Origin of the sequence: Sphingobacterium sp. JUb20 (assembly GCF_004342035.1) — a bacterium.
Lineage (GTDB): Bacteria > Bacteroidota > Bacteroidia > Sphingobacteriales > Sphingobacteriaceae > Sphingobacterium > Sphingobacterium anhuiense.
The window spans coordinates 1-57671 of record NZ_SLYV01000003.1 but is presented as its reverse complement, the minus strand read 5'-3'; the positions used below and the strand labels follow the sequence as shown (position 1 = coordinate 57671).

Annotated in this window: 48 protein-coding genes (1 of these 48 running past the window's edge); 30 read left to right on the top strand and 18 right to left on the bottom strand. The window is 35.0% G+C overall.

Going from position 1 to position 57671, the window contains the following annotated elements; all coding sequences use genetic code 11:
* From EDF66_RS06260 to EDF66_RS06240, 5 genes are all read right to left on the bottom strand, one after another.
* Positions 1-584: the 5' portion of a sulfatase family protein gene (locus EDF66_RS06260; protein ID WP_207898490.1), read on the bottom strand. It extends 928 nt beyond the left edge of the window; 584 of the gene's 1512 nt are visible here — the first part of the coding sequence; the start codon lies at positions 582-584; its stop codon lies off the left edge, out of view.
* Between the two features lie 101 nt (positions 585-685).
* Positions 686-1915 (bottom strand): DUF2264 domain-containing protein, encoded by a 1230-nt coding sequence (locus EDF66_RS06255; protein ID WP_132841347.1) that lies wholly within the window; start codon positions 1913-1915, stop codon positions 686-688.
* A 120-nt stretch (positions 1916-2035) separates the two neighbouring features.
* The gene (locus tag EDF66_RS06250; RefSeq protein ID WP_207898488.1) at positions 2036-3406 is read right to left on the bottom strand and encodes a sulfatase; all 1371 of its coding nucleotides are present in this window, start codon (positions 3404-3406) and stop codon (positions 2036-2038) included.
* Positions 3407-3552: 146 nt separating this feature from the next.
* Positions 3553-5010, bottom strand: coding sequence for a sulfatase-like hydrolase/transferase (locus EDF66_RS06245; RefSeq protein WP_132841343.1), 1458 nt, complete (start codon positions 5008-5010; stop codon positions 3553-3555).
* 692 nt (positions 5011-5702) lie between these two features.
* Positions 5703-6998 (bottom strand): DUF389 domain-containing protein, encoded by a 1296-nt coding sequence (locus EDF66_RS06240; RefSeq protein ID WP_132841341.1) that lies wholly within the window; start codon positions 6996-6998, stop codon positions 5703-5705.
* A 207-nt stretch (positions 6999-7205) separates the two neighbouring features.
* On the opposite strand from EDF66_RS06240, the gene EDF66_RS06235 reads away from it, so the two are divergent.
* Together EDF66_RS06235 and EDF66_RS06230 are read left to right on the top strand one after the other, a co-directional pair.
* Complete coding sequence (locus EDF66_RS06235; RefSeq protein WP_132841339.1) at positions 7206-8603, top strand: TrkH family potassium uptake protein; 1398 nt, start codon at positions 7206-7208, stop codon at positions 8601-8603.
* Positions 8604-8606: 3 nt separating this feature from the next.
* Positions 8607-9290, top strand: a complete 684-nt coding sequence (locus EDF66_RS06230) for a potassium channel family protein (RefSeq protein WP_021191170.1) — start codon at positions 8607-8609, stop codon at positions 9288-9290.
* 69 nt (positions 9291-9359) lie between these two features.
* On the opposite strand, the gene glmM is transcribed toward EDF66_RS06230, so the two are convergent.
* On the bottom strand, positions 9360-10742 hold the full coding sequence (gene glmM, locus EDF66_RS06225) for a phosphoglucosamine mutase (protein ID WP_132841337.1): 1383 nt from the start codon (positions 10740-10742) through the stop codon (positions 9360-9362).
* 203 nt (positions 10743-10945) lie between these two features.
* On the opposite strand from glmM, the gene EDF66_RS06220 reads away from it, so the two are divergent.
* On the top strand, positions 10946-11530 hold the full coding sequence (locus EDF66_RS06220; protein WP_021191172.1) for a phosphatase PAP2 family protein: 585 nt from the start codon (positions 10946-10948) through the stop codon (positions 11528-11530).
* Entirely contained in the window at positions 11527-12345 is an 819-nt protein-coding gene (locus EDF66_RS06215; RefSeq protein ID WP_021191173.1) for a ZIP family metal transporter, read from the top strand. The genes EDF66_RS06220 and EDF66_RS06215 overlap by 4 nt, the downstream gene beginning before the upstream one ends.
* Here EDF66_RS06215 and EDF66_RS06210 read toward each other — a convergent pair.
* Entirely contained in the window at positions 12342-12818 is a 477-nt protein-coding gene (locus EDF66_RS06210) for a MarR family winged helix-turn-helix transcriptional regulator (protein ID WP_132841335.1), read from the bottom strand. The two genes, EDF66_RS06215 and EDF66_RS06210, sit on opposite strands and share 4 nt — an antisense overlap.
* A gap of 106 nt (positions 12819-12924) precedes the next feature.
* Here EDF66_RS06210 and EDF66_RS06205 point away from each other — a divergent pair, with 106 nt between their 5' ends.
* The 4 genes from EDF66_RS06205 to EDF66_RS06190 all read left to right on the top strand — a co-directional run bounded on the left by EDF66_RS06205 (position 12925) and on the right by EDF66_RS06190 (position 17147).
* Complete coding sequence (locus EDF66_RS06205) at positions 12925-13164, top strand: ferrous iron transport protein A (RefSeq protein WP_021191175.1); 240 nt, start codon at positions 12925-12927, stop codon at positions 13162-13164.
* Positions 13165-15264, top strand: coding sequence for a ferrous iron transport protein B (feoB, locus tag EDF66_RS06200; protein WP_132841333.1), 2100 nt, complete (start codon positions 13165-13167; stop codon positions 15262-15264).
* Between the two features lie 6 nt (positions 15265-15270).
* Positions 15271-15438: a FeoB-associated Cys-rich membrane protein gene (locus EDF66_RS06195; protein WP_021191178.1), complete on the top strand. Its 168-nt coding sequence runs from the start codon at positions 15271-15273 to the stop codon at positions 15436-15438.
* A gap of 281 nt (positions 15439-15719) precedes the next feature.
* Positions 15720-17147, top strand: coding sequence for an amino acid permease (locus EDF66_RS06190; RefSeq protein WP_132841331.1), 1428 nt, complete (start codon positions 15720-15722; stop codon positions 17145-17147).
* A gap of 161 nt (positions 17148-17308) precedes the next feature.
* On the opposite strand, the gene EDF66_RS06185 is transcribed toward EDF66_RS06190, so the two are convergent.
* Positions 17309-18166, bottom strand: a complete 858-nt coding sequence (locus EDF66_RS06185) for an aminotransferase class IV (RefSeq protein WP_132841330.1) — start codon at positions 18164-18166, stop codon at positions 17309-17311.
* A 13-nt stretch (positions 18167-18179) separates the two neighbouring features.
* Positions 18180-19223, bottom strand: coding sequence for an RluA family pseudouridine synthase (locus EDF66_RS06180; RefSeq protein ID WP_021191179.1), 1044 nt, complete (start codon positions 19221-19223; stop codon positions 18180-18182).
* 55 nt (positions 19224-19278) lie between these two features.
* On the opposite strand from EDF66_RS06180, the gene EDF66_RS06175 reads away from it, so the two are divergent.
* From EDF66_RS06175 to ppk1, 6 genes are all read left to right on the top strand, one after another.
* The gene (locus EDF66_RS06175) at positions 19279-20184 is read left to right on the top strand and encodes a 1-aminocyclopropane-1-carboxylate deaminase/D-cysteine desulfhydrase (RefSeq protein WP_132841328.1); all 906 of its coding nucleotides are present in this window, start codon (positions 19279-19281) and stop codon (positions 20182-20184) included.
* 89 nt (positions 20185-20273) lie between these two features.
* Entirely contained in the window at positions 20274-20837 is a 564-nt protein-coding gene (locus tag EDF66_RS06170) for an NADPH-dependent FMN reductase (protein ID WP_132772660.1), read from the top strand.
* Positions 20838-20908: 71 nt separating this feature from the next.
* Complete coding sequence (locus tag EDF66_RS06165) at positions 20909-21487, top strand: DJ-1/PfpI family protein (RefSeq protein ID WP_021191181.1); 579 nt, start codon at positions 20909-20911, stop codon at positions 21485-21487.
* Between the two features lie 153 nt (positions 21488-21640).
* Positions 21641-22021, top strand: a complete 381-nt coding sequence (locus tag EDF66_RS06160; RefSeq protein WP_132772658.1) for a hypothetical protein — start codon at positions 21641-21643, stop codon at positions 22019-22021.
* 76 nt (positions 22022-22097) lie between these two features.
* Positions 22098-27995 (top strand): alpha-2-macroglobulin family protein, encoded by a 5898-nt coding sequence (locus EDF66_RS06155; RefSeq protein WP_132841327.1) that lies wholly within the window; start codon positions 22098-22100, stop codon positions 27993-27995.
* A 132-nt stretch (positions 27996-28127) separates the two neighbouring features.
* Entirely contained in the window at positions 28128-30197 is a 2070-nt protein-coding gene (ppk1, locus tag EDF66_RS06150) for a polyphosphate kinase 1 (protein ID WP_132841325.1), read from the top strand.
* 36 nt (positions 30198-30233) lie between these two features.
* Here ppk1 and guaB read toward each other — a convergent pair whose 3' ends face one another.
* Complete coding sequence (guaB, locus tag EDF66_RS06145) at positions 30234-31709, bottom strand: IMP dehydrogenase (RefSeq protein WP_021191186.1); 1476 nt, start codon at positions 31707-31709, stop codon at positions 30234-30236.
* A 239-nt stretch (positions 31710-31948) separates the two neighbouring features.
* Between guaB and EDF66_RS06140 the strand changes: the two genes are divergently transcribed.
* From EDF66_RS06140 to rodA, 13 genes are all read left to right on the top strand, one after another.
* Positions 31949-32422 carry a hypothetical protein gene (locus tag EDF66_RS06140; protein ID WP_031289033.1) on the top strand — a complete coding sequence of 158 codons (474 nt, stop codon included), beginning with the start codon at positions 31949-31951 and terminating at the stop codon, positions 32420-32422.
* A gap of 240 nt (positions 32423-32662) precedes the next feature.
* Positions 32663-35629, top strand: coding sequence for a protein translocase subunit SecDF (gene secDF, locus EDF66_RS06135; RefSeq protein WP_132841323.1), 2967 nt, complete (start codon positions 32663-32665; stop codon positions 35627-35629).
* 144 nt (positions 35630-35773) lie between these two features.
* Positions 35774-36208 (top strand): MarR family winged helix-turn-helix transcriptional regulator, encoded by a 435-nt coding sequence (locus tag EDF66_RS06130; RefSeq protein ID WP_132772649.1) that lies wholly within the window; start codon positions 35774-35776, stop codon positions 36206-36208.
* Positions 36209-36216: 8 nt separating this feature from the next.
* Complete coding sequence (locus EDF66_RS06125; RefSeq protein WP_021191189.1) at positions 36217-37221, top strand: NAD(P)/FAD-dependent oxidoreductase; 1005 nt, start codon at positions 36217-36219, stop codon at positions 37219-37221.
* A 3-nt stretch (positions 37222-37224) separates the two neighbouring features.
* Positions 37225-37554, top strand: a complete 330-nt coding sequence (locus EDF66_RS06120) for a 2Fe-2S iron-sulfur cluster-binding protein (protein WP_132772645.1) — start codon at positions 37225-37227, stop codon at positions 37552-37554.
* 265 nt (positions 37555-37819) lie between these two features.
* The gene (locus EDF66_RS06115) at positions 37820-39139 is read left to right on the top strand and encodes an NAD(P)/FAD-dependent oxidoreductase (protein ID WP_132772643.1); all 1320 of its coding nucleotides are present in this window, start codon (positions 37820-37822) and stop codon (positions 39137-39139) included.
* Between the two features lies 1 nt (position 39140).
* Positions 39141-40796, top strand: coding sequence for a DNA polymerase/3'-5' exonuclease PolX (locus EDF66_RS06110; RefSeq protein WP_132841321.1), 1656 nt, complete (start codon positions 39141-39143; stop codon positions 40794-40796).
* 83 nt (positions 40797-40879) lie between these two features.
* Positions 40880-42538 carry a M1 family metallopeptidase gene (locus EDF66_RS06105; RefSeq protein WP_132841319.1) on the top strand — a complete coding sequence of 553 codons (1659 nt, stop codon included), beginning with the start codon at positions 40880-40882 and terminating at the stop codon, positions 42536-42538.
* Between the two features lie 173 nt (positions 42539-42711).
* Complete coding sequence (locus EDF66_RS06100; RefSeq protein ID WP_021191193.1) at positions 42712-43737, top strand: rod shape-determining protein; 1026 nt, start codon at positions 42712-42714, stop codon at positions 43735-43737.
* 89 nt (positions 43738-43826) lie between these two features.
* On the top strand, positions 43827-44669 hold the full coding sequence (mreC, locus tag EDF66_RS06095; protein ID WP_132772637.1) for a rod shape-determining protein MreC: 843 nt from the start codon (positions 43827-43829) through the stop codon (positions 44667-44669).
* Positions 44662-45177, top strand: coding sequence for a rod shape-determining protein MreD (locus EDF66_RS06090; RefSeq protein ID WP_132841317.1), 516 nt, complete (start codon positions 44662-44664; stop codon positions 45175-45177). The genes mreC and EDF66_RS06090 overlap by 8 nt, the downstream gene beginning before the upstream one ends.
* 35 nt (positions 45178-45212) lie before the next feature.
* Complete coding sequence (gene mrdA / locus EDF66_RS06085; protein WP_132841316.1) at positions 45213-47189, top strand: penicillin-binding protein 2; 1977 nt, start codon at positions 45213-45215, stop codon at positions 47187-47189.
* Positions 47182-48447 carry a rod shape-determining protein RodA gene (gene rodA, locus EDF66_RS06080; protein WP_132772632.1) on the top strand — a complete coding sequence of 422 codons (1266 nt, stop codon included), beginning with the start codon at positions 47182-47184 and terminating at the stop codon, positions 48445-48447. The genes mrdA and rodA overlap by 8 nt, the downstream gene beginning before the upstream one ends.
* Before the next feature lie 20 nt (positions 48448-48467).
* On the opposite strand, the gene EDF66_RS06075 is transcribed toward rodA, so the two are convergent.
* Entirely contained in the window at positions 48468-48647 is a 180-nt protein-coding gene (locus EDF66_RS06075; RefSeq protein WP_207898484.1) for a hypothetical protein, read from the bottom strand.
* A 274-nt stretch (positions 48648-48921) separates the two neighbouring features.
* Between EDF66_RS06075 and EDF66_RS06070 the strand changes: the two genes are divergently transcribed.
* From EDF66_RS06070 to EDF66_RS26045, 3 genes are all read left to right on the top strand, one after another.
* The gene (locus EDF66_RS06070) at positions 48922-49131 is read left to right on the top strand and encodes a hypothetical protein (RefSeq protein WP_132841314.1); all 210 of its coding nucleotides are present in this window, start codon (positions 48922-48924) and stop codon (positions 49129-49131) included.
* The gene (locus EDF66_RS26050) at positions 49106-49342 is read left to right on the top strand and encodes a hypothetical protein (protein WP_165902382.1); all 237 of its coding nucleotides are present in this window, start codon (positions 49106-49108) and stop codon (positions 49340-49342) included. The genes EDF66_RS06070 and EDF66_RS26050 overlap by 26 nt, the downstream gene beginning before the upstream one ends.
* Positions 49343-49921: 579 nt before the next feature.
* On the top strand, positions 49922-50083 hold the full coding sequence (locus EDF66_RS26045; RefSeq protein ID WP_165902381.1) for a hypothetical protein: 162 nt from the start codon (positions 49922-49924) through the stop codon (positions 50081-50083).
* 330 nt (positions 50084-50413) lie between these two features.
* Here EDF66_RS26045 and EDF66_RS06065 read toward each other — a convergent pair whose 3' ends face one another.
* The 7 genes from EDF66_RS06065 to EDF66_RS06035 form a co-directional block, all read right to left on the bottom strand.
* The gene (locus tag EDF66_RS06065) at positions 50414-51115 is read right to left on the bottom strand and encodes a sulfotransferase family protein (RefSeq protein WP_132841312.1); all 702 of its coding nucleotides are present in this window, start codon (positions 51113-51115) and stop codon (positions 50414-50416) included.
* Positions 51112-51651, bottom strand: coding sequence for an adenylyl-sulfate kinase (gene cysC / locus EDF66_RS06060; RefSeq protein ID WP_132841310.1), 540 nt, complete (start codon positions 51649-51651; stop codon positions 51112-51114). The genes EDF66_RS06065 and cysC overlap by 4 nt, the downstream gene beginning before the upstream one ends.
* Before the next feature lie 43 nt (positions 51652-51694).
* On the bottom strand, positions 51695-53002 hold the full coding sequence (locus EDF66_RS06055) for a hypothetical protein (protein ID WP_132841308.1): 1308 nt from the start codon (positions 53000-53002) through the stop codon (positions 51695-51697).
* 160 nt (positions 53003-53162) lie between these two features.
* On the bottom strand, positions 53163-53438 hold the full coding sequence (locus EDF66_RS06050) for a hypothetical protein (protein ID WP_132841306.1): 276 nt from the start codon (positions 53436-53438) through the stop codon (positions 53163-53165).
* Positions 53439-53552: 114 nt separating this feature from the next.
* On the bottom strand, positions 53553-55196 hold the full coding sequence (locus EDF66_RS06045) for a vitamin K epoxide reductase family protein (protein WP_132841304.1): 1644 nt from the start codon (positions 55194-55196) through the stop codon (positions 53553-53555).
* 347 nt (positions 55197-55543) lie between these two features.
* Complete coding sequence (locus EDF66_RS06040) at positions 55544-56821, bottom strand: HlyD family secretion protein (RefSeq protein WP_132841302.1); 1278 nt, start codon at positions 56819-56821, stop codon at positions 55544-55546.
* Positions 56822-56826: 5 nt separating this feature from the next.
* The coding region (locus EDF66_RS06035) for an ATP-binding cassette domain-containing protein (RefSeq protein ID WP_132841300.1) at positions 56827-57671 on the bottom strand (845 nt) is incomplete at its 5' end.

Here is a 57671-nt window from a genome sequence, read left to right as displayed (position 1 = left end):
GTACTTATGGATGTTCCAGTGATACGGTCATTTCTTATATAGACATATGGCGGTATATCCAGTGAGGCGCTTATACCAAAAAAATAATCAAATCCTTTCGCTATGGGTCCATCTTGAACCGGTTGAAAAAAATCGATCTGACCTAACGAATCCCTGCCCCATCCTAGTCCTAAATGCCACTTACCGATACAGGCGGTATGATATCCTTTTTCCTTTAGTATAGATGCTACTGTGACTTGTTTTTTTCCGATAAGTGGAGTATCATAACTCCATAAAACTCCATTTTGAAGGGAAGACCGCCATGCATACCGACCTGTTAGGATGCCATAACGACTTGGTGTACATAGTGAAGAATTGCTATGCGCATCCGTAAATCTAATCCCTTCTGAAGCTAACTGATCAATATACTTCGTCTTTATCTTTGATTGATGATTAAAAGTACTAACATCTCCATAACCAAGATCATCTGCTAAAATATAGATAATATTGGGGTGAGATATTGAGGCCTCTTTTTTTAATGATTGAGCCATACAGCTTATTCCCGAGATCAAAGAAAAAAAAATTAAAAGAGCAGATTTACTCATAATAAGCTTATTTATTGCCGAATGATATAGAAAGATGAAGCTATTACTTAATTAAAACTATTAGCCGATTCGATTTTTAAATTGGATTTTATTAGAATGTTTTATTTTACCAAAGCCTCACTATAATCTTTTGCAAAAGATTTACCTTTCCAAGCTTTTTTAGAAGTCCAATCTTCAGGAGAATCTACCCAAAAGGGTGCATCAGGCTTAAGTCCAAGGGGTAAAAAGATCAATGAAGTCAAATATAAGCTACCATTGTTCGTATAGTAATCGGCAATATCGGGCTGATGGCCAACAAATCCAAGTTGCAAATATCCTTTTTTATTAAAGTTACCAGCAATCTCAAACATATTCTTCATCACTGTTGTAAGCGCATTTCTTACTTGGCCATTGCTGACACCGGCTGGCATATCATACTTCCAAGCTGCAAGAGCAAGTGGCTGAAATGCCGCCATACGATATGTCAGCGATCGGCCTATTGGAGGAAAAGTACCTTCAGGAGATATCAGTCGTTCTAGATGATTATTGTAACGCTGCATTCTTTTCAGAGCCAGTTCAGCACTAACTGCGCTAGCGATCTTCTTTTTCTCGAGCACTTCCAATATCTCCAAAAACATGGGCTGAATCACAAATGAATTATAATAATCAAAAGCATACAGTGGCCCATCACCATACATACCATCTCCCAGATACCACTCATTCATTTTATTGATGGCCATCCTGGTGACAAAACCATCCACATCTTCACCTATAAGTGCTAAAAACGCTTCGATAGTCGCTCTAAATAAGATCCAATTGTTGTATGGAGGTTGAATTTTTCTCAGATTTTTAAATTCTTGTATATAGCGCTTCTTAGTGGTTTCATCCAATGGATACCATAACGCCTCTGGAGCTCTAATAAAACTTTGCGCTATAAAAGAGGCATCGACTAATGTCTGCGATGGTCCATTCCACAATAAATAATCTGGACTTTTAGGATCGACAGCATTAGAATAACTCAACAACGCCCAATTCTTAAGCTGAGCCCGTTGTTTACCTTCTGCCGAACCATCATCAGGCAATGCTAACCAGGGAGCTATCCCAGCCATTAAGCGGCCAAAAGCTTCTATATATGTTAATTTCACATCACGGTTATCCCATCTTGGACTCACTTCTATCATCATATGTTGCTGAAGCTCGCCTTTACTCATGTTTTCTAAGATTGGTGCAGAAATCTGATAACAGAGATCTGTCCAATATTTTCTATCCGGAGCAACAGTCGTTTTTTTTTGCTGTGCATACGTGTTAAAAGCAAATAAAAATAAAAGGGTTAGAAAGGTATTTCTTTTCATTTAGATGTTATTTCAGTGTATAATTGAATCCGAATATAATCACTATTAAGATTTTAAACACAAAATCCAACAATTACTTATGTAACAATTTGGCTTGATAAAAAGAATAAATTGATACGATCAGAGCACTATATCATTTAATTTGGTTTCTTTGATCTTATTGATTAGGACTCGCTTCAACTTTTCAACTACACTTGAATAAGCTGGCAATTTCACCAAATTATTATATTGTTTTAGATCATGCTCCATATCATATAATTCGGCTCCATTTTCAGCATGCTCACCATATTGAATATAGCTCCATTTATCCGATCGAATCAAAAAAGCATTTCCCCCCTTACCCCCATTTTGACTTACTGAGAACACAAAATCACGAATTTTAACATCAGGGTGTTCAATCGTTTTTTCCAAACTTTTACCCTGAATATTTGAGGTGGGTTTTATATGAGCTAATGCTGCTAGTGTAGGATATAAATCTATTAATTCTACTAAGGAATTGCAAACAGCACTTTTCTTTCCTGGCACTTTAATAATTAGGGGCACCCGCACTGACTCTTCGTGCAAACTGACCTTCATCCAGAAATCATGTTCTCCTAAATGAAATCCATGATCGGATGTGAAAACCACTATCGTATTCTTCTCAAGTCCTTCGTCCTTTAAGGATGCTAAGATTTTTCCTACTTGCGCATCCATATAATAAACTGAAGCATAGTAAGCTGCAATGGCTTTCTTCTGTTGCTCCGGCGTCATTTCTCCATTTACAGTAGTTACATAATTAATGGCATTAGCAGGTAGATCATCCCAGTCTCCTACTACTTTAGGAGGCAATACAACTTCTTGATAGGGGAACCGATTGAAATACTGGTTAGGTGCAACAAATGGTACATGCGGGCGGACCAGCCCTACTGCTAAAAAAAAGGGTTCTTTCTTTTTAGCTCTTAAAATCTCAATTGCTTTTTGTGCTGTCCGTCCATCTGAATGTTCTAAATCATCTCCCTCAGCTTTGACAATTGTCATTACATTTCCACCTTTAATAGGAAGCTTTCCATATGGATTATTCTGCACTAATTCGCCTTCACCTTTTGCCTTCCATTCGGGACCTGGGCTATTAAAACGCTCAGTCCATGAAAGTTTGTCATCTGCGCCATGAGTACCATTTTCAATATCAATAGGAATACCCATATGAAAGATTTTGCTAACGCGAGCTGTATAATAACCATTATCCTTAAAAAGCTGCGCTATGGATTTTTTATCGTCGCCGACTTTCTCCCGTCCGCTGGTATACCCATACACCCCTGTTGCTGTTGGATAATACCCGAACATCAACGACGCACGTGATGGTCCACAAACCGGATATTGGCTATATGCACGGGTATAACGAATCCCTTCTTTTGACAACTGGGCTATATTGGGACTGTAGGAAGCTCCATTTTCATAAGACGATAACGCATTGGCAGTAAGATCATCAGCAATAATAAATAAAACGTTCATAAGTTCCTTTTGTTCCTGCGCAGATACTGAAAATCTGATCAGCAGAAAAAAGGATAAATAACTTAACTTTTTTAGTAATATTGAATTTAATTTCATTTTGGATTGATCACATAAACTACAACCTGGTAGTCCTCATATTTCATTTGCTAACTACCAGAACTTTTCTGTCCAGGTTTTCTACCCCAATTAGGAAGATCAATATCCAGATCATCATGTGCTTGTTGCATTTCAATTTTCAATAATTTCCATAAGTCATTGACACGAGCTTGCTGCTTAGGTTCATTGACGAGATTTTTGATCTCCCAAGGATCTTCTTTGAGATTGAAAAGTTGCATATGCTTATTGCCGTTTACATTATAAGCAATCAGCTTATAACCATCTTCACTCTTTATACTCCTACTCCAGTGTCCATAAATATTATAAATATTATTCCTTATCTTATTTAGTGGATTATCAAAAATTGGATATAGACTTTTCGCTTCAACAGTAGATGGTGCTGCAATATTTAACCAATCGTAAACAGTAGGTGTTATATCACTGAGGTAAGTAAAAGCATCTGTTTGGATATTTGATGGAATGTCGGGACCTGAAAATATCATAGGTACGCGCATACTATGCTCATACAGGTTCTGCTTACCCAACAAGCCATGCTGTCCTACTGCCAGACCATTATCTCCTGCAAACACTATCAATGTGTTTTGGCGCAATCCAGACTTTTCTAACGCATCAAGGATACGTCCCACCTGAGCATCCATCTCACTTACCATGTCATAATAAAGTGCAAGCTGCTCTTTTACTCCGCTCTTAGTTCTAGGGTGCGGAAGCAACATTTCATCACGTACTTTTAAATCGCCATTATTAAAGGGGTGCTCTGCTAAAAAATTGGGTGGTAGCGTTATTTTGGCAGGATCATGTTTATGCATGAATGCTGGTGGTGGTGTACGTGGATCATGAGGAGAAGTAAAAGCTACATAACATAAGAAAGGTTTTTCCCGGGCTTGCTTACTATTTAAAAATTCAATTGCAGTGTTGGCATATAATTCGGTACTATAGACATCACTTTTTTTCCCCTGATCTTTCGGATATTTTCCCTCTTCGTTATAATCAAATACATACGGATGAAACTGTCCCCCATTTTCTTCGAAATGCATTCCTCCAAAAAAAATATTTTTACCGGTGCTAAAGAAACGATGGTGTGAAGCTTTATCACTATGCCATTTGCCTGTATGAAATGTTATATAACCGTGCTCACGCAGTATTTCCGGCAATCCTAAAATACTATCGGGAACAACACTACCATCATCAGGAAGACGATTTAAGTAGCGTCCTGTAAGCATCATAATCCGACTGGGCATACATATAGCACCATGGTGCCCGCCCATCACATGAGCCTGCCGAAAGCTGAGCCCCTGCTTAACTAATTTATCAAGATTAGGGGTTTGGATTTCCGTATTTCCCCAGGCATTAATTGTGTTATAACTCTGATCGTCACTATAAATAATCAGTACATTTTTGTGCTGTGCATAAGCACTACTGGAAATGGATCCACAAAATAAAAAGCTCAGCAACTGAACTACAAAAAATGTATTTATTAAATATTTCATGAATCAATCTTTGGTACAAGGTTTATTATTTACAAGAAGTCGTTTTATAGCATGTTTCATTTCATTAAAAACTAGCATTGTTATAAAAATACATATTAGATTGTTCATAATCAAATCAAGTGGAAATACTTTATATAAAACGTTTGTTCACTCTTGTTAATTTTCCTTTTATTGTATTTATAGTTTTAACAATTCGTTCTACTTTTGTTTTACTCAGTTTTAGCTACATAAATCCATTCAATGATCGTTTTCTTTTCGCCTTCTGAATAGGTTGAAAAATAATCAAAAACACCGGGCTCATCCAATAAACAGAGCGAAAACTCGATTTGAATATCGATGGCATATTTATCCCTATAGAGGTCTTTATATACATGATTTCCATCCGGTTTATTAATCGCTTTCCTGTGAGGAAAAAAATGCGCCCCATGTCGTTACAATGAAGATTCATGTACCCATGGCTTATTTTGGTGACGGACGCGAGGTTTATGAAAATGCGATATTCATCGGGAGTAATTTAAAAGATCAAGATTAATATATATAATGTAAACTGATAAAAAACTAATGGATTTAGGAAAACTAACTATCGATTATTTTAATCCGAATACTATTGATAAAAATGCTTTGAATTCCATTTTTCTAATAAATAGTCCAAAAAAAGAATGGTTAATAACTCAATTAAACCACTCCTTTTGCTATTCACCTTTCAAAATCTTGATATCAGATCCATTAAGCTTAATACTCAACCAATCTCTCAGTTTAGTAAGTTCTTTGTTGTCCAATTTTTCTTTCCCATTGTAGAACAAAACGGTTTCCATCTTGGTACTATCAGCGGTATTTACCATTAATTGCTTTCCGATAGAAAAAGGGGTTAATGTTGGAAATAATGTGGTAATCTCTTTAATTAACTCCTGATCTTCAAACTTATATGCTGTCAGCTCCTTTCTAAGATTTTGAATAGCAATATCTTTTTCAGACACATTTTCTGAACGTTTACTGATTTCTGCCAAGATATCCCGCTTTAAATCTGTACTATCTTGACGAATAAGCAATTCTGTATCATTGATATTATAAAGCGAGAGTTTACTCTTTAAATCAATCAATTCAGATTTTGAGAATTTCTTATCCAAAAATGCGAGTTCAATTTTTTTAGGTCGTTGGTTGAATTTAGTTTTTTCGTAAATCAGGGTATATCCTTTTTGCACAAGTTCATTTTGGATAAACGTATTCACTTGCTGCGTGAATTTTTTCTCTTGCAATAATGCATATGCTAAGTAAAAACTCGGCACAATCATGACTAGAATTAATAAAGTGATCGTTCTTGTAATGCGCTTTTTCTTTCCTTCATTTAAAAAGCTTACGCTCGGGTATTTCAGAAATTTGACAATAAGAAAAGTTGATATACAGATAAAGAAGCAATTAATCATGTAGAGATACATAGCACCTCCGAAATAAGATAGGCTACCAATGGCTAGCCCATATCCTGCGGTACAGAGCGGCGGCATCAATGCCGTAGCAATAGCTACACCCGGGATGGGATTTCCCTTCTCCACTCGAGTGATGGCTATAACTCCAACCATACCTCCAAAAAATGCGATCAGTACGTCATATATATTTGGTGATGTTCGGGCTAATAATTCCGATTGCGCTTCTTTAAAAGGACTTAGTGAAAAATATAAAAAGGAAACGAATAAGCTTACGAGCGTAGCAATAACTAAATTTTTTAAAGATTTTTTTAATAATCCAAAATCGTAAGTTCCCAAAGCAAACCCGGCTCCGACTATAGGCCCCATAAGTGGCGATATTAACATAGCGCCTATAATAACAGCTGTAGAATTGACATTCAAGCCTACAGATGCAATGACAATAGCACAAGCTAATATCCATAAATTAGCACCGCGAAATGAAATATTAGCGATCACATTTTCTAATACTTTTTCCTTTTGATCTTCTCCCTGATGTAGATTTAAAAAATCTTTTAACTTGCTCACAGTATTCCCTTTTTATGTTTTACTTAAATTCTAAAATAGATCTAGGTGATGACAAGATACTATAATATCTAAACATTAGCGATATTTAAATTAACAATACAGTTTAATAAAAAAATTCTCAAGCGTGAATTTTTAATAAAACAGAAAACAATATGCATTTAGCCTAATTTTTTTAAATTTGCTAAGCATTTTCACCAAATTTATGAAATGAAGTATTTACAGTTTAATAGATCCTCAATAAGTCCAACACAACTATTTATTCTTAGTTTCATGTTATTAATATTGATAGGGACAATATTACTTCAACTCCCTATCTCTTTAAATAAAGACCTCTCCGTTGTTGATGCACTATTTACATCAACGAGTGCTGTATGCGTAACGGGTCTGGTTGTTGTAAACACAAATACTCATTTTACTTTATTTGGTCAGACGGTAATCATGATACTTATTCAAGCCGGCGGTCTTGGTATATTAACCTTTTCAAGTTACTTCAGCTATTTCTTTAAGGGGGGCTCCAGTTATGAACACCAGCTGGCAACTAAAGATTATATGAATGCGGAAAAAGTAGGTGAAGTTTTTATCATGTTAAAGCGCATTTTACTTATTACGTTGATCGTAGAAGCATTTGGTGCATTGTTGATCTACTTATCACTTAATGCTCAAGTAATCCCCAATTGGGAAGAACGAATATTTTTCGCAGTCTTTCATGCCATCTCTTCTTTTTGTAATGCTGGTTTTTCAACACTGCCAAATGGACTGATGGAAGAAACGTATGTAAATAATTATAATTTACAGTTGATCATCATATTATTATTTGTTTTTGGAGGACTAGGGTTTCCGATAGTGATCAATGTGCTTAAATACTTTAAACATATAGCAAATAGATTGATGATGCGGCTGACAAAAAGAAAACAGGATAACTATAAAGCCCGAGTTCTCAATATCAATAGTAAAGTTAACCTGATCACCACATTTTCCCTTATTGTTATTGCAACAATTATACTTTTTTTCAAGGAGTATCATAATACCCTTGCTTCACATGAAGGAATAGGCAAATTCATTACTGCTCTTTTTACGGCTACCACTCCACGAACGGCGGGATATAATTCTATTAATTTTCATGAATTGCACTTTTCTTCCACCATACTGATCATCTTATTAATGTGGATCGGAGCCTCACCAAATTCAACAGGTGGTGGTATCAAGACGAGCACTTTTTCATTGGCTATTTTTAACTTTATTTCACTTGCGAAAGGAAAAGAACATATAGAGGTTTTTAAACGCGAGATCTCTGAACGGACCATTCGAAGAGCGTTTGCTGCTATGACACTATCTTTATTGGTCATTGGCTTGGGCGTATTTTTAATAACAACTTTTGACCCAAAAATGAGTTTACTTGATATTGCATTTGAATGTTTTTCTGCTTACAGCACAGTAGGTTTAACACTTGGTATTACTGAAGACTTAAGTACAGGGAGTAAATTGGTTATTATCATCATCATGTTTATTGGACGCGTAACAATGCTGTCCATATTGGTATCACTATTCAAAAAAATTAAATTTACTAATTACCGTTATCCAACGGAAGAAATGACTATAATATAAAATATGAAATTTATCGTAATAGGGCTAGGTAGTTTTGGGGCTTCCCTCGCTGAGAAATTAACAGCTCAAGGAAATGAAGTTATGGGCGTGGACAACCGTATGGAAAAAGTAAATATGCTCAAAGACAAGATTACGCATACCATATGTATCGATGCTACAGATGAGGCCGCATTTATGAGCCTTCCCCTGAAAAACACAGATACCGTTATTGTAGCAATAGGTGAAAATGAAGGGGCCAACATTATGGCTACTGCTTTATGTAAAAACCACTTTGTAAAACGGATAATCAGTAGGGCAATCAATTCGCTGCACGAAAAGGTGCTACTGGCTATTGGCGTAAACGAAATTGTACATCCGGAGCAAGAAACTGCTGAACGATGGTCAAAAAAACTTTGCCTGAATGGATTATTAGAATCTTTTGAACTGAATGACAATTATAGCATTATAGAGGCAGTTGTACCCAATAAATATGTTGGGAAAAATCTATTAGAAATTGGATTTAGAGAAAAGTTCAATATTTTAGTTCTTACCATTCTGAAGAAGACAGAACAAAGAAATATTTTCGGTACAAATAGAATGGTTGCCACTGTGCTTCAAGGAATACCGAACCCAAAAACAGTGATCCAAGAGGGCGACATATTAGCACTTTACGGCAGCAATTTAGATCTTAAAGATTTTTTGAAATAACAGATTCTATAAGTATTAACAAAAAAGAGAGCTTAAATATTTAGGCTCTCTTTAGTTTTTTGCTAGTAATTACTTAATAATTTCTTCGATCTCAGCTATTATTTTTTGTGCAATTGCTTCTGCGGCTTCAGCTGTAGGACCTTCAGAATAGATACGAATAATCGGCTCTGTATTTGATTTGCGTAAGTGAACCCACTCATTTTCAAAATCAATCTTCAATCCATCAATAGTTGAATGCTCTTCATGCTTATATTTTGCTTCCATTTTTGCTAAAAGATCATCAATGTCCAATTCTGGAGTTAATGTGATTTTATTCTTAGACATAAAATATTGTGGCAATTCGGCTCTATATACAGATACCTTTTTACCCAACTTTGCTAAATGTGTTAAAAATATTGCTACACCAACAAGTGAATCGCGACCGTAGTGTGATGCCGGGTAAATTACACCGCCATTACCCTCACCACCGATAACGGCATTAACTTCTTTCATTTTTGTCACTACATTCACTTCACCAACTGCGGCTGCAAAATATTGACCTCCATGTTTAACAGTTACATCGCGCAATGCTCTTGTTGAAGATAAATTAGAAACTGTATTTCCTTTTGTATGTTGCAAAATATAATCTGATACTGCTACCAAGGTATATTCTTCACCAAATAAATCACCATCTTCCATCATGAAAACCAAACGGTCAACATCTGGATCTACTGCAATACCTAAGTCAGCTCCATTTTCCAATACTGCCTTAGAAAGATCTGTAAGATTTTCTTTTAGCGGTTCAGGGTTATGTTGAAATTTACCATCAGGCTCACAATGAATTTTATAAATTGTTTCTACTCCTAGTGCTTCTAACAAAGCAGGAATGAACAAACCTCCTGTGCTATTAATGGCATCCACTGCAATTTTGAAATTTGCATTTTTAACAGCTTCTACATCTACCAGATCCAACGCTAAAACATCATCAATATGTTTCTGCATGTAGCTTGTGTCTTTATGAACTGTTCCCAAATCTTCGAATTCTGAAAAATCAAAATCTAAGCTTTCACCTAATGCCAGTACTTGCTTACCTTCGGCGTCATTGATAAATTCACCTTTAGCATTTAATAATTTTAAAGCATTCCATTGACCTGGATTATGAGACGCCGTTAGGATTATGCCGCCACCAGCATTTTCTTTAGGAACCGCAATCTCAACTGTAGGAGTTGTGGATAAGCCTAAATCAATCACATCTACACCAATACTCTGTAAAGTACCAATAACCAAATTACTGACCATTTCACCGGAAACTCGTGCATCACGACCAACAACAATCTTGTTAATTCCAGTCTGATTCACAATGATCTTACCATAAGCTGCCGTGAACTTCACGATATCGATAGGTGTCAACCCTTCTCCAGAACGACCACCAATGGTACCTCTAATACCAGATATTGATTTAATTAAAGTCATGTTAAATTACGTTTATTCCGTAAAAATAAAACAATAGTCCAAATATTTATAATAAAGCGTTTCCTTTTCTGAAATAATTAACATACTTTTGTTGCAACATTGTTTCTTTTACATATATATCCGCATCAAATTGAAATTATTTATACATTTGGATTCAGATCACGAAGAACTGTTATCAAATAATTTCACTTTAATACAGCAACATGATTGACCAAATAGTACATATTGATCAAGAAATTTTTTTAGCCATTAATCAGGGATTAAGTAATCCGGTATTTGACTGGCTACTTCCAATTTTAAGAAATCCATATACTTGGGCTCCTTTATACCTCTTTTTAGTTATTTTCTTTATTAAAACATATGGTAAAACGGGCATCCTGATTGTTGTTATGACATTAGCTACATTCGGAGCTTCTGATGCAGTCTCTTCTCACTTAATCAAGAAATCAGTTAAACGGGTTCGTCCTTGCAATGATATCGTATTTAAAGAAGAGGTCAATATCCGTGTGAGATGTGGTTCAGGATTTAGCTTTACCTCTTCTCATGCCACCAATCATTTTGCTTTAGCATTTTTCTGGATCGCATTATTCAGAAGAAAATGGAAGCATGCGATGTGGTTATGTATCACATGGGCAACATTAATTTCTGTTTCACAGATATACGTGGGTGTTCACTATCCGTTTGATATCTTATGTGGAGCAATTTTAGGGATACTGATCGGTATGGCAACCGGATATATCTTTAAGAAACTAAAACCAGAATTCTTTAATCCCGTTATAGCGAAATGAGCGCAATCATCTTAGTAAGTATTCTTTTTTTCTCTGCATTAGCAAGTGGTTTAGCAGTGTTCTTTGTAAAAAGAAACAATACGAATTTACTTAAATTAATTCTATCATTTAGTGGTGCCTATCTGTTTGCCATCACGGTACTGCATTTAATACCGCACGTCTATCAGACACGTACTACAGATGCAGAAATTTTAGGAATATATGTATTAGGAGGATTCTTATTCCAACTGGTGCTAGAACAGTTCTCGCAAGGAATCGAACATGGACATCTTCATCATGAAGAAGGCCATCATCATGCTTTTCCTATGGGAATTATGATCAGTTTATGTTTACATGCATTTTTGGAAGGGATGCCTTTAGCTGCTACCCATCAAACAGAGCTGGTTTTTGGAATAGCAATCCACCATATACCTGCTGCATTTGCATTAGGAAGTTTATTGATCAGTACACATCTTTCTAAAAAGAGTATTACGACACTGTTAATTGTTTTTGCTGCGATGACACCTCTGGGATTCTCTTTCAGTAAAGCAATAAGTACCGGTGAAATTGGTAATATTCAACAGTATTTTGATAAAATAATGGCTGTTGTCATCGGTATATTCCTACACATATCGACAACAATATTATTTGAATCTGGCTCGGCAGATCATCATAAATTCAATAAAAAGAAAATGATAGCCGTATTTGTCGGTGTTGCAATTGCTTTGATGAATTTTTTATTTGACGGCCATGATCACAGCCACTCTTCTTCGGAGGATACGCAAGAAATCAATCATGATGGTCATGACCACAGCCATGACCACCATGATCACTAAGTAGTTTTGGTTTCAGGTTCTAAACTTCCTCGAAATTTATCCAAGAGTTCATTTAATTGGATACATTCAGCTTCCGATAGATGATTCGGGAGAATATCACTCAGAAGCATTTCTTGTTCTAGTTCTTCGAGGATTTTAAGCCCTAATTCTGTTATTAATAAGTTGACTGCACGTTTATCTTCATTTGACTTACAGCGATCGACTAGTCCTTTTAGAACCAATCGGTCTATCAACCTCGAAATATCAGGCGTATTCGTCAGCATTCTAGATTTTATCAAATTATTAGTAACCGGTTGCGGAAATTGTCCACGCAATATCCGTAGCACATTGAATTGACGTAATGTAATTTGCTTTTGTTCTGCCCTCTTCTCCAAAACTGCAGTTACCCAATTACTTGTGTACAATAGGTTAACAGTGGCACGTTGCCACTCCGTACTAAATTTTTTCACTTGTATGGCTTCATCAATTTTCATAATTTAAATATATCACATATTTATCATAAATGCATAAGAATTACATTAGAATCATTCTAAATCAGATAAAATTCATATATTTGAAAATTACATATTAAGAGAAATAATGCGCGATAAATCTAGTTTAGACAAGCTTAAAAAGGGACAAAAAGCTATAATAGTTGATTTGAATTCGAATGACATTCCCGCTAAATTTTATGAAATGGGATTCCTTCCCGGAACCGAAATTGAAGTCAAACATATTGCCCCTTTAAACGGTCCAATCTGTCTAAATATAATTGCTAGTAACTCATTGATTGCTATCAGAAAGTCTGAAGCCAAAGTAATCATTATCGATCCAAAATAAATGAACAATCCTATTATTGCACTTTTGGGGAATCCAAATGTGGGTAAAACATCGCTGTTTAATCGTATTACGAAACTCAATCAGAAAGTTGGAAATTATCCCGGTATCACCGTTGAGAAACGCGAAGGCTCGTTAACGGCAAACAATAAAACATATAAAATCATTGATTTACCCGGTACTTACACCTTATTTCCAAACTCTTTGGATGAAGAAGTTGTATTCAATATACTTGTCGATCAACAACACAAGCTTAAACCAAATTTAATTGTTGTTGTCGGTGAACCGTCCAACTTAAAAAGATCAATTATTCTCTATCAACAAGCGCGAGAGCTTGGATTACCGGCCATTTTTGTCATCAATATGATTGATGAAGCAACGACAAAAGGTATTCAAATTGATATTCCAAAATTGGAATCCCTATTAAAGACTAAAGTTTTTTTAACAAATGCACGTAATGGTGAGGGAATTGACAAATTGATCAAAGCTTTTGATTCAATTCCACCACTATATATTGGAAACTTTAGTATTCCCGCACAATATGTTACACCTGTTGAGGAAGCAAAAAAACTATTCCCTCTGGAACACGAGTACAATACATGGCAGTATTTAGCAAAAGGTAACGTAGAATTTCTACCGGAGGAAAAAAATAATGCTCTAGAAAGTATTAGAAAACAGCATAATCTAACTCCACAGGTATTACAAAAAGAAGAATCCATTCAGCGTAATAAGAATTTAGAACATGCATTAAGTACAATCGTATCAAAAGATATCGATTCGAAAAGTGTTACGAATGGTATTGATAAAATCTTACTACACCCTATTTTAGGTTATCTGATTTTCTTTGGGGTGCTGTTTTTGATATTCCAAGGTATTTATAATTGGTCTGGACCAGCCATGGATTTCATTGATACGCAATTTGCCGATTTAGCGGCTTATGTGCAGAGTGTCTTACCAGCAGGACCACTTCCAGATCTGTTATCCAATGGTATTATTAAGGGAATTGGCGGTATCGTTATTTTTGTTCCCCAAATTGTGATCTTATATATTTTTATATCATTGATGGAAGAAACAGGCTATATGAGCCGTGTAGTATTCTTAATGGACCGTTGGTTAAGACCTTTTGGACTTAATGGTAAATCAGTCATTCCATTGATCTCAGGTGTAGCTTGTGCTGTTCCTGCTGTAATGTCTGCACGAAACATTGAAAATAGTAAAGAACGTCTGGTAACGATGTTAGTAACACCGTTTATGACCTGTTCTGCACGATTACCAATTTACATTGTTATCATTGGTTTAGTCATTCCTGACACTAAATTTCTTGGGTTCAATATTCAGGGTATTATCTTATTTGCGCTTTATATTCTGGGCATTTTAGCAGCTCTTGGTTCAGCATGGTTATTGAATAAAATTATTAAGACCAAACATAAATCTTTCTTAATTTTCGAATTACCAACTTATAAATTCCCGGACTGGAAAAATTTAGTTTTAAATGTTTGGGACAAATCATCCAGTTTCGTGTTTGGCGCAGGTAAAATCATCTTAGCCATATCTGTCATACTTTGGGCGCTCGGAAGTTTTGGTCCTGGTGATAAATTTAGAAATGCTGAAGAAATTGTAACGCAGAATAATCCGTCGCTATCGCAAGAAGATCTCGATCATGAAATATCTTCTTATAAGGTGGAACACTCCTATTTAGGATATCTGGGCATGGTAATTGAGCCTATTGTAGAACCATTGGGGTATGATTGGAAAATGGGAATTGGCTTGATATCATCATTTGCAGCGCGTGAGGTCTTTGTTGGAACAATGGCTACAGTTTATAGCATTGGTGATGATGCAGATATTGAAGATGATGCTTCTAAAAGAACAATCTTAAGTAAAATGAGAGCTGAGGTAAACAGAAATACAGGTTTACCTGCCTATAATCTTGCTTCAGGTGTTTCCCTTTTACTATTTTATGCTTTCGCAATGCAATGTATGAGTACAATAGCAATTGTAAAAAAAGAAACAGCATCTTGGAAATGGACTTTAATTCAAGTAGGATTTATGACAGGCTTAGCTTATATAGCAGCTTTAATCGCCTATCAGGCATTAAAATAAAATATTATGACGAATTTAACTATTCAATACATCATCGTTGGAGTAATCATTATCGCAGCGGTAATCTACTTTTCAAAAACGATGCGTGCTTCATTCAAAGGTAAAAAAAGTTGTGGTAAAGGTTGTGGCTGTGATATGACGCAACCGAAAGTTCAACAAAAAAATAATCTGTAATCACATTCAAATTAGAGATCATTCTTTAGTATAATATATACTCAGTATTAAAAATAAAAACCGTTGTCATGTTCGATGTCAACGGTTTTTGTATTCCATTCGGAGCTGAAATAGAAAAGTTATTTTTGTTGCTAAATAATAAAAAATTACCCTTCAGCTTTGATTAGTTGTTATTAGCTCGTATTAACATCAATACAATGCCGAATTATTGATAGATAAAAACTATATTAGTCCTATCTAATGATATCAGCCCGTATATTAACTTTATAAAAAACAATTACGTGGATCAAAATCCAAAACAAAATAACGAATTAAAAAGAGGTCTACAGAATAGACACATTCAACTGATTGCTTTAGGCGGTGCTATTGGAACAGGCCTATTTTTAGGTATCGGTAAGGCTGCTATTTTAGCGGGCCCATCTGTGATATTGGGCTATGCTTTAGCAGGAATCATTGCTTTCTTTATCATGCGCCAATTGGGCGAAATGGTTGTAGAGGAACCTGTCTCTGGGAGCTTTAGCTTTTTTGCCAATAAATACTTAGGATCTTTTGCAGGTTATGCTTCAGGATGGAATTATTGGGTGTTGTACATATTGGTAAGCATGGCAGAGCTAACTGCTATCGGTGTTTATGTGCAGTTTTGGTGGCCCGAAATACCACTCTGGACTTCCAGTCTGTTTTTCTTTTTTATCATTAATGGACTAAACCTAGCTTCTGTAAAAGTTTACGGAGAGGCCGAGTTCTGGTTTTCTATAGTAAAGGTAGCCGCGATTATAGCCATGATTTTGTTTGGTTCTTATTTGCTTATCAGTGGTACAGGCAGCCCACAATCTTCGATCAGTAATCTTTATAATGACGGGGGATTTTTCCCCAAAGGCTGGCTATCCCAAAGCAGTCATGGCACGTACGAAGGTCTACTTGCCGCGATCGCTTTGATTATGTTTTCTTTTGGTGGCTTAGAATTAGTCGGCATCACCGCCGCAGAGGCCGAAAACCCTGAAAAAAATATACCCAAAGCGACAAATCAGGTGATCTATAGAATTCTTATCTTTTATGTTGGCGCCCTTATTGTTTTGTTCTCCCTATCGCCTTGGCAACAGATTACGGCAGATACAAGTCCTTTTGTAACGGTGTTTGACTCTTTGAAAAGTTTTCAGTTTACCCTATTTGGTAAAACCATCTACGCAACAAGCTTAATTGCCAATGTGTTAAATCTAATCGTACTAACAGCAGCATTATCCGTTTATAACAGTAGTGTCTATAGCAATAGCCGTATGCTATATGGTTTAGCAAGTCAGGGCAATGCCCCGAAGTTTCTAAACAAATTAAGTAAGAACCATGTTCCTGTCAATGCCATCTTAGTTTCGGCATTATTTGCAGCTATCTGTGTTGTTATTAATAAAATTATGCCCCAGGATGCATTAGAAATATTAATGTCGTTAGTTGTTTCTTCGCTCATTATTAATTGGGTCATGATCACCGTGACACACTTCTACTTTAAAAAGGATAAAGTCCGTAGGCATATAAAAACAAAATTTCCATCTTTTCTCTTTCCGATCAGTAATTACATCTGTATTTTATTTTTAGTAGCCGTATTGGTTATCATGTGGATAACAGGAATGAAAGTACCTGTTGAACTAATTCCGATATGGATGGTCCTTCTTTATTTATCTTATCTTTTGGTGAAAAGAAACAAATCCAAACAATAAAAATATAGCGTTCATACTTTTGAACGCTTTACTTGTTTAAGATGTACAGAAATGATTCCCAAATTGATCACCACTCTCTTCAATTGTAATCATCACATAAATAAAAAAGCTTCTAAACGGTAATACCGTTTAGAAGCTTTTTATTGAATTTCTACTTTACTTTATTCAGGATCGTTGTAATTCCAGTTTTGCAATTTATTCTGCAATATTCTGGAAATTTTATTGAAATATCTTTTTTGTTTATAACCCATGACCCACTGTACCCCTTGAACAGCGTTCGTGAGAAATATCTCTTCTGCTTCTTTCATGATCTGTGGGCTTATCTGAGCTTCTACTACTTCTATTCCTTCATCAATGGCCATATCGATCACAACACGTCTCATAACACCTTCAATACAGCCTTCTGAAAGAGCAGGTGTATATAACGTTTTCTCGTAATGAACAAATATATTTGAACTCAATGCTTCGCATAAAAATCCTTCTTGATTCAATAATAAAACATCATCAAAACCCATTTTTTTCTTGTGAATTCCAGCTAAAACATAAATTTGAGAATTTAGTGATTTAATTTTTGATAAATCACTAAATGGTTTTTTATACTCGGTATACAAATCAACAATTAAACCTACTTTTTTATCCTTCAGATTAGGTTCAGGTTTCGCAACCTGAAACACGTACGAAGGTTTATTTGAATGTGGACTGTACAAACCGCCCCCATTTCTAAAAACAGTTAAGCGTATCCGGACAAGCTGACCGACCATATTATTTTTCCGTATCAGTTCCTCTACTTTAGAACGAAAGAAAAATTCATCATAAAGATTTGCATCTTCCAAATGTAAAGCGAGCATCCCTTTTTGCAACCTTTCCATATGGAAAGCTAGGAATCTGATCTCACCATCTTTAAACAGCATCGTTTCAAACAAGCCGTCGCCATAACGTACTGCCCTATTCTCAATAGAGAATATCTCTTGTTCTTCAGGTAAAATATTACCGTTAAAATTGATATATGTTGTTGGCATTTAAGTATAAATATTATTCTTCAGTTGGTTTTGATAAAGCGGCATAATTACGCCATTTCTCCAATCCTAAACGAAAATCTTCTGGTAATGGTACTTCAAATTTAATATTTTCTTTTGAAGTTGGATGTACAAAACCAATTACTTCTGCGTGAAGAGCTTGTCTAGGTAATATTTTAAAACAATTTTCTACAAACTGTTTGTATTTTGTAAATACGGTACCTTTTATAATCTTGTCTCCACCATACATGGCATCATTAAATAATGGATGACCAATAGATTGCATGTGTGCACGAATCTGATGTGTTCTTCCAGTTTCCAACTGACATTCAATTAAAGTCACATAACCTAAACGTTCTATAACCCGGTAATGGGTAACAGACCAGCGCCCATTTGCTTCACTGTCGTACATAGCCATAATACGTCTATCTTTCTGATGACGCCCTATATAACCTGTAATGGTACCATCTTCTTTAATATCACCCCATACCAGCGCAATGTATTTTCTTGTGATACTGTGATCAAAAAATTGCTTCGCCAAGTGAGTCATCGACTTTTCATTCTTCGCAATAACAAGTAATCCAGACGTATCTTTATCAATACGGTGCACTAAACCTGGACGATCAGAGTTTCCGGGTAACTGTGGCAGCTGCTGAATATGATGCGTTAAAGCATTTACCAATGTTCCATTATAGTTATTAAAACCAGGATGGACAACCATTCCTGATTCTTTGTTGACGATCAATACATCATTATCTTCATAAATGATATCCAAGGGAATATCTTCGGGATATACTTCGGTATCTCTTGGGGGATCGGGCAAGACAACAGTGATCACATCAAATGGTCTCACTTTGTAGCTTGCCTTTACAGGCTTTTCGTTCACTAATACGGACTCCGCTTCAATAGCTGCCTGAATTTTATTTCGAGATGCATTCTCTACTCTATTCATCAGAAACTTATCGATGCGCAGTAACGCTTGTCCTTTATCTACCTCTATACGCAAATGTTCAAATAACTCTTGATCATCTTGCTCTTGTAACTCTAAATTTTCAGCCATCGTACAAAAATAACCTAATTCATACAAATTCTACTAACTTTGTACATTAAAGTGTATGATATCTTTTAATTTTTATAGTCCCGAACAAAAAATTAGTTTTCCAGACTGGGGAAAAAAAACTATTGATGTCTCTATAAAGCGTGATGACATGATCCATCCGTTTATTTCAGGTAATAAATGGCGGAAATTAAAATTTAATTTGGAGCGTGCATTAGCAGAAAATAAAAACCATTTGGTCACTTTTGGCGGTGCATGGTCTAACCACATTTTGGCAACAGCTTGCGCCGGTGCTACCTTTGGTCTAAAAACAACAGCCTTTTTACGGAGTGACCCTGGAATAAATAATCCGCTCATCGCCATGTGTCGATTATTTGGGATGGAAATTATCTATACTGATCGTACCGAATTTAAAAATAAGCAAGTTCTGTTTGATAAACATTTCAGTAATAACTCAAATGCTTATTTTATAGATGAGGGAGGTCATGGACCGCTTGGTTCTAAAGGATGCGAAGAAATTATAGCATCACTACAGGAATCTTACGATCATATTTTTTGCGCCTGCGGTACTGGGACTACCCTCGCAGGATTACAACACGGTGTAGCGGCATCTGGATTACAAACTGTTGTCCATGGTGTACCTGTCTTAAAAGGAGGAGATTTTATTCATGATGAAGTGCACAAAATATATCCTAGCGATCCTGTTGCAACCCTTCATACTGGATATCATTTTGGAGGATACGCGAAAACTAAACCCGAACTTTTACGGTTCATTGAAAAATTTGTTTCCAATACAGGAATCATGATCGAACCAACTTATACAGGTAAACTCTTTTTTGCGGTTAATGATTTGATTTCTCAAGATTACTTTAAACCTGATGCACGCATTTTGGTTATTCATACCGGAGGGTTAACTGGCTTTCTGGGCATGTATGAACGTTTTAATCTTGATCTAGGTCAATAAATAACTATTTTGGAACCTTTCAAACATTATTTTGACATTTTCATAAAATTAATATTGTACGTTTGAACATCAAATAATAAAAGCTCAAAATGAAAATATTAGCATTTGCTGCTAGTAACAGCAGAAATTCAATTAACAAAACTTTCGTTACTTCAGTTTCTAAATATTATAAAGAAGTAGACGATGTAATCGATATATTAGATTTGAATGATTACGAAATGCCCTTGTATTCTATTGATAGAGAAATAGAGTCTGGCATTCCACAATTAGCATTAGATTTCGCGTCAAAAATTGATGAATCCGATTTTTTATTGATATCGATTGCAGAATACAATGGTTCTTACAATGTTGGTTACAAAAACATCATCGATTGGGTATCCAGAATTGCAGGTCGTAAAACGTTCAATGGAAAACCTGTTTTTCTATTAGCTACTAGCCCAGGACCTATGGGTGGATCTACTGTTTTAAATACAGCCGTAAATAGAATCACTTGGGATGGGGCAGAAGTTTTGGACTCATTCTCCTTACCTGAATTTGGAAATAATTTCGAAAGCGGAAAAGGAGTTACAAATATTCAACATAGAAGTAAGTTAGAAGCTAAAGTACGAGCAACTAAACGTGCTTTAAAAGAGAGAACGGCAAAGCTAGTTTAACCATAACTTAACAGAAAAAGTCATAGTCGTCTCTGACTTTTTTGTATCTTGGAGAGATAAAAAACAAATTTATGGCAAAGAAAATATTATTACTTGTTGGCGATTTCGTAGAAGACTACGAAGCAATGGTTCCTTTTCAGGCTATGGGTTCTCTAGGTATTGATGTTGATGCTGTAGCACCAGATCGCAAAAAAGGTGATGTAGTACCTACTGCAGTTCATGATTTCACAGGTGACCAAACCTATAAGGAATTACGTGGACACAATTTTGGAATCAATAAAGATTTTGATACCATTAATGTAGAAGAGTATGATGGTCTGTATATAGCGGGAGGCCGGTCTGCAGAGTATATCCGACTGAACAAACGTGTATTAGAAATAACAAAGTATTTTTTTGACAACAATAAGCCCGTTGCGGCGATCTGTCATGGCATACAAGTTTTAACAGCAGCAAAAGTACTCCAAGGACGTACATTAACGGCGTATGTAGCTGTAGGACCAGACATCGAACTTGCTGGCGGAACATGGAAAAACATCCCCGCAGATCAAGCGATTGTAGATGGAAATTTAGTAACATCACCTGCTTGGCCAGGTCATCAAGCTATTCTTAAGGAATTTTACAAACTATTAGGAATTACAATAGCAATTTAATTACAATACGTTTAAGGAAGCTATCAAGATCGTGAAATAAGTAAGGATATAAATTTCTTGCTCATGATAGCTTCATTACCATTACAAAAACAACTCGAGTACGCTGAGCTTACTGATACAAATGGAAGCTTACACTCATAATGAATAAGTTTAATGAAAAAAAATAAACGGGTATGGTTAATTATCATACCTATTCTAGCAATTCTAGCCTTCATGTTAAAGGATTCTTTAACACAAAAAAGCATTGAAGATCTACCTGGCGAATTTAAAGAGGTTGCATTTGTAAGAAATGAGCAAAATAAAGGCGGTATCATACGCATATATGCAATTTCTGTTGGCAAACCTGATGAAGCAGATTATAAGGCCTGCATAGATTTACTACCGGTAAATGATTATGGAAGCTCAACTACGGCTTACTTTTTTGATAAAAATACGCCCTATCCTACTTCACTAACTATAGAAGCTCCCCACTATGATGGGAAGAAGTTTCAAGCGATTCAAATTTCAAAAAAATCGGGTATGGATAAAAAATAAAAAGGAACAATAAATTCTTTATATTTAAAGAGAATACGCATTGTATTCTCTTTTTTTATTTTCTATAGGTTTTATCATGAAAAAAATACTCCTTTTCATATACTCATTATTGTGCTTATCGCATTCATATGCACAAAAGAAAAACAATCTTGCTCCCTTATGGATGCAGATTGACAGTCTGGCTGATAATCAATTTTGGAAAGAGATCTCTCCTATTCTTGCTAAGGTAGAAGCCGAAGCAGTAAAAAGAAATTGGTATGATGAACAGGTCAAAGCTTTTCTATATCGCCAAAAGATAAACATGCAGACTTCAGATGATTCGGATATAAAATTAAAAGTCATTCAAGAATTTGATATCAAAATTAAACAGCTCGAGAATAAAACCGCGAAAGCCATTTTAACCATTCAACAGGCCCGTAATTATAACGATTATTTCATCAGTAATTATTACAGCATTAATCAGCGTACTGAAGTACAAAACGATGTTAATAACGATTTTACTTTCTGGACAAGTAAACAATTTGAAGATAAAATCAAATCCTTATATCAAAATGCCTTAATAGAAAAAGACATGCTCTTGCATGAACCAAAAGAAAAATGGAGTAAACTCATTGAATCACCACAGCAGTCCTATCTGCCAACGCTATACGATATTGCAGTTTATGATTATATCGATCTCCTTCAACAAAATCAGCCCTACCAGATCTCTTCAGCTAGAAATCAAAAAGATAGTAATACCAAAATTGTCGATAGCTTATACCACGATCTTATAAAAATCCATGAGGGCAAAAATATAGATGCCTATTTATTTAATCAATACCAATTATTGCGTAGCAAAAATAATCCGGATTCTTCCAGATTACAAATTCTTGAAAATTGGATCGCAAAATATAAGCAGTCCCCACTCAAAGAAATTATGATTGTAGATTATATCAACATCTACAAAAACAAGGCAAATATTGTCGCGGTAAATCAACAAGAACAAATAAATATCTTACTAAGAAAAATAGAAACGTATTTACCGCTTGCGGACAGTGCTCATACAAAAACCTATCTATCAACAGTCCGTCAAAATATATTAAAACCAGAAATTCTTCTTGAATCGAAGGAATTTAATACCGCGAATAAAGAGGCATTAATGAAAGTGACACACCGAAATGTCAGTAAGATATTCTATAAAATAATACGTCCAAGAAATATCTTAGATCGTTTTCAATCCGAAATTAACAACGCTAATGATAGTACATTATGGAACAATATCCACACTTTCACCAAAAATAACAACGTTGTAAAGGAAGGCTTTTTTGATCTTAAAGATTTTAAAGATCAAGTAAGTCACGAGACAACTTTGCTAATCCCTGCACTTGATGCAGGTTCTTATACCATCGTATATGCTTCCTCTCCATTTGAAAACGAATACAATGAAAAAAACTGCTATGGTTATCTAAAATTAAATTTTAGCAAATACGCAATGTTGCAAGATGATCAAGTTGTACTGATCGTAAACCGGGAAACAGGTACACAACAATCCAATGCCTCATTGAAATTTTACAACTTACGTCAAGATAAGTTTGAACTACAATCAACTGAAGCGACAAATAAGAATGGTGTTTTTAACAATAAAAATCAAAATAGAAATCTTTTTTTAAGGATTAATGATGAACCTGTATTCATCCCCTTCAATTCATACTATTATCCTCAAGTTGATCATAAAGAAGACGCACATTACGATGCAAAAATATTTACGGATAGATCGATCTATAGACCGGGCCAGATTGTCTATTTCAAAGCAATCGTATATAAGAATTACGAAAAGATTAAATACGCAACTATGGCTGATAAACGCATCGTTGTGGGATTATACGATACAAATAATCAACGTGTTGATGAAAAAACATTGGTCACCAATGATTTTGGATCAATAGCAGGATCATTTATCTTAAATACAGGTAATGTAACAGGTCAGTATTATATACAGATTACTGGTGATGGCATAAACCAAAATTACAGCTTCAGTGTAGAAGAATATAAACGTCCAAAATTTGAAGTTACTTTTGACGAATTTAAAGATAAGAAATCATTAGGTGACTCCATTTCTATAACAGGAAAAGCTATATCTTTTAGCGGTGTTCCTATAGCTAATGCCACGGTGGCATATTCGGTCAACAAAGTTGAAAATAGAATAAGACCTTTCGATGTATATGATAGAATTATCGATCGCACATTTAGCGAGACAATCAAAATAGATACCATACGAACTGATAACGAGGGAAATTTTATCATTAGTTTCAAAAGTGAAATACCACAAGATTTTAACAGCAAGTGGCGAGTTACCCAATCATTCAACATCAATGCCTCAGTAATGGATGCTACTGGTGAAACCAATGAAAGTACCACCCGTTTAACTATCGGAAATATTCCCTTTACTTTACAGATAGATGCACCAGAACAAATTGATGCAAATGATCTGGATTCGATTACAATAAGTGCACAAAACCTATCTGGACAAAAAGTACCTGCAAAAGGTAAATTTATACTAAAAAAACGAATAGAAAATAAACGTCTTATTGTCTCCCCGTCATTCTATATTGCGCATGACTTTAGTTACTACAATAGCATTCCTAAGGATGAATTTTTACAGAAGTTCCCCTATGAACCTTACGGAATTGAATATAAAAAAGAAGAGGATTTTACGGTGGTTTACGAGGCAGATTTTGATCTTTCCCAATCAAATAAAATAAAACTTCCAAACAGCAGTAGTTTTGCAGGAAAATATAAATTGGAAGCAATTTCAATTGTTGCGGAAGATACTATTCGTAGTGAGCGGATGATTGAAATCAACAATTCACGGCTACAATCAGATGAAAAATCACCTTTGACCGTTACTGCTGACAAAGCTAATTATCAACTAGCTGACAAGGCTAAAATAAGTCTGGAAACGGATTTTGATTCTCTTCATCTCAACATGACTTCTTCCGAAGATGAAAAAATAGATTTTAAAGTCGTTTCAAAAACGAAAACAACAATTCAAGTTGAAATTCCTAAAACCATCAAGAATAGTTTGGTATTGAATTTCACTGGTGTTAAAAATGGACAGCTTTTCACTAAAACTTTGGTATTGCCAATACAACAATATAGCCCATCGCTAACAATAGAAACAAAAACTTTCAGAAATAAACTGTATCCTGGACAAAAAGAAACTTGGGAATTGGTCATTAAAGGAAAAAAAGGGGAGCAGATTGCATCAGAGCTTTTGGTGAATATGTATGACGCATCTTTAGACAAACTTAAAAATGTGACCAGCAATGATTTTTCATTTCCTCTAAATCCTTATTCATATCCTTCTTATAGAGCCTGGTATTATACCAATAATCTCAGCAGAAGTACTTTCATCCAAAATTTTGGCGAATTGAATTTTAACACAGCACTAGATTACGATCGATTTAAGAATTTTGGATTCAATATCAATAATTATGATTTTGGCCGTACCAGAAGAATGTCCCCTACTGGATCACTTAGAATCCGAGGTACAGTAGCAAAACAGGCGGCTGGAGCAGTCCAAGAAGATCTTATGCTCGCAGATGCAGCATCTCCTGTAATGGAAGAGGTAGTCGTAGTCTCCAGTCAAGCAGAAATCGACAAAAATAAAGGCGATAATCCAATTCAGATTCGGAAAAATCTACAGGAAACAGCTTTCTTCTTACCTCAACTACGAACAGATAAAGATGGTCATGCGGTGTTCAGCTTTGATTCTCCAGAAAGTTTAACCCGCTGGAAGTTTATGGCAATCGCGCATAGTAAAGAATTAGCTATAGGTACCTACACTAATTTTGTTGAAACACAAAAAGATCTGATGATTGTACCCAATATGCCACGTTTCTTTAGAGAAGCAGATCAAATAACAATCAAAGCAAAGGTCAATAACTTGTCTGCAAATGATTTAAAAACCTCTGTTTCGCTAGAAATGTTTGATGCAATTACCATGGCGCCCCTAGATCTTAACATTCCAATAAAACAAATTACGGTAATTGCTAAAGGCAGTGAAAATACGAGCTGGGAAATTACGATCCCTAAAAATATTGAAGCAATCACCTACCGTATCGTGGCAAAAGGAGGTAACTTCTCTGACGGTGAAGAATCCACTATTCCTGTTCTAAAAAACAGTATGTTAGTCACAGAAACTTTACCTATTGCTGTAAGAGAAGGTCAGTCGAAATCTTTTGAAATGAAAAGTTTACAACAGGGCTCGTCTACTTCCGAACCATACCGCTATACAGTAGAATTAACAAGCAATCCGATCTATCATGCCTTATTTGCGCTACCCTATGTCAATGAGTATCCATATGAATCATCAGAATCAATTTTCAGTAAATTCTATCTAAATTCATTTTCTGCACATCTGGTCAATCAGCACCCAAAAATAAAGCCTGTATTTGAACAATGGAAAGGTAAACAGCAACTTCAATCAAATTTACGTATCAATGAGGAATTGAAAACAATTATGATACAGGAAACACCTTGGTTAAAAGATGCAATTAATGAGGAAGAAACAATGAAGAACATTGCACATCTATTTGATCAGAATACGCTTAAAAATACATTAAAAACAGACGTCGCGAAACTTGCTGCTTTGCAATCATCCGGTGGAGGGTTTTCATGGTATCCTGGAGGTAATGAGAATTTCCAGGTCTCCACCTATATCCTTGAGGGCATCAATAAATTAAATGCGAAAGGCATCATTGCTGAATTTGATTTGACAAATATGGTTAAACCGATCATCACGAAAGGCTTCGCATTTTTAGACAATGAGATTTTACATAATTGGTCCCGTTTTCAGCAAGACAATAAGATGAAACCTAATATTGATCAAGGAATCGAATATCTCTTCGTAAGAAACAGTTATTCGCCTGAAGATAAAAATACGCAACTGGAACCAGCTATTGCATATTTTCTAAAAGAGATAGATAAAAATAAACTAACATATAGTATTAGCACGCAAGCCAAAGTAGCCCTTATTTTAAATCGCTACAACTTAAAGGAATCTGCTGCACTAGTCATCAAACAATTGCAACAAAAATCTATTGAATCTGTTGAAAAAGGTATGTACTGGAATCAAAATCAACCTGGCTGGTCTTGGTACGAAGCACCAATTGAGACACAAGCCCAACTGATAAGAGCATTTGACGAAGTAAGTCAAGATAAAAAAGCAATTGAAAATATGAAGATCTGGTTGATCAAAAATAAACAAGTACGACACTGGAATTCAACTAAAGCGACCGTCGCTGCTGTTGATGCCTTGATCAACTATGGCGAAAACTGGCTAGATGCTCCAGAAGGTCTTACCATAAAAGTCGCTGGTAAACCATTAGATGAAACACAAATATCGAAACAAATCGGTTCTGGTTACAGGAAAGAAAGTTGGATGAAAAAAGAAATTAAACCTGAATTAGGGAAAGTTGAAATCTCAAAAGCAAGTCCTGGCATAGCATTAGGAGGTTTGTATTACCAGTATTTTGAACAATTAGATCAGATACGGTCCGCCTCATCAACCATTAGCTTACAAAAAGAGCTTTATCTCAAGAAAATTGAACAGTTGAAAGAAGTACTAGTCCCTATAACAGCAGCAACACCTATTCAACTTGGAGATATTGTGAAAGTACGGATTTTGATAAAAAGTGATAGAAATCTATCATTCGTACACCTCAAAGATATGCGAGCATCTGGGTTTGAGCCAACAAATGTAACATCAACCTATAAATACAAACAAGGTTTTGGTTATTATGAAAGCACCAAAGACGCTGCAACGAATTTTTTTATCGATTATTTACCACAAGGAAGCTACGTATTTGAATATGAGTTAAGAGCAAATAATGCGGGTATATTTTCAAATGGAATAACAACTATTCAAAATCTATATGCGCCAGAAATGTCATCACATTCGACAGGTATTCAAATCAAAATAACGGATAACTAGGTCACTTAATAGTATTAAAGAGGTGTTACTACATATATATTTAACAATTATTTAATACTATTAAAATACTACATTAATTAAGTAAATTTACATTTGAGGCTAATCGCATAAATAAGAAGTATTAAAAAAAATATGGCACGAAAATTCATTCCTAGAGATGTCAGCTGGTTAAGTTTTAATAGCAGAGTTCTACAGGAAGCGGCTGATGAAACAGTACCTCTTCCTTCTAAAATAAAATTCTTAGGCATATTTTCTAATAACCTAGACGAATTTTTTAGAGTACGCATACCGGGGCTAAAACGCGCAATAGATATTAAAGACAAAGAGGCTAATACATCCTTTTTTGAAGACCCACAAATTATACTGGATGAAGTCAATACGATTGTTATAAAACAGCAAAAAAAGTTTGATAATTTTTGGGCGCTTATACAAAAAGAGATGGCGCAACAGCATGTATATATCAAAGATGCAAGTCAGCTCAACCTCAAACAAGAAGAATTTGTTCGCAATTTCTATTCAGAAGATGTCGAGTCGAACGTCATTCCATTATTGCTCGATGATAGTCGTCCTATGCCCTATCTTCGCGATAAAAGTCTTTACTTAGGAATTTCCATGCGCAAACAGGAATGGGAATATGAAACAAGATTTGCCATAATCGAAATTCCAACTACGCTAAATGGTCGTTTTGTAATCTTACCCGCCTCAGCGAAGGAAAAACATATTATTTTACTAGAAGACATCATTAAATTCAATCTACCTTATATCTTTTCTTATTTTGGATTCGACGAATTTCATGCGCATGTCTTCAAAATAACTAAAGATGCAGAATTTGATATTGATAATGATATCAATACCACATTAGCAGAGAAAATATCAAAAGGGATAAAAAACAGAAGAAAAGGTAAAACAACACGCTTTATCTTTGATAAAGAAATGGACCCTAGGTTAGTCGAATTTTTAATCAAAAAATTACAATTAACGAAAAAAGATAATATCATACCCGGGCAGAAAATCCATAATTTCAAACATTTTATGGACTTCCCTAATGTATTTAAGCAACCAAACCTGCCTATTACAAACCCAGCATTTACACATCCTCAGCTGAACAAAACACAAAGGATTACCGATATCATTATCAAAAAAGATATCTTGCTATCATTTCCTTATCACACTTTTCGTCCAGTAATCGATCTGCTCCGCGAAGCGGCAATGGATCCAGATGTTAAGACCATTCAAATCACAGCATATCGCCTCGCATCAAATAGTAAAATCGTCAATGCGTTGATTAATGCGGCACGAAATGGAAAAGATGTAACAGTAATGCTTGAACTACAGGCACGATTTGATGAAGAGAATAATCTATTTTGGAAAGAGAAACTTGAACTTGAGGGTATTCGGGTTTTAACTGGTGTTCCTAATAAAAAGGTACATGCAAAACTCTGCATCATTAAAAAAAGAGTTGGTGCCAAAACCATTCAATATGGTTTTGTAAGTACAGGGAACATCAATGAAAAAACAGCAAAACTATATGGAGATTACTGTTTATTGACCAGCAATAGAAGTGTCATGGCAGATATAAACAAAGTCTTTCATTTCCTAAAAAAGCCAAAAAGCAATCCAGCTGAAGTCATTAAAAACTGCAATAGCCTACTCATCTGCCCTACAGATATGCGTAATGGAATTATTCATTATATCGATAAAGAAATTGAGGAGGTTAAAGCTGGAAGAAAAGCGCGTATCATCTTAAAGGTGAACTCGCTCAGTGATCGGATACTGATTAAGAAATTATATGATGCCGCCGAAGCAGGTGTACAGCTTGATCTCATTGTAAGAGGTATCTATTGCGCCACAAATCAAACAAAATTTAAAAGAGCAATCAATGCTATCAGCATCGTTGACGAATTTTTAGAACATGCTCGTGTGATGTATTTTTATGCTACTGGAAAAGAAGTGACCTATATCTCTTCAGCAGATTGGATGACGAGAAACTTGGATCACCGTATAGAGGCTGCTGTAAAAATTAACAGTAAGAAAATAAGGGATGAAATTAAAGATATGTTGCAGATCCAGCTGCGCGATAATGTAAAAGCCCGTATTTTGAACAATGAACTCAATAATCGGTACGTTGAAAATGACAAGGAGTCTTGTCGCTCACAAATTGAAATCTATAATTATCTCAGGAAAAAAACAGACGAGGTATAAAAAAAGGTCAGCGATTGAATCGCTGACCTTTTTTTATTAACCTCTACTATTGTAGTTAGGAGCTTCTTTTGTAATCGAAATATTATGTGGATGAGATTCACGTAATCCAGCACCAGTAATACGTACAAATTGTGCTTCTTGCAGCTTTTCAATTGTAGCTGCTCCACAATAGCCCATTGATGCCTTCAATCCGCCCATGTATTGATATACAACCTCAGCTAACGTCCCTTTATATGGAACGCGACCAACAATACCCTCAGGAACTAATTTCTTGATATCATCTTCAACGTCTTGGAAGTAACGATCTTTAGATCCTTTTTCCATCGCTTCGATAGATCCCATTCCGCGGTATGATTTAAATTTACGTCCTTCGTAAATGATCGTTTCTCCCGGAGCTTCTTCAACACCTGCAAATAATGATCCGGCCATAATGGTATAAGCACCAGCTGCAATTGCTTTTGCGATATCACCTGTTTGTTTTATACCACCATCAGCGATCAATGGAACACCAGTGCCTTTTAATGCCTTTGCTACTTCATAGATGGCGTACAACTGAGGCACTCCAACACCAGCAATAATACGTGTTGTACAGATTGAACCTGGTCCGATACCTACTTTTACAGCGTCAGCACCGGCTTCTGCTAATGCTTTTGCAGCTGCACCTGTAGCAATATTACCAACAATAACCTGTAAGTCAGGGAATGTTGCTTTCACCAATTTCAATTTATCAATTACACCTTTTGAATGACCGTGTGCAGTATCAATAGTAATCACATCAACACCAGCTTTTACTAAAGCCTCTACACGATCTAAAGTATCTGGTGTGACACCAACTGCACCACCAACCAATAAACGACCGTGCGTATCTTTAGCTGCATTTGGATAATGTTTGTATTTTTGAATATCTTTAAAAGTAATAAGACCTTTTAATATACCTTCATTATCAACAACTGGAAGTTTTTCAATCTTATGATCTTGTAAAATTTCTTCTGCTCGTACTAAATCTGTCCCTTCTGGTGCAGTAACAAGATTGTCTTTCGTCATTAACGAAGAGATCGGTTGACTCATGACTTTTTGGAAACGTAAATCACGGTTCGTTACAATACCAACTAACTTGCCTTTTTCATCTATTACAGGAATGCCGCCAATCTTATGATCTTTCATAATTTTAAAAGCATCTCCTACTGTTGCAGTTTGCAATAAAGTTACAGGATCTTGAATCATACCGCTTTCTGAACGCTTTACTTTACGTACTTCAGCAGCCTGCTCTGCAATCGTCATGTTCTTATGCAACATACCAATACCGCCGGCTTGTGCGATAGCAATAGCTAAATCAGCGCCCGTCACCGTGTCCATAGCCGCAGATACTAATGGAATATTTAATTTGATTTTTTTTGTCAGAAAAGTACTTGTATCAACATCACGTGGTAAAACTTCAGAATAAGCTGGAATTAATAATACGTCGTCGTAGGTAAGTCCTTCTGCTACGAATTTTTGTGGATCTAATTGCATGGCAAATATGTATTGGGTTCTCTATTTGCCAGGCAAAATTAAGTATTTTCAGCGAAATATAAAAATTAATTTCACTAATTACATTTAAATGATTATCCTAACATGCAGTTAACAGCTCATTCTCATTAGCTTAATCATGCAACCTTATCAAACAGCCAACATTCCGGCATCGTGCGTAACAACTTTTGGCAGGTTATTTGCATAAGATGTCTAAATTGAATTTATATAAAACACATATTATGAAAAAAGTATTACTATCGGTAGCAGCTGTTGCCATATTAGCTCTAGGAGCACAGGAGGCAAAAGCACAATCACCACAACGCGCTGCAATTGGTGTTGTATTTGACGGTACAGCAGGCGATTTATGGGGTGTTCAGTACAAACAGTCTATGGGAGGCGCAAACAATGGACAAGCACAAATTATGTTCGATGACAATGTGGTTGCTGTAGGAGCAGATTACCAATATGCAAGACCATTTTCTGGTGCTAAAGGATTAGGATGGTATGCAGGTGTTGGTGCACAGTTATCTTTTGTTGACGCAGGTGACAATATTACTCTTGTAGCACTTCGTCCTCAATTAGGTCTAGAATTTAAAATTCCGGCTGCACCTATCGGTTTTCACGCAGATTGGAAACCAGATTGGAGATTAAACCACAATAGTGACTTTGATGCATCTACTTTTTCTTTCGGTATCAAATACACGTTGAGATAAATAAAACAGTACATTTTTATAGAAAAAGCCTCCCAAACGGGAGGCTTTTTCTATTAGATTGCATAGCAATATCGTATTCATTGCAATTTAATCGCTTTTTATCATAAGCTTAATCAAATAAAGCTTTTCATTTTACAAAATTTTTATACCTTTGGCATTCTTGGAGAATTGTAATTTTCATACAAGAATGAGTTATCAATTATATCATATAATATCAAACTAATACACTAAAAACAGACGATGCAAGGTAAAGGGCTGATTAAATTTTTGGTGATAGCGGTATCTATAGCATGTCTATACGCCCTATCATTCACTTTTGTAACCCGCAAAGTTGAGCGTGATGCTGAGAATTATGCACAAGGAGATATGGCACGTGAAAAATCGTACCTAGACTCTATCGCTGGCGAGGTTGTTTACAATTTAGGTTTTGCAAAATACACCTATAGAGAAGCTAAAGCACAAGAACTTGCTTTAGGACTTGATCTAAAAGGGGGTATGAACGTTACGATGGAAATCTCAATCGATGAGTTGATTCGTAACTTAGCAGATAATCCTAAAGACGAGAAATTCAATGCTGCACTTGCAGCTGCTATTTCGAAAAGTAAAACAAGTCAAAAATCTCTAGTTAATTTATTCATTGAAGAATATAAAGCTGCAGGTAGTACGACTCCACTTTCAACTTATTTCGCGACTAAAGATAATGCATCTTTAATCAAAGCGGGGGACTCTGATGCACAATTGGAATCTTTTTTACAAAAAGAAGCTGATAATGCTATCCAAAACTCATACAAAGTACTTCGTACACGTATTGATAAATTTGGAGTTGCTTCTCCTAACATCCAGATTCAACAAGGTACAAATCGTATTTTGATCGAACTTCCAGGTGTTAACGATGAACAACGCGTCCGTAAATTATTACAAGGATCAGCTAAATTAGAGTTTTACGAAACTCATGCTAATCAAGAAGTGTATCCTTTATTGGAAAACATCAATAAAACTTTGTCTGCAACTTTAAAAGTTGCTTCTACAGATGATAAAGCAACAACAGATTCGACTAAAAAGTCTGATGACTTATTAGCGAACCTTGGTGCTAATAAAAACACAAAAGATAGCGCTGCTGCTAAATTGTCGCAAGAAAATCCATTATTTGATGTTTTGAGACCTGCTGTTTACATGGGTGAGAATCAACAAATGGCTTTAATGCCTGGCGCAATGGTAGGTAGTGCAGATTTAAAGGATACTGCCAAAGTAAATGCTTTTTTAAACAGACCTGAGGTTAAATCTATTATCCCTGGAAATCTAAAATTGTTATGGTCAGTAAAACCAGAAGCTAAAACACCAAATATCCTTTCTTTATATGCAATCAGACCTGCAGGGGTTGATAATGGCCCAGTATTAACTGGTGATGTTATTACCAATGCGCGTGATGAGTTTAATGAGAGAAATGAACCCGTTGTTTCCATGCAGATGAACAGCGACGGTGCTCGTGAGTGGAAAAAAATTACAGCTAAAGCAGCACAAGGTCACCAATCGATCGCTATCGTTCTTGACAATGTAGTCTATTCTGCACCTGGCGTTAATGAAGAAATCGCTGGTGGTAATTCATCTATCTCTGGTTCTTTCACAGTTGAAGATACAAAGGATTTAGCGAACGTACTAAAAGCTGGTCGCTTACCAACTACCGCTAAAATCGTTGAAGAAGCGATCGTAGGTCCTACTTTAGGACAATCGGCTATTGATTCTGGTGTGAATTCAGCAGTTATCGGTATTGTGCTTGTTCTTGTATTCATGATTGCATACTATAACACTGCAGGTTTAGTAGCAAACATTGCTGTTCTTATAAACGTATTCTTTATCATGGGGGTATTGGCATCGCTGAATGCAGTATTAACACTCCCAGGTATCGCGGGTATCGTATTAACGATGGGTACTGCGGTGGATGCCAACGTCCTAATTTACGAACGTATACGTGAAGAATTAGCCGGTGGAAAATCAATCCGTCAAGCGGTTGCAGATGGTTACAAACACGCATTACCTTCGATCTTAGATTCACAGATTACAACATTCTTAGTTGGGTTGGTATTATTCTTCTTCGGAACAGGTCCAATTTTAGGATTTGCAACCACATTAATGGTGGGTATTATCACTTCATTATTCACAGGTATATTCCTTACTCGCATTATTTTTGAGTGGATGTTAGAACGTGATATGAAAATTAAAGTTTCTTTCCCTTGGTCTGCGAAAACATTGCAAAATGCAAATTTCCAATTCATCAAGAAAAGAAAAGGCCTTTACATCGTTTCTATTGTAATTGTTATCGCTTGTTTCGCATCAATCTTTATTAAAGGCTTTAGCCAAGGTGTAGATTTTCAAGGTGGACGTACTTATACCATCCGCTATGATAAACCAGTTGATTTGGAAGCTGTGCGTCAAAACTTAGATGATGCTTTCCAGAAAACAACTGAAGTTAAAGTCTTTGGTGCTGCAAATCAAGTACGTGTAACAACAACTTACCATGTAGAAGAGACTTCTGATGAAGCAGATAAAGAAGTCTTAACTAAATTGAATGACGGATTATCGAAGGTAGATGCAAGCAACAAATATGAGATTCTTTCTTCTCAGAAAGTTGGTCCTAGTATCGCGACAGATATGAAAGCAAGATCAATTTATGCAACTATCTTTGCGTTATTAATCATTGCGGTTTATATCCTAGTGCGTTTCCGTAAATGGCAATATTCAGCAGGTGCGGCAATCGCAACTGTACATGATGCCATCATTGTATTAGGTTTGTTCTCTATTTTAGATGGTATTGTTCCATTCTCATTAGATATTGATCAGCATTTTATTGCCGCTATTCTAACGGTATTAGGTTATTCAGTGAATGATACTGTAGTGGTATTTGACCGTATCCGTGAAGATGTAAACAAACCAAATGCTTTAAATAAAGATTTTGGTGAAACGATCAACCACGCCATAAATACAACATTAAGTAGAACGGTTATTACATCATTGACGATTGTATTCGTATTAGCAGTATTATTTATTTTCGGTGGTGAAGTTATCAGAGGTTTCTCTTTCGCGATCTTAATTGGTATTATTGTAGGTACTTATTCATCTATATTCTTAGCTGCACCAGCAGTATATGATTTAAGTAAAGGAAAACACTTCGAAGAAGCTCCTAAAAAGGCAGAACCGGTAACTCCTTAGTAAAAAATCAAAACGTTTAAAAAAGGCTTTCAGATAAAACTGAAAGCCTTTTTTATTTTACAATAAATCAACCAAATACTTGTTGCACTAAGTATTAAATGATTATATTTGTTGTACTAAATATTAGCAATACAAATATTTTAAATGCAAGACGAAAAATTCAATCGATACTCTTTCATATTAGAAAGAACAGCAAAAAAAGTAAAACAATTTGCACAAAATTCTTTTACAGATAATGATTTTGATATCACCGTAGATCAGTGGACCATCATGAAGACACTTTATGAGAATGATAATCTATTGCAAAAAGAACTTGCTGAAAAATGTTGCAAAGATCAACCTACCCTCACCCGAATTGTTGATCTGTTAATAAAAAAAGGATTAACAGAACGAGTGATCCATCCCTCTGACAGGCGAAGTATCCACTTGCACCTAACAGAGGAAGGTCGAAAGAAAGTAGAAAACTACTCTCCCATCGTTTCCAGCATTCGCATGAAAGCTTGGGAAAATCTCACAGACGAGGACTTTAGTTCATTCACACGTATTCTAGACAAAATTTATAATAACTTAAGTAATTAACATTTGATATGATAACAACAGACATATGTATTATAGGAGCCGGACCAGTGGGTCTATTTGCTGTATTTGAAGCAGGTTTGTTAAAGATGAGATGTCACCTCATTGATGTTTTACCTCAAGTTGGAGGTCAGTTGTCTGAAATATATCCGCATAAGCCGATATATGATATACCGGGCTACCCGACTATCCGTGCTCAAGAGTTGATTGACAATCAGATGAAACAGATCGAACCATTCAATCCCACTTTTACACTCGGCGAGCGTGTTGAAGGCTTAGAAAGGCAGGAAGATGGTTCATATGTGGTCGTTAGTTCAGAAGGAACACGTATACACTGCCAAGTTGTTGTTATAGCAGGCGGTTTAGGATGCTTTGAGCCCCGAAAACCTGAACTTGCTAATTTAGTTAAGTATGAAAGAAAAGGTGTTGATTACATGGTCAGAAATCCAGAAACGTATCGTGACAAGAAGATCATCATCGCGGGTGGTGGAGACTCTGCTCTAGACTGGACGATTTACTTAGCCGATATTGCAAAGGAAGTTACTTTAATTCATAGAAGTGACTCTTTCAGAGGAGCACCAGATTCTGCAGAAAAGGTCTATCATCTTGCTCAAAAAGGAGCTATCAATCTTTTGTTATCTCACAACCTGGCAGATGTGCATGGCTCAGATAGCTTATCGCACGTCATTGCAGTCAATAAACAAAAAGAAGAAGTCAAAATGGAGGCGGACTATTTTATACCGCTATTTGGTCTAACTCCCAAACTAGGACCTATTGCGGACTGGGGTCTAAATATTGACAAGAGTGCTATCGTAGTTAACACTGTTGATTATTCGACAAATGTAGAACGTATTTACGCTATCGGAGATATCAATACCTATCCAGGTAAATTAAAGTTAATTTTATGTGGATATCATGAAGCGGCATTAATGGCTCAAAGTGCTTTTAAATATGTGTATCCAGATCAAAAACTAAGCTTCAAATATACAACTGTTAATGGCATCAATACTTTTTAAATTATGGACAATATTATTGAAATAGAAATTGAAGATCGGGATGGAACTGTTCAAACAATCGAAGTTCCTACGGATGTCAACTTATCCCTAATGGAATTGCTAAAAGCATGCGATTATGAGGTCCTAGCTACCTGTGGAGGCATGGCACTTTGCGCAACTTGTCATGTTGAAATTAAATCTGGAGGTGAAAACTTGTCCGAACCTCAAGACCAGGAGCTCGATATGCTCGATACTTTACCCGATGCTAATGATGATAGCCGACTAGCATGCCAGCTGCGATTAACAAATGAAAATAACGGCCTAAGTATTAAAATAAGAGGAGCATTACAGTAATAAATTGTCAAAGTGTACTTTTTACACACTTTTTTTCATTTTTTGAGACAAACCGTATTAATAAACCATGCAATTAATACGGTTTACAAAACACTGATTAACAAGGAGTAATAAAACAAGAGATATATTAAAACAGTTAGTTATCAATAAATATGACAATAAAAAGCAAGTATATATAAAGATATTTTAGTTTTTTGAGTGAAAAATTAAGATATTTGCAGAAGGATTACAATTTTCCGAATATTTTATATAAATTTCAAATAATATGCTAAGCAATCGTTCAGATAGAAAATTCCCAAAAGTGGTCATTATTGGTGCTGGATTTGGTGGAATTGAAGTTGCTAAAAAGTTAAAAAATAAGGAAGTAGAAGTACTATTATTAGACAGAAATAATTTTCATACCTTCCAACCTTTAATGTATCAGGTAGCTACAGGTACATTATCTGCAGATTCGATCTCTTTCCCTATCCGTAAGATGTTCAAATCTCAGGAGAATTTTAGTTTCAGAATTGCAGAAGTTAATCATATTGACTCGTCCAACAAGACTGTTCAAACGAATATCGGTGATTTTGAATATGATTACTTAGTGGTTGCTACTGGAGCAACAACAAATTTCTTTGGAAATCAGCAAATTGCAAAATATGCGTTACCAATGAAAAGTATTCAAGAAGCTCTAAACATTCGGAGCTATGTGCTACAAAATCTTGAAAAAGCTGTTCAAATTGCAAATCCGGAAGATCGTAAATCATTTTTAAACTTTGTAATTGTAGGCGGTGGCCCAACTGGTGTTGAGCTTTCTGGAGCAATTGCTGAGATCAGAAATAATATTCTGGAAAAAGATTATCCTGAATTACGCAAGGAAGAAATGAATGTTTACTTAGTCGAAGGACAAAGTAAAGTATTAGCAAACTTGTCAGAAAAATCTTCTGAAGACTCTGAAAAATATTTAAAAGCATTAGGTGTTAAAATATTACTAAATGTTTCTGTAACGGGCTTTGATGGTACTGCAATCTCTTTTGGTGATGGTAGTTCGATAGAAACAAAAACAGTTATCTGGGGCGCAGGTGTTGCAGGACAATTTCCTGAAGGTTTCAAAAAAGAAAATATTCAACGCGGTAACCGCATTCAAACAGATGATCAATGTCGTGTGTTAGATATGGAAAATGTATACGCAATTGGTGACGTTTCAGCATTTATCACAGATGATTTACCACGTGGATTACCTGGTGTGGCACCTGTAGCACAGCAACAAGGTAAATATGTTGCCAAGCACATTAGCAATGTGATGGATAACCGTTCAAATGAAAAATTCTCTTACTTTGATAAGGGCTCAATGGCGACAATTGGTCGTGCGAAAGCTGTAGTCGATATGGGTAAAATCCATTTTAATGGATTCTTTGGTTGGATTGTTTGGATGTTTGTTCACTTAATGTCTATTTTTGGTTTTAGAAACAAAGTAATTACCTTTATCAACTGGACAGTGAAATTTTTCACGAAGAACTCGGGTGTTCGATTAATTTTCTATAAATTCAATCAACCGGCGCCAGAGGTAAAACAACAAGATCAAGTATTAGAAAATAACTAAAATGGATAATAAGACAATTGCTAAAAAATTCAAGTTATGTAGCCAACTGATGGAATTACATAATGAAAACCCATTCAGAACAAAAGCAATTGCCAGTGCATCCTTTAAGTTAGATAAAATACCTTTTCTGCTGGAAACAGCTTCTTTAGAAGAAATAAGCAGTCAGCCCGGTATCGGGAAAAGCACTGCAGAGAAGGTGAAAAAATTAGCCGAAACTGGCTCATTCGATGAGCTAGACGCGATGTTAAGCATTACTCCAGAAGGAATTTTGGAAATGCTTAACATAAAAGGCTTAGGTCCAAAAAAGATACAAATTATCTGGACTGAGCTCCAGATTGAAAGTGTTGGTGAGTTATTGTATGCGTGCAACGAAAACAGGCTCATTGAGGCAAAGGGTTTTGGCCTAAAAACACAAGAGGATATTAAAAAATCCATCGAATTCTCCATATCCAATCAAGGTTGGTTTTTATATGCAAGGGTATTATCCAATGCAAACAACTTACTAGCTTCATTACAAAAGAACTTATCTCCTACCCTGATTTCATTTACTGGAGATTTTAGACGAAAATGCGAAGTACTTAGCGCTGTTGATATCTTATTGGATACGGATAAACAAACTACTTTAGCTTATCTAAATACCAATTATGCTGATAGTCTAAAGGAAGAACTTGAATACATTTCATTTCGAGATGAATTAGGATTTTCCTTTCATATATATCTATCAGCAACAGCAGAATTTTACCAAAACTTAATATTAACCACCGGTTCTAAAAAGCACTTAGAATTACTCGATCTAACTTTGGTTACAGCTTTAGGTTCTGAAGAAGAAATCTATGCTAAACAAGGCTTAGACTATATTGAACCTGAGCTTCGAGAAGGGCTGGATGAAGTATTTTTGGCGAAAAACCATCAATTACCCAAATTGATCAATTTTGATGATCTTAAAGGAACTTTACATAATCACTCGACATATAGTGACGGTGTGCATACCTTAGCTGAAATGGCAAGATATACAAAGGAAGAATTAGGACTTAGTTATTTCGGAATTTGTGATCACTCAAAAACTGCTGTATATGCCAATGGCCTCCCTATTGAGCGGGTGCAAAAACAGTGGGAAGAAATCGATCAGCTTAATCAACAACTTGCTCCCTTTAAAATATTCAAAGGCATTGAGTCAGATATTTTATCCGATGGTTCGTTAGATTATCCAGATGAAATTCTTGCAGGTTTTGATTTTGTAGTTGCGTCCGTTCACTCTAATCTAAAAATGGATGAAGAGAAAGCAACTGCTAGACTGTTAAAAGCAATAGAAAATCCCTACACGACGATATTAGGACATCCAACAGGTCGCCTCTTATTAAGTAGATCGGGTTATCCATTGGATTATAAAAAAATAATTGATGCTTGTGCGGCTAACAACGTTGTGATTGAAATTAATGCTAACCCGTTAAGGCTTGATTTAGATTGGAGATGGCATCGCTATGCATTAGAAAAGGGCGTACTTTTATCAATTAATCCAGATGCTCACCGCACGGAAGGCTTACTTGATATGCATTACGGGATATTTGTCGCAAGAAAAGGAGGATTAAGTGCTAAAAATTGCCTTAATAGCTTTTCATTAACAGAAATTGAAAGCTTTTTTAATAAAAAAAGCTAATAGATCTATTTCTTAGAAAAGATCCCATTTTTTTAAATAGGCAAATTATCTTATATTTAACACTTATATTAAAATTATAAGCGTTGAAAAATCTATCCTATTTAATTCTATTTCTTTTATTATCTCCCTGCCTTGTAAATGGGCAATTATTATCGGACAAAAATGAATTTTCCCGCAAAGATTCTTTAAGAGGTCAACTGACTCCCTTAAGAACCTGCTACGATGTCACCTATTATCACTTAGATGTTGATATTAATATTCCAAAACGTAGCATTGCAGGAAACAATCTCATTAAATTTAAAACTATTCAAGATTTCAATCGCATCCAGATTGATCTTTTTGATAATATGGCAATTGATAAAATTCTTTACAGGGGTAAACAGCTAAAGTATACAAGAGAATTTAATGCGGTTTTTATAGATTTTCCAACGCAGATTAAAGCAAACACACTGGATTCTATTTTAGTGTATTTCTCAGGTACACCACATCAAGCCAACAGAGCTCCTTGGGATGGCGGATTTGATTGGAAAAAAGACAGCAATAACAAACCTTGGGTAGCGAGTGCAAATCAGGGTATTGGAGCAAGCTTATGGTGGCCCAATAAAGATCATCAGTCAGACGAACCCGATAGCGTCTTAATCTCTGTAACGGTGCCTAAAGAACTTATGAATGTTTCTAATGGTCGCCTCCGTAATACGGAAAGCATCGGTAAGAAGAAAACTAAATTCAACTGGTTTGTTTCCAATCCCATTAACAATTATAACATTGCAATCAATATTGGTGATTACGTACATTTTCAAGATAGCTTTAATGGTGAAAAAGGAAAGCTAGATATTGACTACTACGTACTTCGTGAAAATATAGAGCGGGCAAAACCGCATTTCGAGGCCAATGTAAAACCGATGCTAAAAGCATTTGAATATTGGTTTGGCCCCTACCCTTTTTATGAAGACAGTTTCAAACTAATTGAAACATCTCATTTAGGGATGGAACATCAAAGTGGTATTGCGTATGGCAATCGTTTTTTAAACGGCTATCTGGGAAGAGATGGTTCTGGAACAGGATGGGGATTAAAGTGGGACTTTATCATCATACATGAAGCCGGCCATGAATGGTTTGGAAATAATATCACAGCATCGGATATTGCCGACATGTGGATTCATGAAAGTTTTACCAATTATTCAGAAGCACTTTATATCGATTACTATTTTGGTAAAAAAGCTGGACAAGAATACATACATGGCAATCGAAGAGCAATTCAAAACAAAACACCGATTCAAGGACAATATCATGTTAATAATGAAGGCTCCGGAGACATGTACAATAAAGGTGGTGTACTGCATAACATGATTAGAACAATTATAGCAGACGATGATAAATGGCGATCTATTTTGAGAGGATTAAATGCTAAGTTTTACCATCAGCAGGTTGATTATGATGACATTGTCAATTTCATCAATCAAGAATCTGGTTTAAACTTCAACTCCATATTTGAGCAATATGTGAAGACAACTTTGATTCCTGTGTTATGTATTTCAGAGACAAAAGATGGAAAAGTTCAGGCGAAATGGAAAAATACAGTCGAAAATTTTGAAATGCCGGTCTATATTGGTGCCGCAGATAATAATTTAAAAGCAATTAATATCACGAACAACGACCAAACATTAAATATTCACAATCTAACCAAAGAAAATATAAAGATTGACACTTTTAATTACTACATTGACATACAGAAAAATTAATTTCTGCAGTAAAAACATAAGAAAATGCTTTAATTAACGTTTACTTGTTATCATCCTTAAAGCTCCGCAAAAGAGTTCTAAATTATCAATAAAAAAAATCAAGACTTACCTACAAAAACTAATAATTTTTAGTAGGTTTGCATATTCATAAAAAGTAGCTTAAAATACAGCAAATGGGTTTATTTAACTGGTTTACACAAGAAGTTGCCATCGATTTAGGTACCGCAAATACCTTAATTATCTATAATGACAAAGTAGTAGTTGATGAACCTTCTATTGTAGCCTTTGATCGTACGACAAACAAAGTAATTGCAATCGGACGTCAGGCAATGCAAATGGAAGGTAAGACACACGATAATATAAAAACAGTACGTCCTCTCCGTGATGGAGTTATTGCAGATTTTACTGCCGCAGAACATTTGATTCGTGGTATGGTAAAATTAGTAAATAATGGTAAAAGTTGGTTTTTCCCTTCTTTAAGAATGGTGGTTTGTATCCCTTCAGGAATCACTGAAGTAGAGAAACGTGCCGTACGCGATTCTGCAGAAATTGCAGGAGCAAAAGAAGTGTATTTAATTCATGAGCCAATGGCTGCCGCAGTAGGTATCGGAATTGATGTTGAAGAACCAATGGGTAACATGATTATTGATATCGGTGGTGGAACAACAGAGATTGCAGTAATTGCACTTTCGGGTATTGTTTGCGACCAATCAATCCGTGTTGCAGGAGATAACTTCGACTCCGATATTGTACAGTATATCCGTAGACAGCACAACATCATGATCGGTGAGCGTACAGCTGAGAAAATTAAGATTGAAGTTGGTGCAGCTCTTCCGGAATTACAGGATCCACCTGAGGATTTCGCCGTTCAAGGCCGTGACCTCATGACAGGTATCCCAAAACAGATCACCGTTTCATATACAGAAATTGCACATTGTTTAGATAAATCGATTTCTAAAATTGAAGAAGCAATATTGAAAGCTTTAGAAATTACGCCTCCAGAGTTGTCTGCTGATATTTACCAAACTGGTATCTACTTAACAGGTGGTGGTGCTCTACTTAGAGGATTAGATCGCAGGATTCAAGCTAAAACTAAATTACCGGTACACATTGCAGAAGATCCTCTTCGTGCAGTAGTGCGCGGTACAGGCATAGCATTAAAGAATATTGGCAGATTTAAGTTCTTAATGCAATCATAATTGCCACAACATAAAATTTTATATGCGATATAGTTGATTTTTCACTATATCGCTTCTTTATTAAATAGCAAAGTAATAATTATTAAACAATGAGAAACCTTTGGTTATTCCTTAGACGTTATAACGCTTTCTTTTGGTTTATCCTTTTTTTTGGATTTTCTATGTTTCTGGTTGTTACTAACAATACCTTTCAGCGTGCTAGTGCATTAAACTCTTCCAACACGATAATTGGCAATATTTACCAAAAAGTGAATTCATGGAAAAGCTACCTGTCACTAACAGAAACAAATGATCAACTTGTAAAAGAAAATGCAAGTTTGAGAACGCAGTTAGAAAACTATTTGACGACCGATACAGTCGCCATGGCTAAGAGACCGGTCATTGATAGTAGTGAATTTGGACGTTATGAGTTTATTATTGCAAGCGTTACAAATAATAGCATTCACCAAAAAAGTAATTATCTCACCCTAAATAAAGGTTCTTTAGCTGGTATTGAAAAAGGAATGGGCGTAATTGCTCCAAATGGTGTGGTCGGTATTGTGCTCAACGTAACACCGCACTTTTCGACAGTTCAGTCTCTACTTCATCCCGACACAAAAATATCAGTAACATTAGCTAATACAGATGTATTTGGTTCTTTAGTTTGGGGCAGCAACGTAGACTACCGTTTTGCAATGGTCAAAGAAATCCCGAATCACGTAAAAGTTAAGACTGCGGAAAAAGTGTTCACTTCAGGCTACTCTGGCCACTTTCCAAAAGGTATACTGGTAGGCGCAGTTGTGGAAACGGGAATATCTTCCGGAGACTCTTTTTTAGATTTAAGAATTCTCTTGAGTACTAATTTTTCAAACCTCCACCACGTATATGTTGTGAAAGACTTATTGGCAAAAGAATTAAAACAATTAGAAGAAACGAATCAGGATAATGGCTAGAATATTACTCTTTAATATCATTCGGTTTTTGGTACTTATTGCCATGCAGGTATTCTTGTTTAAAAATATCGGCTATTACAATCTAGCAAGTCCTTTTCCATATATTCTGTTTATCTTTTTGCTTCCTACCGGAATGCCGAACTTTGTATTATTTACAGTTGCATTTTTAACCGGACTTTCGGTAGATGTATTTTATGATACACTTGGAGTCAATGCCGCAGCTTGTGTTGCCTTAGCCGCCTATCGTGTATTTTTTATGAAAATTACAATTGAAAACGATATGGATACATTCATTACACCAATTTTAGGTGAAATGAATTTTAAATGGTTCTTTTCATATACTTTTTTCGGAACATTGATTCATCACTTTGTTCTTGTCACATTAGAAACATTCAGTTTCAAACAGTTTCAGTACACATTAGCGACTATTGGTTTAAGTTGTATCTTTACAATGGTTATCCTACTCATTTTTAGTTTTCTTTTCTATAAAAGAAAGAGTAGAATTTAGTAATTCCATCGCTTAAAAAGAGGATAAAAGAATTTATGAATAGTTTTTTTGCACGTAAATTTGTCATTCAAGGCATTATTATTAGTATAGCGTTATTAATAATAGCAAGGCTATTTTATCTTCAGATTATAGATGACTCCTATATACATTCTGCTAACAGCAATGTCATGCGGAAGGTTATTGTATATCCCGCACGTGGTGTTATTTTAGATCGTACAGGTCAGGTATTAGTACAAAATGAACCTGTATATGACCTCATGGTTACGCCAAGAGAAGCAAAAGATATCGATACGGCTCTATTATGTCAATTGATTGAAATTGACAAAGAAGGTTTCATTAAACGCATGGATAAAGCCCGTGCACATTCCCCTTACCGTGCCTCCATCTTTGAAAAACAACTATCATCTCGAACGTATGCCCATTTACAAGAGTATTTGTATCGATTCAGAGGTTTCTATGTTCAAAATAGAACTGTACGAAATTATCCGGATAGTATCGCAGCACAGTTTCTGGGCTATGTAAATGAGGTAAACGAAAAAGACATTGAGAAGTCAAACGGCTTTTATCGTCCAGGAGATTATATCGGCCGAAGTGGTGTTGAACGCTCTTATGAAGATTTATTAAGAGGAAAAAGAGGGGTTAAAAACCTCATGGTCGATGCCCTAAATAGACCTAAAGGTGTATTTATGGAAGGACGCTATGATACTTTGGCAGTTTCTGGGGAAGGTCTAGTATCTTCTTTAGACAAAGAACTTCAGATCTTGGGTGAAAAACTGATGAAAAATAAGTTGGGATCTATTGTCGCCATTGAACCTTCCACAGGAGAAATTCTTTCTTATGTAAGTAGCCCCAGTTATAATCCAAATGACATGGTCGGTCGTGAAACAGGTAATAATTTAATGAAATTATTAAATAATGAAAGTAATCCCTTATTTAATCGTCCAATTCAAGCATCTTATCCCCCAGGCTCTGTATTTAAGGTAGTTGCAGCCTTAACTGCTCAACAAGCTGGCGTTATTGATGAGAACACCTCTTTCTTTTGTCCACATGGTTATAGCTATGGTGGCGGAAGAGGTTTTATGCGCTGTACCCATTATCATGGAGCAACTTCTTTGATCAGATCCATTCAAGTCTCTTGTAATACCTATTATGGGTATACTTATGCCAAAATGATTGATTCAAGAGGCCTGTCAGGACCGAAAGCGTACGATCTATGGTACGATGCAATTTCCAAATTTGGTATCGGTCATAAATTAGGTATTGATCTACCAGGCGAAAAAGGAGGTTTATTATATAAATCTGACCATTTTACTAAAAGTTATAGAAACGACAAGTGGCGTTCATCTTTTAATATTTCATTATCCATTGGCCAGGGAGAAATGGGCGTTACTCCACTGCAGATGGCAAATATTATGGCTATTGTAGCAAATAGAGGTTTTTATTACCGCCCTCACCTTATCAAAGGTATCGGAGATAAAAAGATCGTGAAGAAAGAGTTTACCGAAAAAATATCAGCAGGAGTAGATGCTAAATATTATACTCCGGTAATAGAGGGATTAAGCAGAGCAGTAAATATGGGCGAAGGAACAGCCTTCGCAAATAGAATTGCTGGTATTGAAATGTGTGGAAAAACAGGAACAGCACAAAACCCACATGGTAAAGATCATGCTGTATTCTTTGCATTCGCTCCTAGGGATAATCCTAAAATTGCCATTGCCGTTTTTGTTGAAAATGCCGGTTATGGTGGTGTATGGGCTGGCCCTATTGCCAGTATGATGGTTGAAAAATATATCAAGGATACAATCACAATGCCGAAGCATATTCAAGATCGTATTTACAATGCTAATTTTATGCCTGCTCCAAAAGCAGACCCAAAGAAAGCAGATTTGAAGAAAACAACGGATTCAACTAAATCTAAAAAAGATACCACAAAAAACGTTAACCGTATTGCTGCAGTAATGCCAAAGGAAACAATTGTCCACCATAGTGCTGTAAGGAGAAATCATGAATAACCAAAAAAGTAGTTTTTTCGGAAAGATAGACTGGTTAACCATTTCTTTATGGTTAGCTTTATGTTTGATCGGTTGGTTTAATATACATGCAGCTGTCTATGATCCAGAAAATCCCGGATTATTTAATATGGCAACAAATTATGGTAAACAGTCCATGTACATTGCTTCTGCATTAATTATAGGTATTACCATCTTAATTATAGACGCTAAGTTTTTCAGTTCCGCATCTCCCGTTATCTATGCTGTAGTTGTGCTATTATTAATAGCGGTCTTGGTTATTGGTCGAAATGTTGGTGGAAATCAGGCATGGATTCCTATTGGAAGTTTCAGGCTTCAACCATCCGAATTTGGAAAACTGGCAACCTGTCTCCTCTTGGCCAACTACCTAAGCTCTCAAAGCAACAAAAATCCAAATATGCATACTTTAGCCATCGGTGCTGGTATAGTATTATTCCCGGTATTCCTCGTAATGCTTCAGCCTGATACCGGTTCTGCTCTAGCTTTCTTTTCCCTCATCTTTGTATTCTATCGAGAAGGATATGTCAATAACAGCTTACTTATTTTCGGAGGACTCTGTATTGTCTTATTTGTTATGGCACTACTCGTAAATGCATGGATATTAATTGGCATACTCGCTTTAATTGCGGGCTTTTTCATGTGGACGTTTAGAAAAAAGCGGAAAAATTTAATTAATATAGGAATTCTTTTTGCCGCTTCGTCGGTATTCATATTATGTGTGGATCTTGTCTACAATCATGTTTTACAATCTCATCAAAGAAATCGTATTGATATCATCCTTGGGAAAATGGACGATCCACGAGGACAGGGTTACAATTTAAATCAATCTAAGATAGCAATTGGTTCTGGACAATTTTGGGGTAAAGGCTATCTTCAAGGTACACAGACCAAATACAATTTTGTTCCCGAGCAAAGTACAGATTTTATTTTCTGTACAGTGGGTGAAGAATGGGGATTTGTCGGCTCTACATTTTTAATAGCGATATACTTAACATTATTGCTCCGCATCATTCATATAGCAGAACGACAGCGATCTGCTTTTGCAAGAATTTATGCTTATGGAGTGGCTTCCATCCTATTTTTTCACTTCTTTATTAATATAGGAATGACAATAGGAATTGTACCTGTCATTGGTATTCCATTACCATTCATAAGTTATGGAGGATCTTCGTTATGGAGTTTCACCATTTTACTCTTCATCATGCTAAAATTTGATTCAAATAGAAAAGGAGTTGTTTAATACAACTCCTTTTCTATTTTTTAAAAACGTTCTAAAATCATTTTTATAGCACGATCTACGACTTTATCTGGCTCTGAACTAAAATGTCCCGCTACACGGCTGGCTAAAATAGCATTAATAGATAGCGCTTGATGACCAAACATACGGGATAAAGCATATATTCCAGCAGTCTCCATTTCTATTTTTTCTCTTTTCAACAATTTATTATACCTTAAGTAGAAACAGCTGTGTCAGTTAATTCAATTCATCTTGACAGACCTTTAGATTGCTAATATCCTTCCGTACTTAATTCAATAGTCTACTTGAATCTTTATGCTTGAAAATTACTCTTTGCGATAATAATGCTCTGCTTTTATTGAAGTCGTCCCTCTTTTGTAAGATATTTGACGAATTATTTGGTGATTCTTTTACGGAATTCAGTACAGAAATTTTTTGAATGAAAGAATGTATCCCTTAGTTTCTAAATTTTAAACTATGGAAAAGAACACAATTTCATTACAAATTGTAAATCCTGATGCGGCAGGAATTGATGTCGGATCCCGCATGCATGTTCCTAAAAATGTAAAGGGAAAAAAGACTGATGTAATAGATGCTATTTGGATCCCAAAAAATACATTCTTTAGGTTTATTATCGGGCAGCTTTTTACCAAATGCCATTATGCAGGAATTGAAAACCTATTATAATCATCAGCATTTGATAGAACAGATTGCACGTTATATATTAAAAATGCAAAAATCATTCCGATTGATGAATGTAAGATTGGATGTCGCTTTGCGGAATATAACTGGAAAATCTGGGATGAAAATCATTGAGGCAATCTTGGCAGGACAACGGAATCCTGTATATCTGTCGACACTAGTTGATATACGTACTAAAAAACAAAAGAAAAAATAGCAAATTCTCTGCATGGCATATGGAGACCAGAGTTGTTATTCGAGCTTAAGGCCTGTCTAGAGCATTATCATTACTTTAACAAAGCTTTGACGGAATTTGATAAAATAATTGAAGAGCTTCTTGTTGAATATACACCTGAAAGAACAATAACTAAGGAAAAGTTGTTTAGAATTTACAATAGGAAAAAGACTAAAAATGCTCCAGCTTTTAACATCCCAAGAATCTCGTATCAGTTTTTTAGAACGGATCTTTCTTCTATAAGTGGAGTGAGTCATAATACTGTACTGTGCCTGATGACAAACTTGGGTGACGAGATCTACAAATTTCCAACTGCAAAAATCTTTGCTTCATGACTTACACTCGTGCCAAATAATAAAATTAGTGGTGCACGAATGTTGAGCAGTAAAGTCAAAAAAGGCAAGAATACCATTGTTACCGCTTTTAGACATGTCGCAAACTCTATAGGCAATCAACAAGATCCACGATCTTTTACCATTTTTCAAGAGAATAGCCTTCAGAAAAGGACGTATAGCAGCTACTACTGCAACTACCCGAAAGATTGCGACTATACTTTATAATATGATCGTAAAAGCAGAGCATTATTCATCGCAAAGAATAATGGCCGATCAGGAAAAATTCAGAGAGAAACGATTGAAGCACGTACAGAAGAATATTCACAATCTAAAGATCAATCGAGATGAATCGAATCAACTTATGCAACGTTGCATACTTCAGGCATAATAAAATGTTGTACAGAAAAACATTACAAACTTATATTAGTATAAGATATGATAATTTAAGGACCTATGGTGTCTACACCATAGTTTGATTTTTTGGGACAATTACAATCAATGCAAAAACAGCTAGTGCTTTTGCCGAAAAGTGATCCTGTATATCACAGATTGTTCCCTCACTGTTACTCATTCAAAAAATTGAGCGGAAGAACTCGCTGATTCTTGCTAGCGATATGTATTCTCGGGTATGCAGATGAGCGATCAGAGCGTTAGTTTGAATACCAATCGTGAGAATAACAACGTCAAATAAAAGCTGGCACGTGAGTGGTAACCGCTATTATTCATTACTCAAAATTTTTTTAATTTGTGTATTGCTATATTTATATAATTTTAACACCTTAATAATATTATATTTATTTTTTTTTATTAAAGTTTTAAGTTCCATGTTTTCACGACCTCTAAAATAATTTTTGACCTTCAGTTCCTTAATTACATCCCCTCCATCATCTGAGCCCCACTTCCATTTATATTTGGATGGGAAATAGTACTCTTGAGTACCACTTGTATCTTCGCATTTGATAAATTTAAATATTGAGCATGTACTTCGAATAGGATTTTGAATAAGATCCTCATATCTAACAATTAGTATTTCATTACTCATTTTAGATAATTTATATAAAATGCCTGTATATAAATGATACCAATAAGAAAATAATATAGGGAAAGAATAATTTAATGATTTATCTGCTATTTTAACCTTTTCATTCATGTTTTTCAAAGATATAATTGTGTCATAAGGATTTCTAATTAGAACGATTATTTTAGCATCTTTTTCCTCGATTATGGGATAATTATTAAATTCATTATAATAAGCTGGGGCTTTTATTACATGTATTTTTTCAAAATCAGATATCAAATTTACTTTTGAAAAATGGATTTCTGGTAAATTTGTGACGTCTTTTCTAGTAGCTAATAATGCTTTTAGGAGTGTTGAGCCAGATCTCATTGAAGATACAATAAATACAAGTTTTTTTTTCATTTCAAAAAGACATTATTATATAATTTACTAAAAATATCTTCAACACATCTAATTTCTGTATTTTTAAATGTATCAACTGAAAAAGAATTTACATTTGGAATTTCAAACAATGAAGTTATTCCTGTTAAATTAGTTAGAGTTCCGTTTAATCCTTTTTCATATAAGCCTTTCACATCCCTCTCTATACAAACTGATAATGGACATTCCAAATAAATATCTAATAGACATTCTTTTCCTAGTATTTCAAATACTAAATTTCTTTGATCATTTAAAGGTGTTATAAAAGAACATACAACAATATTATGATATCTTAACAACAATTTAGCGACTTCGGCTGCTCTTCTGATATTTTCTTTACGGTCCATTTGACTATATCCCAAATCAGAATTTAGTCCGAGTCTAAGATCATCACCGTCTAAACTTGCAAAAGTTATATTTGCATGTTTTAGCCTATATTCTATTATATTGGCAATTGTGGTTTTACCAGATGAGGGTAATCCATATAACCAAATTACAAATGGTTTTACTACTTGCATATTTTTTTCAATATATAGTTATATTAAGTTATTTAAGTTCCTTTTATTTAATAAATAAATTATATATATCCCTTATTTTATCGAGTTTATTATTGCACATGTCAAACCAATTTTGATATTGTTGCGTTTTAACTCCTTTAATAGGAATATCTGAATAACCAAAGTCTTTTTGAGTCGATATAAATGGATGAATAACATATTTATTTGCTGTGATCATCGATAATTTTAAATCAGCAGCATCATTTTCTGTGAAATTTTCAGATAATACAATTTCAAAAATACTTTTAAATAAAATTGTAAATTGTGTACACTGAAAAGACTCAACCCAACAAAGCTCGGAACTTACGACAATTGCTTGGTTGGTATTAGAAATACCACCTAGAATTATGTCAGCACCTAATTCTGCTCCCTGAAATATAGAATCAAATAAGATCTCTTTAGTATAATTTTTAGAAAAGAGATGATCATCTTCGCAAATTATAATAATATCTTCATCCCTTTCCTTAGCAATAGAAATAATATTTTTAATATTGTTCCATAGTCCAATTGTACATTCTTTTTCCTTCTGTACTGTATAAATTTCTAATGCAAATTCTCTTTTATTTAAAAATTGCTTTGTTATATGTTCTAGCCGATCTTTCCTTTCATCAATATTTATAATATATGTGGGAATTTGCAGTTCATTAAAATTAGCATTTTGATAGTGAAAATTTGTTAATAATAAGTGATTCTGCACTTTAGTGAATGCTTGAATTCTAAGCTGAACCTTTTTAAATAAAGTATTTATTATACCTACCGAATTATTTTTTTTTGTTACATCTGAATATCCGGTATCTTTCTGTATAGAAATTAAGGGGAATAAAGCAAAAATTCTATTTGAACACTGAGAAATCATTAAATCAATTGTGTCAATATCATTTTTAAAATCATAATTAAGTATTTGATCATAAAAATTTTTAAAAATTACTATAAATTGGGTACCTGTAAATTTATTAACCCAATGTAAATTACTAGATATTAACACACTATAATCAAACCAACTTAATCCTCCAAGTAGGACGTCTGCCTCATTTTTCATAGCAACTTCTAATTGGGAATAAAATTTATCTTTACAATATTCTTTTGTAAATAAATGGTCATCCTCAACTATTAAAACATAATTCAATTTATCTTTTTTTGCTATATCAATAATATTCAATATAGATTGCCATAAACCAACAGAACCGATTGGATTTTCTACTGCTGTATAGATCGTCAACTTAAATTCATTTCGTTCTTCAAATTCATTTATAATACTTTCAAATCTGTCATTACGATATTTTAAATTTATAATATAAGTTGGGATATACATTTGAGAATTTTAAATTTTATTAATTTCTTCATTACATCGACATTATTATTCTTTATTTACTTAGGTGATAGTATTTTTAAAAAAATTATATGTATTACTTATTCTATACACATTATCATTATTTGGTCAACTAAAGTAGTTAACCAAATAATGATATTAATTATCTAGTGCAACGGCTCACACCACCATTAGATGATACAGGAATATCAACTGGTTGACCAATATCGCAAAAACAATTACCCGTTCCCCCCGAACAAGATCCATAATAAGTAAGCCAAACACCAGCTTTATTCTGAATTACTAATTCACATGAACTCGTCGAACATGTACCATCATTTACACCCCCGCTGCCCGTGCTACCACCAAAAATTTGTCTTAATTCTTCACGAGAAAGAACACCTTTAGCATCTTTTACTCCTAATCTTAATTTTTTCATATTTTTTTTTATTAATGTTAATGATGTATATAAATTCTAATACATCTTTAGAGGTTTTTAACAGTGAACCTTCTGTTTCTTTTAATATTTTACAATATATTTAAAAATTACTTCTTAGAAAAAATTATTTAATTCACTAATATCATAACTATCTGGCAATTCTTTACCATTTATAAATAATGTTGGTGTAACTCTTATTTTCATTTGATCACACCAATTTTTCATAGCAATTATTTTATCCTTTTGATATTTCAATTCTTCATTCAATGGATATTGTTTAGCAAAAAACTCATAATTTTTTATTGGATTCATGTACCAATCATTCAGTGCTACTTGCATACTTAAAGGCCCATATTTTTCTTGAATAGCAAGAAAGTGAGATACTATGGCAGTCTTTTTATCACTCTCCTCACCTGAGGCGGTAAATATCACACGTATTTTTATATTGTGATTATTTTTTATAATTTTCTCTAATTTAGGGTGAGCTTTCGAACATGGGCCACAATACGGGTTACATATTTTAATAATTTCAATTTCTGCATTAACATTTCCCAAAACAATACCTAATCCATCGGTAGAAATATTTATAGAGGCACTATTACCTAAAATAGCTTTAAATATATCAGGATTGTATTTTAATCTCTTCCATTTTTTTTCAAAATCTTCACTATCTATTGCTTTTTTCATTAGAGGAATAATAAAATAACTTAAAAAGAAGAACATTATTCCTAAAAAAGCAGTAATTAAAATTGAATAATAATCTGGTGTAGCAAAATTTAATTGATTAGTATTAAAAAAAATCATTGCTAAGAAAAAATTAATTGTTAAAACAGCCTGAACTGCTAAACAGAGGGGGCACCATTGCTTAATTATACGCCACTGATATAAAATTGAAAAAATAATATACGGTGAAACAATAATTGATAAATAGGATGTTATCAATAGATGAGATAATTGATTTACAAAAATAATTTGGTTAAAAAAAACACATGCCATAAATGAAAATCCCCATATAGTCCAACTAATACCTAAGAATTTGGATCTGGAAGAATCCAAAACTGCATCACAATTTACACTTTTAGTTTCTGCCCCCCCGCATACCTCTTTAATAAATGGATTATGCACATCAGCTTCACGCAAGAGTAATAGCGAAGAAATGACAAGCCCTACTAAACTGCTAATTATAAAACCGAAACTAATCCATCCTTCTATTGAAGTATTTAAATTTAACAAGTGGGTGCTCGAAATAATTACCATCATTCCAATTAAATAAATCGGCAAATTCTTAATAATAACTCTATTACGCTCATTTGCAGAGTTTTTCAAGTAGTCTTTCTCGTGTTTTATTATACTTCCGTCTATTAATAAGACAACTCCCTTATCTTTATTTCCAAAGGATTGTAAAGAATGTTTTACTAAGATATTTCTGATAGGATCCAGATAAGTAATCTCATTATCACTAACCTCAGTGACAACAGTAAACCTTGGATAACTCCAATCTTGTTCTTGTATAGAACAGATTAATGGGATTTCAAAATCTGAATAATTATAATCTCCTTTTTTCATAGCAGCAGTTTCAATTCCATATACCTGTAACACATCTTTAACTGCTAACAAAGAGGGATAATCTATATGATTTTCTATTTTTGTTTTAAGATTAGTCTTAGTATAATTTATTTGAAATTTATCTAAAATAAAAGAACAACAATTGACTAGATTATTTTCTTTTTTATTTTTAACAAGGGATAATAATGGCATGTTAACTATATATATTTTAACTATTTTATTTAAACCGAAAATAAGAAATTATTATTGAAATTAAAAACAACTTTTACCGTTTGATTAAAATATTATTCCTGAACACAGTACAATCTCTAGATTTAGCCTACTGCATTAAATTAACTTGTTAAAATTTTAATAATACTAATGCTCATTTTGAAGGCTTCCTATTTTGGTAAGTATTAATATGTTTTTGCCAGCTTATTTAAAAATTTATCCATGAATTCTTTCAATCTTACTATTGTGGTTAGCTGAATCGGTTATGCAATTTGAAACAACGTGTATTGATAGAAGAAACTTTATAAAATTCCAAATGAATCCATAATTTAAAATTTCAACGATTTTGTAAGATTTAACCAAATCCTTTTAATTATAGACTGGTCTTCAGTGATGATTTCAGCATCGGCAAGTATCCCTGGTTTCAGCTTAATGATCGAGTCTTTCTCATTTCTACTCAAGGAAACTTTGGAAAAGAAAACACTGTCTCTGATCGGTATATCGGAGATGTAACGAATGCTTCCTCTCAAATATCCATATTCCTGATAAGGATAGCTCTGTACTTTGATCAAAACCTCCTGCCCTACTTTTATCTTGGATGATTTGCTCTGTGGAATCAGTATCTCGCCATAATAATCGTCTTTGTTGGCATTGACATAAAACAACTCTTCTCCCATCTTGATTAATTGATTTTCCTGTAGAAAGTCACCATAGATCAAAGTGCCCTTTGAAGGACTGCTGATCACGTATTGTTTTTTCCAATTTTCAGCATCACTGATGAACGTGTTCAGCGATTGATAAAATTTCTTTTCTTCTTCAAACATCTGATTGTTGATCTCGGACATCTCCTTATCTTTCGAAAGTCTGCTACTCTGATTATTAATGATAGTATTTTCGGTCTGTGGAATAGACTGCCTTTTGGCCAGTAAAAGAGCTTCTTTCTGTTGCAGTTCGAGCTGACTGATCACTTTTTTTTCTGCTAATATTTGATATTTGGCATATTCTTCTTCGGCAAGTGCCAGTTCTCTTTTCTGTAGATCAAAGCTTTGCTGGATTCGTTGGTTCTGTTCATTGATATACTTCACTTCATTATGAATAAAGTTCTTTCGTTTCTGGTAGATGCCTTCTTTGTTGATCGCGACATAATTCAGATAAGCAAGATAAAAGTTCTGATAGCTGTTCTGGAGCTCGCCTAGTTCCAGCTCTGTTGGTGTTACGATATCTCTGAGATCTACTAGTTCAATGGTGCTACTCCGAACATGCTTCATCTTATCTAGCAAGTTGAGTACTTGCTTATGGTCTGCAACACTTTCAACATAGGCAATATCTGTATTTTTATCTACAGCCATACCGTCCTTGACCAGAATCTTCACTAAGTTTCCGTTTACTTTACAGGTCAGCACCTTAGGAGCACTACTGGTATTGAACTTCATAGATACAGGTACCACTTCGGGATAGCGGATGAAAAAGGCAAGCCCAAAGATCATAAAGATCGTCAGCACAATAAAAGTGATTCCTCTTTTGAGCAGCCAGGACGGTGGTTTGGAAATAATCTCCTGCAGGTCTTCAGAATGGATATCTTCGTCCATGAATTTGTTCTTTGCCATAATACTTAATTTCCCAGTTCCAGTTGATTTTTAACGAGCTCATAGTAGCTTCCCCGCAGTGCGGTCAATTCCTGATGTGTTCCCTTTTCTACTACTACTCCTTTTTCAAGTACGACGATGTTATCTGCATTTTTGACGGTACTTAAGCGGTGTGCAACAACAATGACAGTACGTTTATTAAAAAACTGATCCAGCTTCTCCACGATTTCTTTTTCATTATTGGCATCTAGGGAGTTGGTGGCTTCATCTAAAAAGATGTAGGTAGGATTTTTATAAACTGCTCTGGCGATCATCAGACGTTGGCGTTGCCCTTGACTGATCCCCTTTCCAGCTGTACCTATCTTTGTTGCTAGACCAAAAGGTTCATCGGCGATGAATTGTTCCATATTGGCCACGCTGATTGCATTGTTAAGGAGTTCTTTGTCTGCGGGCTCATCGTTAACTGCAATGTTACGCTCGATGGTGTCGGCATATACATAATTTTCCTGAAGTACAGATCCGCAGCTGTCCCGCCAGAGTCCAAAGTCGATCTGATCCAATTTTTTTCCTCCAATCAATATTTCACCTTCTTCGGGATTATAATAACGTAGAAGAAGCTTTATAATCGTAGTTTTTCCACTGCCACTTGTTCCGACTATAGCGGTTGTTTTTCCTTCTGGAAAGGTCAGATTAAGCTTGCTGAAGATCGGATCATTTCCAGCTCCAAAATAACGAAAGGTCAAGTTTTTGATTTCAATGGTTTTGTTTTCTGGCAGTTGTGTGAGGTAATCTTTCTGAATATTTTCTTCCTCCTCTGTTTCATAAATCTCGTTCAGTCTTTCCAGACTGATCTTGGCATCTTGATAGGACT

What these genes read in the sequence shown, in the direction of transcription:
- EDF66_RS06255 (WP_132841347.1), bottom strand. Translation starts at nt 1,915, where the DNA reads ATGAAAAGAAATACCTTTCTAACCCTTTTATTTTTATTTGCTTTTAAC.
- EDF66_RS06250 (WP_207898488.1), bottom strand. Translation starts at nt 3,406, where the DNA reads ATGAACGTTTTATTTATTATTGCTGATGATCTTACTGCCAATGCGTTA.
- EDF66_RS06245 (WP_132841343.1), bottom strand. Translation starts at nt 5,010, where the DNA reads ATGAAATATTTAATAAATACATTTTTTGTAGTTCAGTTGCTGAGCTTT.
- EDF66_RS06235 (WP_132841339.1), top strand. Translation starts at nt 7,206, where the DNA reads ATGAAGTATTTACAGTTTAATAGATCCTCAATAAGTCCAACACAACTA.
- EDF66_RS06230 (WP_021191170.1), top strand. Translation starts at nt 8,607, where the DNA reads ATGAAATTTATCGTAATAGGGCTAGGTAGTTTTGGGGCTTCCCTCGCT.
- glmM (WP_132841337.1), bottom strand. Translation starts at nt 10,742, where the DNA reads ATGACTTTAATTAAATCAATATCTGGTATTAGAGGTACCATTGGTGGT.
- EDF66_RS06220 (WP_021191172.1), top strand. Translation starts at nt 10,946, where the DNA reads ATGATTGACCAAATAGTACATATTGATCAAGAAATTTTTTTAGCCATT.
- EDF66_RS06215 (WP_021191173.1), top strand. Translation starts at nt 11,527, where the DNA reads ATGAGCGCAATCATCTTAGTAAGTATTCTTTTTTTCTCTGCATTAGCA.
- EDF66_RS06210 (WP_132841335.1), bottom strand. Translation starts at nt 12,818, where the DNA reads ATGAAAATTGATGAAGCCATACAAGTGAAAAAATTTAGTACGGAGTGG.
- EDF66_RS06205 (WP_021191175.1), top strand. Translation starts at nt 12,925, where the DNA reads ATGCGCGATAAATCTAGTTTAGACAAGCTTAAAAAGGGACAAAAAGCT.
- feoB (WP_132841333.1), top strand. Translation starts at nt 13,165, where the DNA reads ATGAACAATCCTATTATTGCACTTTTGGGGAATCCAAATGTGGGTAAA.
- EDF66_RS06195 (WP_021191178.1), top strand. Translation starts at nt 15,271, where the DNA reads ATGACGAATTTAACTATTCAATACATCATCGTTGGAGTAATCATTATC.
- EDF66_RS06185 (WP_132841330.1), bottom strand. Translation starts at nt 18,166, where the DNA reads ATGCCAACAACATATATCAATTTTAACGGTAATATTTTACCTGAAGAA.
- EDF66_RS06180 (WP_021191179.1), bottom strand. Translation starts at nt 19,223, where the DNA reads ATGGCTGAAAATTTAGAGTTACAAGAGCAAGATGATCAAGAGTTATTT.
- EDF66_RS06175 (WP_132841328.1), top strand. Translation starts at nt 19,279, where the DNA reads ATGATATCTTTTAATTTTTATAGTCCCGAACAAAAAATTAGTTTTCCA.
- EDF66_RS06170 (WP_132772660.1), top strand. Translation starts at nt 20,274, where the DNA reads ATGAAAATATTAGCATTTGCTGCTAGTAACAGCAGAAATTCAATTAAC.
- EDF66_RS06165 (WP_021191181.1), top strand. Translation starts at nt 20,909, where the DNA reads ATGGCAAAGAAAATATTATTACTTGTTGGCGATTTCGTAGAAGACTAC.
- EDF66_RS06160 (WP_132772658.1), top strand. Translation starts at nt 21,641, where the DNA reads ATGAAAAAAAATAAACGGGTATGGTTAATTATCATACCTATTCTAGCA.
- EDF66_RS06155 (WP_132841327.1), top strand. Translation starts at nt 22,098, where the DNA reads ATGAAAAAAATACTCCTTTTCATATACTCATTATTGTGCTTATCGCAT.
- ppk1 (WP_132841325.1), top strand. Translation starts at nt 28,128, where the DNA reads ATGGCACGAAAATTCATTCCTAGAGATGTCAGCTGGTTAAGTTTTAAT.
- guaB (WP_021191186.1), bottom strand. Translation starts at nt 31,709, where the DNA reads ATGCAATTAGATCCACAAAAATTCGTAGCAGAAGGACTTACCTACGAC.
- EDF66_RS06140 (WP_031289033.1), top strand. Translation starts at nt 31,949, where the DNA reads ATGAAAAAAGTATTACTATCGGTAGCAGCTGTTGCCATATTAGCTCTA.
- secDF (WP_132841323.1), top strand. Translation starts at nt 32,663, where the DNA reads ATGCAAGGTAAAGGGCTGATTAAATTTTTGGTGATAGCGGTATCTATA.
- EDF66_RS06130 (WP_132772649.1), top strand. Translation starts at nt 35,774, where the DNA reads ATGCAAGACGAAAAATTCAATCGATACTCTTTCATATTAGAAAGAACA.
- EDF66_RS06125 (WP_021191189.1), top strand. Translation starts at nt 36,217, where the DNA reads ATGATAACAACAGACATATGTATTATAGGAGCCGGACCAGTGGGTCTA.
- EDF66_RS06120 (WP_132772645.1), top strand. Translation starts at nt 37,225, where the DNA reads ATGGACAATATTATTGAAATAGAAATTGAAGATCGGGATGGAACTGTT.
- EDF66_RS06115 (WP_132772643.1), top strand. Translation starts at nt 37,820, where the DNA reads ATGCTAAGCAATCGTTCAGATAGAAAATTCCCAAAAGTGGTCATTATT.
- EDF66_RS06110 (WP_132841321.1), top strand. Translation starts at nt 39,141, where the DNA reads ATGGATAATAAGACAATTGCTAAAAAATTCAAGTTATGTAGCCAACTG.
- EDF66_RS06100 (WP_021191193.1), top strand. Translation starts at nt 42,712, where the DNA reads ATGGGTTTATTTAACTGGTTTACACAAGAAGTTGCCATCGATTTAGGT.
- mreC (WP_132772637.1), top strand. Translation starts at nt 43,827, where the DNA reads ATGAGAAACCTTTGGTTATTCCTTAGACGTTATAACGCTTTCTTTTGG.
- EDF66_RS06090 (WP_132841317.1), top strand. Translation starts at nt 44,662, where the DNA reads ATGGCTAGAATATTACTCTTTAATATCATTCGGTTTTTGGTACTTATT.
- mrdA (WP_132841316.1), top strand. Translation starts at nt 45,213, where the DNA reads ATGAATAGTTTTTTTGCACGTAAATTTGTCATTCAAGGCATTATTATT.
- rodA (WP_132772632.1), top strand. Translation starts at nt 47,182, where the DNA reads ATGAATAACCAAAAAAGTAGTTTTTTCGGAAAGATAGACTGGTTAACC.
- EDF66_RS06070 (WP_132841314.1), top strand. Translation starts at nt 48,922, where the DNA reads ATGGAAAAGAACACAATTTCATTACAAATTGTAAATCCTGATGCGGCA.
- EDF66_RS26050 (WP_165902382.1), top strand. Translation starts at nt 49,106, where the DNA reads ATGCAGGAATTGAAAACCTATTATAATCATCAGCATTTGATAGAACAG.
- EDF66_RS26045 (WP_165902381.1), top strand. Translation starts at nt 49,922, where the DNA reads ATGATCGTAAAAGCAGAGCATTATTCATCGCAAAGAATAATGGCCGAT.
- EDF66_RS06065 (WP_132841312.1), bottom strand. Translation starts at nt 51,115, where the DNA reads ATGAAAAAAAAACTTGTATTTATTGTATCTTCAATGAGATCTGGCTCA.
- cysC (WP_132841310.1), bottom strand. Translation starts at nt 51,651, where the DNA reads ATGCAAGTAGTAAAACCATTTGTAATTTGGTTATATGGATTACCCTCA.
- EDF66_RS06055 (WP_132841308.1), bottom strand. Translation starts at nt 53,002, where the DNA reads ATGTATATCCCAACTTATATTATAAATTTAAAATATCGTAATGACAGA.
- EDF66_RS06050 (WP_132841306.1), bottom strand. Translation starts at nt 53,438, where the DNA reads ATGAAAAAATTAAGATTAGGAGTAAAAGATGCTAAAGGTGTTCTTTCT.
- EDF66_RS06045 (WP_132841304.1), bottom strand. Translation starts at nt 55,196, where the DNA reads ATGCCATTATTATCCCTTGTTAAAAATAAAAAAGAAAATAATCTAGTC.
- EDF66_RS06040 (WP_132841302.1), bottom strand. Translation starts at nt 56,821, where the DNA reads ATGGCAAAGAACAAATTCATGGACGAAGATATCCATTCTGAAGACCTG.